44 protein-coding genes, 1 pseudogene and 1 riboswitch are annotated in these 49123 nt (G+C 73.7%); of the genes and pseudogenes, 27 read left to right on the top strand and 18 right to left on the bottom strand.

Features of this window, described 5'->3' with window-relative positions:
- Positions 1-162: 162 nt before the first annotated feature.
- From ABZU74_RS30250 to ABZU74_RS30225, 6 genes are all read left to right on the top strand, one after another.
- Positions 163-921 carry a methyltransferase domain-containing protein gene (locus tag ABZU74_RS30250; RefSeq protein WP_355430960.1) on the top strand — a complete coding sequence of 253 codons (759 nt, stop codon included), beginning with the start codon at positions 163-165 and terminating at the stop codon, positions 919-921.
- 109 nt (positions 922-1030) lie between these two features.
- Positions 1031-1504 (top strand): CrcB family protein, encoded by a 474-nt coding sequence (locus ABZU74_RS30245; RefSeq protein WP_355430958.1) that lies wholly within the window; start codon positions 1031-1033, stop codon positions 1502-1504.
- Positions 1501-1863, top strand: coding sequence for a fluoride efflux transporter CrcB (crcB, locus tag ABZU74_RS30240; RefSeq protein ID WP_355430956.1), 363 nt, complete (start codon positions 1501-1503; stop codon positions 1861-1863). Before ABZU74_RS30245 ends, crcB begins: the two co-directional genes overlap by 4 nt.
- Positions 1864-1974: 111 nt before the next feature.
- Positions 1975-2499, top strand: a complete 525-nt coding sequence (locus tag ABZU74_RS30235; protein ID WP_355430953.1) for a PadR family transcriptional regulator — start codon at positions 1975-1977, stop codon at positions 2497-2499.
- A complete protein-coding gene (locus tag ABZU74_RS30230; RefSeq protein ID WP_355430950.1) occupies positions 2496-3176 on the top strand; it encodes an ABC transporter ATP-binding protein in 681 nt (226 codons plus the stop codon). The genes ABZU74_RS30235 and ABZU74_RS30230 overlap by 4 nt, the downstream gene beginning before the upstream one ends.
- Positions 3173-5326, top strand: a complete 2154-nt coding sequence (locus ABZU74_RS30225; RefSeq protein WP_355430947.1) for an FtsX-like permease family protein — start codon at positions 3173-3175, stop codon at positions 5324-5326. The genes ABZU74_RS30230 and ABZU74_RS30225 overlap by 4 nt, the downstream gene beginning before the upstream one ends.
- 3 nt (positions 5327-5329) lie before the next feature.
- Here the strand turns inward: ABZU74_RS30225 and cobA are convergent, their stop codons facing one another.
- The 13 genes from cobA to ABZU74_RS30160 form a co-directional block, all read right to left on the bottom strand.
- Positions 5330-7018 carry a uroporphyrinogen-III C-methyltransferase gene (cobA, locus tag ABZU74_RS30220; RefSeq protein WP_355430945.1) on the bottom strand — a complete coding sequence of 563 codons (1689 nt, stop codon included), beginning with the start codon at positions 7016-7018 and terminating at the stop codon, positions 5330-5332.
- Complete coding sequence (locus ABZU74_RS30215) at positions 7015-7611, bottom strand: precorrin-8X methylmutase (protein WP_355430942.1); 597 nt, start codon at positions 7609-7611, stop codon at positions 7015-7017. The genes cobA and ABZU74_RS30215 overlap by 4 nt, the downstream gene beginning before the upstream one ends.
- The gene (locus ABZU74_RS30210; protein ID WP_355430939.1) at positions 7608-7805 is read right to left on the bottom strand and encodes a 4Fe-4S binding protein; all 198 of its coding nucleotides are present in this window, start codon (positions 7803-7805) and stop codon (positions 7608-7610) included. The genes ABZU74_RS30215 and ABZU74_RS30210 overlap by 4 nt, the downstream gene beginning before the upstream one ends.
- A complete protein-coding gene (gene cobJ / locus ABZU74_RS30205) occupies positions 7793-9520 on the bottom strand; it encodes a precorrin-3B C(17)-methyltransferase (protein ID WP_355430936.1) in 1728 nt (575 codons plus the stop codon). The genes ABZU74_RS30210 and cobJ overlap by 13 nt, the downstream gene beginning before the upstream one ends.
- Entirely contained in the window at positions 9517-10884 is a 1368-nt protein-coding gene (gene cbiE, locus ABZU74_RS30200; RefSeq protein WP_355430934.1) for a precorrin-6y C5,15-methyltransferase (decarboxylating) subunit CbiE, read from the bottom strand. The genes cobJ and cbiE overlap by 4 nt, the downstream gene beginning before the upstream one ends.
- Entirely contained in the window at positions 10881-12032 is a 1152-nt protein-coding gene (locus ABZU74_RS30195; protein WP_355430932.1) for a cobalt-precorrin-5B (C(1))-methyltransferase, read from the bottom strand. The genes cbiE and ABZU74_RS30195 overlap by 4 nt, the downstream gene beginning before the upstream one ends.
- A complete protein-coding gene (cobM, locus tag ABZU74_RS30190) occupies positions 12029-12874 on the bottom strand; it encodes a precorrin-4 C(11)-methyltransferase (RefSeq protein ID WP_355430929.1) in 846 nt (281 codons plus the stop codon). The genes ABZU74_RS30195 and cobM overlap by 4 nt, the downstream gene beginning before the upstream one ends.
- Positions 12871-13650: a precorrin-2 C(20)-methyltransferase gene (cobI, locus tag ABZU74_RS30185; RefSeq protein ID WP_355430926.1), complete on the bottom strand. Its 780-nt coding sequence runs from the start codon at positions 13648-13650 to the stop codon at positions 12871-12873. Before cobI ends, cobM begins: the two co-directional genes overlap by 4 nt.
- Positions 13647-15002: a cobyrinate a,c-diamide synthase gene (locus ABZU74_RS30180; protein ID WP_355430923.1), complete on the bottom strand. Its 1356-nt coding sequence runs from the start codon at positions 15000-15002 to the stop codon at positions 13647-13649. Before ABZU74_RS30180 ends, cobI begins: the two co-directional genes overlap by 4 nt.
- Positions 14996-15607 carry a cob(I)yrinic acid a,c-diamide adenosyltransferase gene (gene cobO, locus ABZU74_RS30175; RefSeq protein WP_355430920.1) on the bottom strand — a complete coding sequence of 204 codons (612 nt, stop codon included), beginning with the start codon at positions 15605-15607 and terminating at the stop codon, positions 14996-14998. Before cobO ends, ABZU74_RS30180 begins: the two co-directional genes overlap by 7 nt.
- 99 nt (positions 15608-15706) lie before the next feature.
- Positions 15707-17818 carry a putative cobaltochelatase gene (locus tag ABZU74_RS30170; RefSeq protein ID WP_355430918.1) on the bottom strand — a complete coding sequence of 704 codons (2112 nt, stop codon included), beginning with the start codon at positions 17816-17818 and terminating at the stop codon, positions 15707-15709.
- 56 nt (positions 17819-17874) lie between these two features.
- On the bottom strand, positions 17875-21543 hold the full coding sequence (gene cobN / locus ABZU74_RS30165) for a cobaltochelatase subunit CobN (RefSeq protein WP_355430915.1): 3669 nt from the start codon (positions 21541-21543) through the stop codon (positions 17875-17877).
- A gap of 333 nt (positions 21544-21876) precedes the next feature.
- A riboswitch (cobalamin riboswitch) is annotated at positions 21877-22006 on the bottom strand.
- Between the two features lie 630 nt (positions 22007-22636).
- The gene (locus tag ABZU74_RS30160) at positions 22637-23596 is read right to left on the bottom strand and encodes a helix-turn-helix domain-containing protein (RefSeq protein WP_355430912.1); all 960 of its coding nucleotides are present in this window, start codon (positions 23594-23596) and stop codon (positions 22637-22639) included.
- 94 nt (positions 23597-23690) lie between these two features.
- On the opposite strand from ABZU74_RS30160, the gene ABZU74_RS30155 reads away from it, so the two are divergent.
- Entirely contained in the window at positions 23691-24956 is a 1266-nt protein-coding gene (locus tag ABZU74_RS30155; protein WP_355430910.1) for an MFS transporter, read from the top strand.
- A 26-nt stretch (positions 24957-24982) separates the two neighbouring features.
- Here ABZU74_RS30155 and ABZU74_RS30150 read toward each other — a convergent pair whose 3' ends face one another.
- Positions 24983-25318 (bottom strand): hypothetical protein, encoded by a 336-nt coding sequence (locus ABZU74_RS30150; RefSeq protein ID WP_355430907.1) that lies wholly within the window; start codon positions 25316-25318, stop codon positions 24983-24985.
- Positions 25319-25444: 126 nt separating this feature from the next.
- Here ABZU74_RS30150 and ABZU74_RS30145 point away from each other — a divergent pair, with 126 nt between their 5' ends.
- From ABZU74_RS30145 to ileS, 5 genes are all read left to right on the top strand, one after another.
- Entirely contained in the window at positions 25445-26029 is a 585-nt protein-coding gene (locus tag ABZU74_RS30145; protein WP_355430904.1) for an RNA polymerase sigma factor, read from the top strand.
- Positions 26022-26741 (top strand): hypothetical protein, encoded by a 720-nt coding sequence (locus ABZU74_RS30140; RefSeq protein WP_355430901.1) that lies wholly within the window; start codon positions 26022-26024, stop codon positions 26739-26741. Before ABZU74_RS30145 ends, ABZU74_RS30140 begins: the two co-directional genes overlap by 8 nt.
- Before the next feature lie 122 nt (positions 26742-26863).
- Positions 26864-27385: a hypothetical protein gene (locus ABZU74_RS30135; protein ID WP_355430963.1), complete on the top strand. Its 522-nt coding sequence runs from the start codon at positions 26864-26866 to the stop codon at positions 27383-27385.
- 31 nt (positions 27386-27416) lie between these two features.
- Positions 27417-28082: a hypothetical protein gene (locus ABZU74_RS30130; RefSeq protein WP_355430898.1), complete on the top strand. Its 666-nt coding sequence runs from the start codon at positions 27417-27419 to the stop codon at positions 28080-28082.
- Positions 28083-28361: 279 nt separating this feature from the next.
- The gene (ileS, locus tag ABZU74_RS30125) at positions 28362-31508 is read left to right on the top strand and encodes an isoleucine--tRNA ligase (protein WP_355430896.1); all 3147 of its coding nucleotides are present in this window, start codon (positions 28362-28364) and stop codon (positions 31506-31508) included.
- A 19-nt stretch (positions 31509-31527) separates the two neighbouring features.
- Here the strand turns inward: ileS and ABZU74_RS30120 are convergent, their stop codons facing one another.
- Positions 31528-32424 (bottom strand): aldo/keto reductase, encoded by an 897-nt coding sequence (locus ABZU74_RS30120; RefSeq protein WP_355430893.1) that lies wholly within the window; start codon positions 32422-32424, stop codon positions 31528-31530.
- 73 nt (positions 32425-32497) lie between these two features.
- Entirely contained in the window at positions 32498-33760 is a 1263-nt protein-coding gene (locus ABZU74_RS30115) for an MFS transporter (protein WP_355430890.1), read from the bottom strand.
- A 159-nt stretch (positions 33761-33919) separates the two neighbouring features.
- On the opposite strand from ABZU74_RS30115, the gene ABZU74_RS30110 reads away from it, so the two are divergent.
- Both ABZU74_RS30110 and ABZU74_RS30105 read left to right on the top strand, forming a co-directional pair.
- The gene (locus tag ABZU74_RS30110) at positions 33920-34909 is read left to right on the top strand and encodes a LacI family DNA-binding transcriptional regulator (RefSeq protein WP_355430887.1); all 990 of its coding nucleotides are present in this window, start codon (positions 33920-33922) and stop codon (positions 34907-34909) included.
- 91 nt (positions 34910-35000) lie between these two features.
- Positions 35001-35729 carry a phospholipase gene (locus ABZU74_RS30105; protein ID WP_355430885.1) on the top strand — a complete coding sequence of 243 codons (729 nt, stop codon included), beginning with the start codon at positions 35001-35003 and terminating at the stop codon, positions 35727-35729.
- A gap of 12 nt (positions 35730-35741) precedes the next feature.
- Here ABZU74_RS30105 and ABZU74_RS30100 read toward each other — a convergent pair whose 3' ends face one another.
- Both ABZU74_RS30100 and ABZU74_RS30095 read right to left on the bottom strand, forming a co-directional pair.
- On the bottom strand, positions 35742-36866 hold the full coding sequence (locus ABZU74_RS30100; RefSeq protein WP_355430882.1) for an FUSC family protein: 1125 nt from the start codon (positions 36864-36866) through the stop codon (positions 35742-35744).
- A gap of 305 nt (positions 36867-37171) precedes the next feature.
- Positions 37172-37801, bottom strand: a complete 630-nt coding sequence (locus ABZU74_RS30095; protein ID WP_355430879.1) for a TetR/AcrR family transcriptional regulator — start codon at positions 37799-37801, stop codon at positions 37172-37174.
- Positions 37802-37867: 66 nt separating this feature from the next.
- Between ABZU74_RS30095 and ABZU74_RS30090 the strand changes: the two genes are divergently transcribed.
- From ABZU74_RS30090 to ABZU74_RS30030, 13 genes and pseudogenes are all read left to right on the top strand, one after another.
- Complete coding sequence (locus ABZU74_RS30090) at positions 37868-39031, top strand: FAD-dependent oxidoreductase (protein WP_355430876.1); 1164 nt, start codon at positions 37868-37870, stop codon at positions 39029-39031.
- Positions 39032-39275: 244 nt separating this feature from the next.
- The gene (locus ABZU74_RS30085; RefSeq protein ID WP_355430874.1) at positions 39276-40058 is read left to right on the top strand and encodes a DUF3153 domain-containing protein; all 783 of its coding nucleotides are present in this window, start codon (positions 39276-39278) and stop codon (positions 40056-40058) included.
- Positions 40059-40199: 141 nt separating this feature from the next.
- The gene (locus ABZU74_RS30080; protein WP_354942767.1) at positions 40200-40535 is read left to right on the top strand and encodes a hypothetical protein; all 336 of its coding nucleotides are present in this window, start codon (positions 40200-40202) and stop codon (positions 40533-40535) included.
- Positions 40536-40548: 13 nt separating this feature from the next.
- Positions 40549-41157, top strand: coding sequence for a glycine zipper family protein (locus tag ABZU74_RS30075; protein WP_355430871.1), 609 nt, complete (start codon positions 40549-40551; stop codon positions 41155-41157).
- The gene (locus ABZU74_RS30070) at positions 41154-41852 is read left to right on the top strand and encodes a carboxypeptidase regulatory-like domain-containing protein (RefSeq protein ID WP_355430868.1); all 699 of its coding nucleotides are present in this window, start codon (positions 41154-41156) and stop codon (positions 41850-41852) included. Before ABZU74_RS30075 ends, ABZU74_RS30070 begins: the two co-directional genes overlap by 4 nt.
- A gap of 23 nt (positions 41853-41875) precedes the next feature.
- A complete protein-coding gene (locus ABZU74_RS30065) occupies positions 41876-43138 on the top strand; it encodes a phage tail sheath subtilisin-like domain-containing protein (protein WP_355430865.1) in 1263 nt (420 codons plus the stop codon).
- A gap of 1 nt (position 43139) precedes the next feature.
- Positions 43140-43622 (top strand): phage tail protein, encoded by a 483-nt coding sequence (locus tag ABZU74_RS30060; protein ID WP_354974675.1) that lies wholly within the window; start codon positions 43140-43142, stop codon positions 43620-43622.
- Between the two features lie 1186 nt (positions 43623-44808).
- On the top strand, positions 44809-45060 hold the full coding sequence (locus tag ABZU74_RS30055; RefSeq protein WP_355430862.1) for a hypothetical protein: 252 nt from the start codon (positions 44809-44811) through the stop codon (positions 45058-45060).
- A complete protein-coding gene (locus tag ABZU74_RS30050) occupies positions 45060-45968 on the top strand; it encodes a hypothetical protein (protein WP_355430859.1) in 909 nt (302 codons plus the stop codon). The genes ABZU74_RS30055 and ABZU74_RS30050 overlap by 1 nt, the downstream gene beginning before the upstream one ends.
- Positions 45965-47557 carry a contractile injection system protein, VgrG/Pvc8 family gene (locus tag ABZU74_RS30045; protein ID WP_355430856.1) on the top strand — a complete coding sequence of 531 codons (1593 nt, stop codon included), beginning with the start codon at positions 45965-45967 and terminating at the stop codon, positions 47555-47557. Before ABZU74_RS30050 ends, ABZU74_RS30045 begins: the two co-directional genes overlap by 4 nt.
- On the top strand, positions 47557-47895 hold the full coding sequence (locus tag ABZU74_RS30040) for a hypothetical protein (RefSeq protein ID WP_355430853.1): 339 nt from the start codon (positions 47557-47559) through the stop codon (positions 47893-47895). The genes ABZU74_RS30045 and ABZU74_RS30040 overlap by 1 nt, the downstream gene beginning before the upstream one ends.
- Complete coding sequence (locus ABZU74_RS30035; RefSeq protein WP_355430850.1) at positions 47892-48326, top strand: GPW/gp25 family protein; 435 nt, start codon at positions 47892-47894, stop codon at positions 48324-48326. The genes ABZU74_RS30040 and ABZU74_RS30035 overlap by 4 nt, the downstream gene beginning before the upstream one ends.
- Positions 48323-49123 (top strand): annotated as a pseudogene (locus ABZU74_RS30030) (putative baseplate assembly protein); the annotation flags it as partial. The gene ABZU74_RS30035 and the pseudogene ABZU74_RS30030, both read left to right, overlap by 4 nt.

Genomic DNA, 49123 nt, shown 5'->3' with positions numbered 1-49123 from the left:
CGGGTACGACGGCGATGTCTGGGTCCACGACTACATCGCGCGGACCAACACCGCGCCCGGCCCGGCGTCACTCTGATCATCGCTCTGCCATCTTCCCGCAATTGCAAAAGATGTGCAACAAGGTCTGGACAACCAGCTCGTGCCGTAACTAGCCTGACCGCTATGACTCCTTACATCGTGGACCCCTGGGCCTGGCAGGAAAGCTGGGACCGCCAGCAGGAGGCCTACCTCCCGGACCGGGAACACCGGTTCACCGCCATGCTCGACACCGTCGACGCGGTCCTCGACGGCCGGCCGCCGCGGGTGCTCGACCTGGCCGGTGGCACCGGCACCATCTCGCTGCGGACCCTCGCTCGCTTCCCCACGGCGCAGACGACCCTGGTCGATCTCGACCCGGCGCTGCTCGCCATCGCCGCCGCCTCGCTGGCCGACCGGGCCACCATCGTCACGGCCGACCTCGGCACCCCCGAGTGGCGCTCCACGCTCCCCCACCAGGAATACGACGCCGTGCTGACCGCCACCGCCCTGCACTGGCTGCCGGCCGACCGGCTCGGGCAGCTCTACGCCGAACTGCGCGACGTGCTGCGACCGGGCGGCGTCTTCGTCAACGCCGACCACATGCCCGACGACACCCTGCCGGAGCTGACCAAGCGGCTGATGGACCGGGCCCGGGTCCGGCGCAACGCCCGGTACGCCGCCGGCTCGACGCTGTCCTGGTCGGACTGGTGGGAGCGGGCCGGCGCCGACCCCGTGCTCGCCCCGCTGGTCGCCCAACGACAGGCCATCTACCCCACCGGGCACAGCCCCGAGTGGAACCCGCCGGTCTCCTGGCACCTCGCCGCCCTCACCGCCGCCGGGTTCAGCGAGGTCGGCACGGTCTGGCGAGGTGGCCCGGACGCCGCCGTCGCGGCAGTACGCTGACGCCGCTGTCGCGGGCGGCAGATCAACGCCGCTGTCGCGGGGAGCACGTCACCGCCGCTGTCGCGGGCAGCACGTCAACGCCGCTGTCGCGGCAGTAGGCTGACGACCCGTGCCAGAGCCGTTCGAGCCGCGTACCGACCCCGACGTCGACCTGCGCGTCCCCGCCGACCGCCGCGAGCTGACCGCGCGCCCCGCGACGATCCTCGCCACGATCTCGGCCGGCGGGGTGCTCGGCGCGCTGGCCCGGGCCGGTCTGCAACACGCCGTTCCGCACGCGCCGACCGGCTTCCCGTGGGCCACGTTCACCATCAACCTGTCCGGTTGCCTGCTGATCGGCGTGCTGATGGCGGTGCTCGGGCACCTCGACGGTGGACACCCGCTGGCTCGCCCGTTCCTCGGGGTCGGGGTGCTCGGCGGGTTCACCACCTTCTCCACCTACGCGGTCGACGTCCAGCAGGCGATCGTCGCGGGCGCACCGGGCACCGCGCTGGCGTACCTCGCCGCGACGGTGCTCGGGGCGCTCGTCGCGGTCGGGCTGGGCGACGCCGCCACCACCGGGCTGCTGCGCCGGGCGGCCCGATGACCGTCCTGCTCATCGCCCTGGGCGCGGCCGTCGGCGCGCCGCTGCGCTACCTGACCGACCGGGCCGTGCAGTCCCGGCACGACTCGGTGTTCCCCTGGGGCACGTTGCTGGTCAACGTGGCCGGGTCGCTGCTGCTCGGCGTCCTGGCCGGGTGGCCGGCCGGCCCGGCGGTCAGCGCGTTGCTCAGCACCGGCTTCTGCGGCGCGCTGACCACCTACTCCACCTTCAGCTACGAGACGCTGCGGCTGACCACTGGCGGCCATCGGCTCCTCGCGCTGGCCAACGTGCTCGGCAGTGTGGCCGCCGGGCTCGCAGCGGCCACGGTCGGCTACGCCCTGGCCCGCGCCCTGACCGGTTGACGGCGCGCCAGCCGCGCCGCACGTCATCGACACCAACGCCCGGGACCGGGCGCGGCCAGCAACACACCGAGGGTATATACGCGAGGTATACCCTCGGTGTAGTCTGCTGCCATGAGCGTGCCACTGACTCTTCTCGGCCTCCTCGAACGGGAGCCCACCCACGGTTACGACCTGAAGCGCGACTACGACGCCTTCTTCGGCCGGGGCAAACCACTGCCGTTCGGCCAGGTCTACTCCACCCTCAGCCGACTGGCCCGCGACGGCAAGGTGGTGATCAGCGACGTCGCCCCCGGCTCCGGTCCGGACCGCAAGCGCTACATCATCACCGACGTCGGCGCGACCGAGGTCGAGCAGTGGCTCACCCAGCCGGTCGACCCGGAACCGCACCTGCAGACGGTGCTCTTCGCCAAGGTCGTGCTCGCGCTGATGCTGGACCGTCCGGCCGCCGAATACCTCGACACCCAGCGCAGCGCGCACCTGCACCGGATGCGTGAGCTGACCGAGATCAAGCGCGCCGGCGGTCTGGTCGACGCGCTGCTCGCCGACCACGGCCTCTACCACCTGGAGGCGGACCTCCGATGGATCGAGATGACCGGCGCCCGACTGGACGCCCTGCGGAAAGAGGTGCGGCCGTGAGCGTCGTGATCGAAGCGCGTGACGTGGAGTTCTCCTTCGGTCAGACCCCAGCGCTGCGCGGCGCCAGCCTCGCCGTGGACGCGGGCGAGATCATCGCCGTGATGGGCCCCAGCGGCTCCGGCAAATCCACACTGCTGCACTGCCTGGCGGGCATCCTCGTGCCCGACTCCGGCGAGATCCTCTTCGACGGGGCGCGCGTCGACGCCATGGCCGAGACCCAGCGCAGCAGCCTGCGCCGGGACCGTTTCGGTTTCGTGTTCCAGTTCGGCCAACTCGTCCCCGAGCTCACCGCGGTGGAGAACGTCGCCCTGCCGCTGCTGCTCAGCGGCGTACACCGCAAGCAGGCGCTGCCGAAGGCGGGAGCCTGGTTCGCGCGCCTCGGCCTGGACGGCCTGGAGCAGCGCCGCTCGGGTGAGCTCTCCGGGGGGCAGGCGCAACGCGTCGCCCTGGCCCGCGGCCTGGTCGCCGAGCCGCAGGTGCTCTTCGCCGACGAGCCGACCGGCGCGCTCGACTCGCTCACCGGCGAGCAGGTGATGGACCTGCTCGTCAACGCGGCCCGCGAGCTGGGCACCACAGTCATCCTGGTCACCCACGAGGCCAGGATCGCGGCGTACGCCGACCGCGAGGTCATGGTCCGCGACGGGCGCGTGAACGCGCCGGACCGGATCGCCTCATGATCCGCTTCGGGCTCCGCCTCGCCGTGGCCGGCGGCCGCGAGGCGCTCACCCGCCTGCTCGTCATCGCCGCCGCCGTCGCAGTCGGCAGCGGGCTGCTGCTGACCACTCTTGCCGGGGTCAACGCGGTCAACACACAGCTCACCCGGTACGCGTCGATGTATCCGAGCGCCTCGGCCGGCGACGTCGAGCCGCTGTGGTGGTCGAACCGGCAGGACTTCTTCCACGGCGAGCAGATCATTCGGATCGACGTCGCCGCGACCGGCTCGACCGCGCCCACCCCGGTCGGCATCCCGCGCACCCCGGGCCCCGGCGAGTACTACGCGTCACCCGCGTTCCGCGAACTGCTGGCCGCCCACCCGGCCGACCAACTGGGCGACCGCTACCCGGGGCGTGACCTCGGCACCGTCGGTCCGGCCGCGCTGACCTCGCCGGACACCCTGCTCGTCATCGCCGGCGGCACCCCCGACCAGGTCGCCAAGCTGCCCAACGCGCAGCAGGTCACCAGAGTCGGCGACACCCCCGCCCTCCCCGAGGCCACCGTGAACCTCATCCTGGGCGTGATCGCCGGCGGGTTGCTCTTCCCGGTGCTGATCTTCATCGGCACCGCCACCCGGCTCAGCGCCGCCCGCCGGGAACAGCGCTTCGCCGCGATGCGCCTGGTCGGCGCGACACCCCGGCAGATCTCGATGGTCGCCGCCGTGGAGGCGGCCGCCGCCGCCGTCGCCGGCACCGCCGTCGGCTTCGGCCTGTTCTACGCCTTCCGCGACCCGCTCGCGGGCATCCCGTTCACCGGCATGCCGTTCTTCCCCAGCGACATGTCCCTGGGCGTGCTGGACGTCCTGCTGGTGGCGCTCGGCGTCCCGGCCGGCGCGGCGCTGGCCGCCCAGGTCTCGCTGCGCCGGGTACGGATCTCGCCGTTGGGCGTCACCCGGCGGGTCACCCCCCGGGCGCCGCGCGCGTACCGGCTGATCCCGATGGTGCTCGGCGTCGCCGTGCTGTTCTTCGCCATCGGGTTCCGGCCCGAGACCTCCGACGGCCAGGCCGCGGTGTTCCTGCCCGGCCTGCTGCTCATCATGTTTGGCCTGGTCCTCGCCGGCCCCTGGTTGACGATGGTCGGCGCCCGGGCGATGGCCCGGTACGCCAACCGCCCGGCCACGCTCATCGCCGCGCGCCGTCTCGCCGACAACCCCAAGGCCGGCTTCCGGGCGATCAGCGGCATCATGCTCGCGCTCTTCGTCACGAGCGTGGCCGTCGGCGTGATCACCGCGATCGTCGACAACCGCGGCCCGGCACCGATCGGCTCGACCGATGCGGGCACGGTGACCACCGTCTTCGACGAGAAGGTGCCGTCGGTGCCCGACACGCTCTTCGCCGAGCTGCAGGCGATCAGCGGGGTGCGGTCCGCGACCGCCATCCGGGAGAACCCGACCACCATGAACGGTGGCGAGGGTGGGGTGATCGCGTGCACCGACCTTCCGAGCGCGTACGGCCGGTGCGCCGACGGCGCGAGCGTCATCGAGGTGCCGTTGGGCCTCAGCCGCTGGCGGGAGTCGGCGTCGCCCGCGACGGTCTGGCCCGCCGCGTCGTTCACCCTCGACGAACTCCAGCGGCTACCGGTCGGGGCGATGGTCGTCGGCACGGACGGCTCCGCCACCGCCGTCGAGCGCGTCCGCACCGTGCTGGAGGTCGCCTTCCCGACCTTCTGGGTGGGGCCGAACGTGCCCGGCGACTTCGAGTCGGACTTCGCGAACACGCTGCGCGGCTGGGAACAACTGGCAAACGTCGTCATCGTGGCCAGCCTCGCGCTCGGCGGGTGCAGCCTCGCGGTCAGCGTGATCGGCGGCCTCACCGAACGCCGTCGCCCGTTCAGCCTGCTGCGGCTCAGCGGCGCTCCGGTGCGGGTCCTGCGCCGGGTGGTGGCGCTGGAGAGCGCCGTACCGATGCTCGCCGTCGCCGCCGTCGCCATCGGGATGGGCCTGCTCGCCGCCCACCTGTTCCTGCGGGCCCAGATGGACTACACGCTCGTCGCGCCGCAGCTGGGCTTCTACGTGATCGTCGTGGTCGGGTTGGCAGCCTGCCTCGGCGTCATCGCCTCCACCCTGCCCCTGCTGGAACGCGTCACCGGGCCCGAGACCGCCCGCAGCGAGTAGTCGTCATTTCGTCGGCCCGGTGGTGGTGAGGGCGACCACCGGGCCGAGGACGAAGACGGCGGGCGGGCCGATGCCTTCGCGGGCGGCGACCGCGCCGATCTCGTCCAGCCGGGTGGGCACCGACCGCTGGGCGGGCAGCCCGGCGTCCTGCACGGCCAGCACCGCGGTCTCCGGGGCGCGACCGTGCTCGATCAGCACGCTTGCGATCTTGGCGATGGTGTCGACGGCCATCAGCAGCACGACAGTGCCCCGGGCACGGGCCAGCGCCGCCCAGTCGACGAGCGAGTCAGGGTGCCCGGGCGGCAGGTGCCCGGAGACCACTGTGACGTCGTGCGCCACGCCCCGGTGCGTCACCGGCACCCCGGCGAGGGCAGGCGCGGCGAGCGCGCTGCTCACCCCCGGGACCACCGTCACCGGCACACCGGCGGCCACGCAGGCCTGCACCTCCTCGTGGCCGCGCCCGAAGACGTACGGGTCACCGCCCTTGAGCCGGACCACCCGGCGACCGGCGCGGGCGTGCGACACCAGGGCCTCGTTGATCGTCTCCTGGGCCATCGACGGCCCACGGGGCACCTTCGCGGCGTCGACCACCAGCACGTCAGGGCGCAGCCCGGCGAGCAGCCCCTGCGGGGCGAGTCGGTCGACCACCACGACGTCCGCCGCGTCGAGCAGCGCCTTTCCGCGTACCGTGATCAGGTCGTCCGGCCCCGGCCCGCCGCCGACCACGGCGACCGAGCCGTGGTCGTGCCCGTGGTGGTCGTGCCCGTGGTGGTCGTGCCCGTGGTGGTGGCCGTGGTCGTGGTGATGGTGGCCGACCGGGTCGTCGGGGTGGTCGTGCGGGCGTTGCGGGCGACCCACCTTGTCCGCGAAGCCGGGCATCAACACCCGGTACGCGCAGGTGTCGCAGTTCATCCGGATGTCGCCGCCCAGCGCCTCGGCGTACCGCTCCAGGACGAGGTCGGCGAGGGCGTCACAGTCACCGATCACCTCGGCCACGCGGACGTCCAGGTCGGGGTGGGCGGCGGCGAACTCCGTCGACTGGGCGACGATCCGGTCCGGCAACACCCCGGCGAACAGGAAGTACGGCGCCACCACGATCCGCCGCGCGCCGAGGCGGCGCACCCGTTCCAGCACGACCGGCACCGACGGTTGCGCCAGGGAGATGAACCCCGGCTCCACGCCCGCGTAGCCACGCCCCTCCCAGAGCAGCCGGGCGACCTTGGCGACCTCGGCGTTGGCGTCCGGGTCGGTGGACCCCCGCCCGATCAACGCCACCCACGTGCCGGCCCGGTCGGCATCGGCCAACTCCGCGCCGGACCGGTCGGCACCGGCCAGTGCGGCGTCGATGCGCTGTTCGAGGGCTTCGTGGAGCAGCGGGTGGGGCCCGAGGGGGCGGCCGTAGCGGTAGCTCAGCCCGGGGTGGCGCTGCTGCTCCCGGGCCATCGCGGCGGGGATGTCACCCTTTCCGTGTCCGGCGCCGGTGAGCACCAGCGGCAACGCCACGAGCGCCCGGTGCCCCCGGGCGACGAGCGCGCCTACCGCGTCGGTCAGCGGTGGGCGGGACAGCTCGATGAAGCCGCCTTCGACCTCGCCGATGTCACCACGACGGCGGACCCGCTCGACGAGAGCGGCGAACTGCTCGACCCCGGCCGCGCTGCGCGTGCCGTGCCCGACGATGACCAACCCGGTCATGACTTCTCCTCGACGTAGAGCAGGGCGTTGAGGGCGGCGGCGGCAACCGCCGAGCCACCCTTCTCGCCCACGTTGGACACGGCGGGCAGGCCACTGGCCCGCAGCGCCGCCTTCGACTCGGCGGCGCCCACGAAGCCGACCGGCAGGCCGACGACCAGCGCCGGTGCGGCGTCCATTGTGAGCAGTTCGACAAGAGCGGTGGGCGCGCAGCCGACCACCCAGACCGCTCCCGGCCCGACCCGCTCCAGGGCGATCCGGACCGCCGCCGCCGAACGGGTGATGCCGGCCGAACGGCCCAGGGCGGCGGCGGCCGGCTCGGCGACCGGGCAGACCAGCTCCAGGTCGGCCCAGGTGATACCGGCGGCGACCATCGCCACGTCGGTGACCACCGGCGCCCCGGCGCGCAGCGCGGCCAGCCCTGATTCCAGGGCGGCCTCGTCGCAGACCAGGTCGTCGACGTACGCGAGGTCGGCGCTGGCGTGCACCACCCGCTCGGTCACCGCTCGGCTCAGCGGCGGCAGGTGCGACAGGTCGACGCGTTCGCGCAGGATGCGGTACGACTCGACCTCGATGGGGTGCACCACCCGGCTCATCGGGCTCCTTCACAAGGGTCGGGTTCGACGACGCGGATCGCGTCGACCGGGCAGATCTCCAGGCACTCCAGGCAGCCGTTGCACCTGTCGGCGCAAACCGTGAGGCCACCGGCGACCGGCCGGATCGCGTGCGTGGGGCAGGTGAGCAGGCACGCGCCGCAGCCCTGGCAGGCGTCGATCGTCACGAGCGCCACCGGTACCCCCGGGGAGTGACCATCCGGCCGGCGACCAGCCGGGTGTCGCTGCTGCCGACGACCACGACGCTGTACATGTCGACGATGGCCGTCTCCAGCGTGGCCAGTGTCGCGAGGTGCACGCGTTCGTCGGGGCGGCTGGCGTTGCGCACCACGCCCACCGGGGTGTCCGGTGGCCGGTGCGCGGCGAGGATGCCGATCGCCTTGCCGAGCTGCCAGTCGCGGGCCCGGCTGCGCGGGTTGTAGAAGAGCGTCACGAAGTCACCCTCGGCGGCGGCGGTCACCCTCCGCTCGATGACGCCCCACGGGGTGTGCAGATCGGACAGGCTCAGGTAGGCGTGGTCGTGGCCGAGCGGCGCGCCGAGCAGCGCCCCGGCCGCGAGGGCTGCGGTGACGCCGGGCACGCCCACCACGTCGATCCGCTCGTCGGCGTACTCCAGGGCGGGGCTGGCCATCGCGTACACCCCGGCGTCGCCGGAGCCGATCAGCGCGACCGCCCGGCCGGCGGCGGCCTCGGCGACGGCGGCGCGGGCCCGCGCCTCTTCGGCGCCCAGCCCGGTGGAGAGCACCCGGGTCCCGGGGCGGAGCACGTCGCGGACCTGGTCGAGGTACTGGTCGAGGCCGACCACCACTGCGGCGCGACGCAGCTCGGCCACCGCGCGGGGGGTGCGCAAGTCGGCGGCGCCCGGCCCGAGGCCGACGACCGCCAGCCGGCCGCGTGGCGCGTGCCGGGCCACCGCGACGGTGGCCATCGCCGTCGCGGTCTTCCCCACCAGCAGCGTCGCGTCGACGGCCCGGCCGTCCGGGCCGAGCAGGGCCGCGGCCTCCGCCACGCTCGGCGTGCCGACCGCGGCCCGGACCACCTCGCTGGGGTGCGGCACGTCGACCGCCGCCAGCCGCGTCGCCGGCCAGGTCACCAGGGGTACGCCGAGCGCGTCGGCGGTGCTGCGGATGCCCGCCTCGTCGGCCTTGATGTCGGCGGTGGCCAGGCAGCGCAGGCTCGCCGGGTCGAGGCCGGCCTCGGCCAGCACCCGGCGCAGCAGCTCCGCCACCTCGGCGGCGGGTACGCCCCGACTCGCGCCCACTCCGGCGACCAGCGACGGCGGCCGCAGCACTGCGGTCCGCTCGTCGGGTGGCACCACCCGATCGGTGACCAGCAGCCGGTACCCGTCGTCCGGCTGGTCCTCGGCGGCGGCACGCACGTTCGGGGGCAGGGCGGGCAGCGGCCAGTCGGCGTCGGCGATCAGCCGGACCGGCTCGCCGTCGAGGATGGCCCGGGACACCGTGGCGACCGCGCCCTGGACGGGCCAGCCGAGGGTGTCCAACCCCGGCAGGTCGACAGCATCGGTGGCGGTGGTGATCACCGGTCGGGCGTCCAGCAGGGCGGCGACCTGCTCGGCGAGGGCGTTGGCCCCGCCGGCGTGCCCACCGAGCAGCGCCACGGCGTGCCGGGCCGCCTCGTCGACGACCACCACCGCCGGGTCGGTGCGCTTGTCGTCGAGCAGCGGCGCGACGATCCGCACCACCGCCCCGGTGGCCAGGAACGCGATCACCGCGTCGCAGCCGGCCCAGGCGGTCCGCAGCGCGTCGGCGACGTTCTCTCCCTCGACCAGCCGGGCGTGCGGCCACGCGGCGGTCACTGTGTCGGCGTGCCGGCGGCCGGCGGCGGTGGCCGCCACCAGGCCGATCCGGGTGGGCGGGTTCTGGTCGGTCACTGGCGCTCCCCGGTGAGGACGACCACCGGGTTGGTGGCCGCGAGGCGGATCGACCCGCCGGGCAGGTCGGCGAGGCGGGCGGCGGAGAGTTGGCAGCCGCCGACCGTGTAGCCGGCGGCGCGCAGCAGACCCACGGCCGGTGCGACCCGGTCCAGTGCGGCCAGGGTGAGCACCACCCGCTCGGGTTGGCGGGCCAGCACGGCGGTGAGGACGTCGACGCCCCCACCGCCGACGAAGACCGCGTCGGGCTCGGGGAGGTCGGCCAGCGCCGCCGGGGCGCGTCCGACAACGAGCCGGACGTGCACGGCGTGCGCGGCGGCGTTGGCCCGGATGGTCGCGCCGGCCTCGGGGTCGCGTTCGACGGCGAGGACGGCCGCGCCGAGCAGCGCGCACTCGATGCCGACCGAGCCGCTGCCCGCGCCGACGTCCCAGATCAGCCGGCCCAGTCGGGGGCGCAGCCGGGCGACGACGAGGGCGCGCACCTCAGACTTCGTGATCATGGAGTCGCGGTGGGCGTACCGGTCCTCCGGCAGTGCCCAGCCGCCGGCCGGCGCGGCGGCGGGCTGGTTGTCGGCGCGCATCCCGCCGGCCGCGCCCCGATCGGACGCGGCGTCGGCAAGCCCGGCCTCGGCGGCCCCGGTGTCAGCGGGCACGGCGTCGACGGACCCGGTGTCAGCGGGCACGGCGTCGACGGACCCGGTGTCAGCGGGCACGGCGTCGCCCGGCACGGCGTCGGCGAGGCTGAGGACTACGTGCGGGTCGGCCCAGGTTTCGGCGGCGGCCTGCTCGGGGGTCGCCGCGCGGATCCGTTCGGCGGCGGTGCCCAGGTGCTCGGCGACCAGCAGGCGGCGGGACCAGCCGATCAGGCCGGCGCTCAGCTCGGCCGCACCGGCGCCGGGCGCGGTGAGCACCGCGACCAGCGGCAGCGCCCGACAGGCGTTCACTGCGGCTCGGGGGTCGCGCCCGTGCGCGGTGACCACTGCCGCGCCGTCCCAGGGCAGCCCGGCGCGGGCGAACGCGGCGGCCACACTGGACACCGCCGGCACCACCCGCAGCGGCAGCCCGGTCGCACGCAGCCGCCGGACGATGCCGAACAGGCCGGGATCGCCGCTGGCCAGCACCACGGCCGGCACCCCGGCGTCGACGGCCTCGGCGAGGCGGCGCAGGGCGGGGGCGAGCGGCCCGAGGGTGACGGTGTCCGCGCCGGCCGGTACGGGCACCACGGCCAGGTGCCGGGCGGCCCCGACCACCAGCCCGGCGGTGGCCAGCACCGGGGCGAGCGCGGGGTGCGGCGGCGCGCCCGCCGCGTCCAGGCCGACCACTGTCACGGCGGTCAACGGGGCCACCGACGCCATCCGCGTCATCGGGGCCACCGGCCGGAGGAGGCGACGACGTGCGCGCCGGCGAAGTCGACCATCGCCACGTCCACTGTGACCGTCGGCCCGGCGAAACGCCGCAGCACCTGGCGGACCCGCTGGCAGAGCAGGTCGCCGGCCGGGGCGAGCAGCCCTGCGGCCTCCCACAGCTCGTACGCGTGCCGCCCGGTGTTCGCCTCGGTCACGGCGGCGACCAGCGACGGGTCACCGCCGGCCTCGGCGGTCACCGCGCCGAGCAGGGAGAGGTCCACGGCGGAACGGGTGTAGTGGGTCATCAGGATGCCGGCAGCGAGTTTGGCGAGCTTGCCGGCCATGCCGACGAAGACGACCCCGGTCATCCCGTCACCCACGGCGGCGGTCACGGCCGCCCCGGTGAAGTCGCCGACCTCGACGAAGCAGACCTCGGGCAGGTCGGGCAGGAGCGCGCGGGCGGCCCGCTCGGTACGCCCACCGGTGCACAGCACCACTGTCGGCTCGCCCTGGGCGGCCATCACGTGCACTGCCTGCACGACGCTGGCCCGCCACGACGCGGTGGAAAAGGGGCGGACGATCCCGGTGGTGCCGAGGATCGAGATGCCGCCCAGGATGCCGAGCCGACGGTTGGTGGTCTTGCGGGCCATGATCTCGCCCCGGGGCACGCTGATCACCACCCGGACGCCGACCTCGCTGAGGTCGACCACCTCGGCCACTGCCTCGCCGATCATCCGGCGGGGGGTGTCGTTGATCGCCGGGCCGCCGACCGCGAGCCCGAGGCCGGGTTTGGTGACGGTGCCGACGCCGGCACCGCCGGCCAGCCGCAGGCCGGGCACGTCGGTCCAGTCCACGGTGGCGGTCAGTTCGGCGCCGTGGGTGACGTCCGGGTCGTCACCGGCGTCCTTGACCACCACCGCCTCGGCCCGCACCGGCGGGGTGCCGGTCACCTCGCAGCGCTCCACCGGGAAACGCACCCGCCGTCCGGCGGGCAGCCCGATCTCCACGTCCGGTTGAACCTCCCCGGTGACCAACGCGGTGACCGCGGCCTTGGCCGCCGCCGTCGCGCACGCCCCGGTGGTCCAGCCGGTGCGTAGCGCGGTGGGCCGGACCTTCGCGGTACGCGGCAGGTCCGGCTCGCGCAGCGGCGGCTCGGCGTACGTCATGGTGTGTGCCCCGGTGCGGCGGTCCCGCCGGTGCGGGCGCTGGCCTGGCGGCGCAGTTCGGCGCGGGCGGCCGGCTCGGCCCGGCGGAACGTGTGGAAGTGCCCGGGGTGGTAGAGGTGCGAGCGGGTTCCCTCGGCGGCGAGGGCCGGCCCGACCAGGAAGAGGGTGTGCTTCCACAGCTTGTGCTGCTTGACGGTCGCCTCCAGGGTGCCGACAGTGCAGCGAACCACCAGCTCGTCGGGCCAGGTCGCCTGGTACGCCACCACCGCCGGGGTGTCCTCGGCGTAGCCGCCGGCCAGCAGCTCGGCCTGCACCTGCCCGGAGCGGGCGGCGGAGAGGAACAGCGCCATGGTGGTGCCGTGCCGGGCGAAGTCGCGAACCCGTTCGCCAGGCGGCATCGGGGTCTTGCCGCCTTCCAGGCGGGTGAGGATCACCGACTGGGCCACCTCGGGCACTGTCAGTTCCCGCCCGACGATCGCCGCGACGGCGGTGAACGAGGAGACCCCGGGCACGATCTCGACGATCAGGCCGAGCGCCCGGCACAGGTCCAGCTGCTCCTGCACCGCGCCCCACAGCGCCGGGTCGCCGGAGTGGATCCGGGCCACTGTCAGCCCCTGCTCGGCGGCGCGCCGGTAGAGCGGCAGCACCCCCTCGATCGGCAGCTGCGACGAGTCGACGATCTCCGCGCCGGGGCGGGCGTGGCCGAGCACGTCGGCGTGCACCAGGCTGGCCGCCCAGATCACGATGTCCGCCTCGGCGATCACCCGGGCGGCCCGCAGGGTCAGCAGGTCCGCCGCCCCCGGGCCGGCGCCGACGAACCACACAGTGCCGTCGCTGGTCACAGCTTTCCTCCTCGGTGCTCGCGGCGGGCCGGAACCAGCAGCGTCGACAGGTAGGGCAGGTCGTGCTCGGTGTCGTCGACCGGCCCGACACGTTCGCCGGGCAGCCCCAGGCTGCGTCCGAGCACCGCGTCGGCGAGCCGGCCCTGCCGGCGCAGTTCGGCAAGTAGTTCCGGGTGCCGCCGCCAGCCCTTGTAGGCGACCACGGTGCCCGGCCCGGCGAGGGCGTCGGCGAAGAGCGCCAGGCCCGCGGTGGCCGGCAGCAGGGTGAGCGGTTCGCGTCCCTCACAGAGCGGGGTGCCACTGCGCGCCGCCAGCTCCTGCATGGCGGTGACGCCGGGGACTGTCGCCACCCGCACCGCCGGGCGCAACGCGCGGACGCTCTGGGCCAGGTAACCGAAGGTGGAGTAGACGTTGGGGTCGCCGATGGTGGCGAAGGCCAGTGACCGCGCGCCGGCGTCGATCGCTTCGACCACCACCCGGGCGGCCTCGTCCCAAGCCACCGCCCGGCGGGGGGTCACCCCACCCCGGTCGTCGAGGGCGAACGGCAGCCGGCGCAGCCGGTCCGCCGCGACGTGGGAGCGCACTGTCGCCTCGGCCCGCCCGGCGTCCGCACCCGGCGACGTCGCACCGGCGGTCGCGGTGGGCGCGACCCGGTCCGCCATCACGGGTACGAAGACCAGGTCGGCCTCGCGCAGCAGCCGTACCGCCTTGACGGTGAGCAGTTCCGGGTCGCCCGGGCCGACGCCGACCCCGGTGAGCGTGGCGTCGGCGTTCATCGGCACGCCTCGACCAGTCGGCGGGCCGCCTCCGGATGACCGACCCAGTGGGTGTGCAGGTAGGAGGCGTGCACCCGGCCGGTGACGAAGCCGTGCTCGGTGTCGTTCCAGCGCCACGCCGGCGCCTCGCCGTGCCCCGGGTCGGTGGTGGTGCGGTGGAACTCGTGGCCGCGTACCCGCTCGTCGGCGCGCGCCACCGGGGAGTCGGTGACGGCCACGGCCTCCCGGTAGCCCAGGGTGAGTCGGTCGGTCATCCGGGCGGTCAGGTCCAGCCGGCCGCACATCGGTACGCCGTCCAGGGACCGCCCGAGGTAGAGCAGCCCGGCGCACTCGGCCACCATCGGCCCGTCGAAGTCGGCCAGTTCGGCGCGGAGCGCGGTGTTGCCGGCCAACGCCTCCGTGTGCGCCTCGGGGAAGCCGCCGCCGATCACCACCGCGCGGACGCCGGTGGGCAGCGCCGGGTCACGCAGCGGGTCGACGGTGACGACGTCCGCCCCGGCGGCGGTGAGCAGTTCGGCGGTCTCCGCGTACGAGAAGGTGAAGGCCGGACCACCGGCGAGGGCGACCCGTGGCCGCCCGACGCCGACCGGCCCGCCGACGGCGGCGACCGGGTCCCACGCCGGGGTGGTCAGCGGCGGGGCGGTCCGGGCCAGGTCGAGCACGGCGTCGAGGTCCACCGTGGCCTCGACCAGTTCGGCGAGCGCGGTGACGATCGCTACCGATTCGGGTGCCCGCTCGGCGACCGGCACCAACCCGAGGTGCCGGGCCGGCGCGGCCACCTCGGCGGCGCGGGTGACCGCCCCGAGCACCGGCACGCCCACCTCGGCGAGGGCGTCGCGCAGCAGCGTCTCGTGCCGGGGTGAGCCGACCCGGTTGAGGATCACCCCGCCGATCCGTACCGCCGGGTCGAACGCGGCCATGCCGAGGGTGAGCGCGGCAGCCGACCGGCCCTGCGCGGTGGTGTCCAGCACCAACAGCACGGGTGCCTCGATCAGCCGGGCGACGTGCGCGGTGGAGGCGTAGTCGCGGCGGCCCACCGCGCCGTCGTGCAGGCCCATGACGCCCTCCACCACGGCGACGTCGGCGGGCGCGGGGACGCTCGCGCCGTGTCGCAGCAGGGGTGCGATCCGGTCGGCCCCGACCAGGAACGGGTCGAGGTTGCGCCCGGGCCGCCCGGCGGCGAGGGCGTGGTAGCCGGGGTCGATGAAGTCGGGGCCGACCTTGTGCGGGCTGACCGTCAGGCCCCGACGGCGCAGTGCGGCGAGCAGCCCGGTGGCCACCGTCGTCTTGCCGTGGCCGCTGGCCGGGGCGGCGACCACCACCCGGGGCAGTGCCCAGTGCGCGCTCACCACTCGATGCCCTTCTGACCCTTCTGGCCGGCGTCCATCGGGTGCTTGACCTTCGTCAGCTCGGCGACCAGGTCGGCGGCGGCGACCAGGCGGGGGTCGGCGTCCCGACCGGTGATCACGACGTGTTGGAAGCCAGGTCGGTCGGCCAGGGTGGCGATCACCTCGTCGACGTCCACCCAGCCCCATTTCATCGGGTAGGTGAACTCGTCCAGCACGTACAGCCCGTAGCGCTCGGCGGCCAGGTCACGCTGGATCTGCCGCCAACCCTCCAGGGCGTCGGCGGCGTGGTCGGCGTCGCCGCCGCGCTGGATCCAGGACCAGCCCTCGCCCATCTTGTGCCAGGCGACCGGTGCGCCCTGGCCGGTGCGCTCATGCGCCTCGCCGAGCGCCCGGAAGGCGTTCTCCTCCCCCACCCGCCACTTGGCGCTCTTGACGAACTGGAACACCCCGACCGGCAGACCGGCGGTCCAGGCCCGCAACGCCAGCCCGAAGGCCGCCGTGGACTTCCCCTTCATCTGTCCGGTGTGGACGATGAGCAGTGGCCGGTGCCGCCGCTGCCGGGTCGTCAACCCGTCAGCTGGCACCGAACTCGGTTGTCCCTGCGGCATCAGCCCGTCCCCCGTTCCGTATCCAGGTGGCCCGCGAGTCCCGCATCCAGGTGTCCCGCGATCTTGCAGTTTCTGTTTGTCATATGCGCACTTCGCCCGTTATGCCGCGACCGAAAGTGCAAGATCGCGGGGGTTGGCATGGGGGTGGGTCAGGGATTCCAGGGAAGCTCTTGGGGCACGCAGCTGGGTTGCCAGGCGGGCGGCCAGGTGGAGGCGGACGGGGCCGGATTCGCAGTCCACGACCACGCAGGGGGCGCCGGTGGCCGCCAGGACGGCTGCCGCCGCCGCCGACCGGTCGAGGGGACGAGTTCCCGCGGTGGCTCTCCCGTCGGTGACGATGAGGACCAGCGGGCGACGCTTCGGGTCGCGCAGGCGTTCCACCCGCAGCAGGTCCGCGGCGGCGAGCAGCCCCTCGGCCAACGGCGTACGCCCCCCGGTGGGCAACTCGGCCAGCCGGGTCGAGGCGGCCAGCACCGACGAGGTCGCCGGCAGCAGGGTCCGGGCGCCGGCGCCCCGGAACGCGATCACCGCGACCTTGTCCCGCCGCTGGTACGCGTCGGTGAGCAGGGCGAGCACCGCGTCCTTCACTGCGGTCATCCGCTGCCGGGCGCCCATCGAGCCGCTGGCGTCCACCACGAACAGCACCAGGTTGCCCTCGCGCCCCTCGCGCACCGCCTCGCGCAGGTCGTCCCGGCGCAGTCGGAGCGGGCCGGTGAGCCGGCCCCGGGCCGCCTGGTGCGGAGCGGCGGCACGGATCGTGGCCGGCAGGTGCAGCGCGCCGACCCGGCCCGCCGGCACCCGGGCGCCTGTCGTGCGGCCCCGCCCGGTGCGGGCCCGCGACCGCCGGCCCGGCACCCCGTCACCCAGGCCCGGCGCGGTGAGCACCCGCGCCTTCAACCCACCCCGGGGTACGGCCAGCGGCTGAGACGTCCCACCGACCCGGGTCGGATCGTCGTCACCGGCCGCCGAGTGCCCGGACGACCCTGGATCGCCCTGCTGCATGCCATCGCCACTGCCGTCGCCGCTGTGCCGGCCACTGCCGTCGCCGCCCTGCGGGCCACTGCCGTCGCCGGCCTGCGGGTTGCCGCCGGCCGGGCTGCCCCCGGTCGGGCCGCCGCCGGCCGGGCCACCGCCCCGCGGGCCGCCGCCGTCCGGGCCACTGTTATCGGGGCCGTCGTCGTCCGGGTCGTCGGGGTGGGCGTCCTGGGCGCGCTGCAACGCCTCGTCGAGGCGCTTCTCGTCCAGCCCCGGGGTGTCGAACGGGTCGCGGCGGCGGCGGTGCGGCAGGGCCAGCCGGGCGGCCACCCGGACGTCGTCGATGGTGACCCGGTCCCGGCCGTGCCAGGCGGCGTGGGCGAGGGCGGTACGGGCGGTGACGATGTCGGCCCGCATCCCGTCCACGTCGAACGCCGCACACACCTCGGCGATCTGCCGCAACGCGGCGTCCGGCAGTCGTACCCCGGGAAGTCGGCGGCGGGCGGCGGCCACCTGGCCGGCGATCGCCGCGTCGGCGTCGGCCCAGCGGGCGGCGAAGCCGACCGGGTCCGCGTCGGCGGCCAGCCGGCGGCGGACCACCTCGACCCGGATCTCCGGGTCCCGGCTGGCACCCACCTCCACGGTGAGCCCGAACCGGTCGAGCAGCTGCGGGCGCAGCTCCCCCTCCTCCGGGTTCATCGTGCCGACCAGCAGGAACCGGGCCGCGTGGCTGACCGACACGCCCTCCCGCTCGACGTGGCTGCGACCCATCGCCGCCGCGTCGAGCAGCAGGTCGACAAGGTGGTCGTGCAGCAGGTTGACCTCGTCGACGTAGAGCACGCCCCGGTGAGCGGCGGCGAGCAGGCCCGGCTCGAAGGCGCGTACCCCCTCGCCGATCGCCTTCTCCAGGTCCAGCGCACCGACCACCCGGTCCTCGGCGGCGCCCACCGGCAGCTCGACGAGGCGGGCCGGGCGGGTCTCGGCGGCGGCGTCGGCCGGGTGCGGGCCGTCCGGGCAGGCCGGGTCGGGCTCGGCCGGGTCACAGCCAAACCGGCAACCAGCCACCCGGCGCACCGGGGGCAGCAGCGCGGCGAGAGCCCGCACCGCTGTGGACTTGGCGGTCCCCTTCTCGCCACGGACCAGCACCCCGCCGATCGCCGGGGAGACCGCGTTGAGCAGCAACGCCAGTCGCATGTCGGCCATGCCGAGCACCGCGCTGAACGGGTAGATCGTCACTGCGCCTTCTTTCGTTCGCGACTGCGGGGCTCGCAAAACCGGCTCACTCCTCGCGCTCACAACCGGTCCTCCAGGTCGCCCTCGCTGGCCAGGTACGTGTCGCGCAGCCGGTCGAGGGTGGCCGGCTCCGGCTTGGCCCACAGCCCCCGGTCGGCGGCCTCCAACAGCCGCTCGGTGATGCCGCGCAACGCCCACGGGTTGGACTGCTCCAGGAACTCCCGGGTGGTCTCGTCGAAGAGGTACGCGGCGGCCAGGTGCTCGTACATCCAGTCGTCGACCACGCCGGCTGTGGCGTCGTAGCCGAACAGGTAGTCCACTGTGGCCGCCAGCTCGAACGCGCCCTTGTAGCCGTGCCGGCGCATCGCGGCGATCCACTTCGGGTTGACCACCCGGGCCCGGAACACCCGCCGGGTCTCCTCGCCCAGCGTGCGGGTGCGCACGTCGTGCGGCATCGCCGAGTCACCCACGTACGCCGCCGGTGACGTGCCGGTGATGTGGCGCACCATCGCCACCATCCCACCGTGGTACTGGAAGTAGTCGTCGGAGTCGACGATGTCGTGCTCGCGGGTGTCCTGGTTCTTCACCGCCACCGCGATCCGGGCGAACGAGCGCTCCATGTCGGCGCGCGCCTCCCGCCCGTCCAGGCCCCGGCCGTACGCGTAACCGCCCCACACCGCGTACACCTCGGCCAGGTCGGCGTCGCTGCGCCAGGTCCGGGCGTCGATCAGGGGCAGCAGCCCCGCCCCGTACGCGCCCGGCTTGGAGCCGAAGATCCGCGCGGTGGCCCGCCGCTCGTCGCCGTGCTCGGCCAGGTCGGCGGCGACGTGCGCCCGCAGGTAGTTCTCCTCGTCCGGCTCGTCCAGGGCGGCGACCCGCCGGACGGCGTCGTCGAGCAGCGCCACGACGTGCGGGAACGCGTCGCGGAAGAAGCCGGAGATGCGCACTGTGACGTCGACGCGGGGCCGGCCCAGTTCGGCGGTCGGCACCACCTCGACGCCGGTGACCCGCCGGGACCTGTCGTCCCAGACCGGCCGGCAGCCCAGCAGCGCGAGCACCTCGGCGATGTCGTCGCCCTGGGTGCGCATCGCGCTGGTGCCCCACACGGTCAGCCCCACCGAGCGGGGGTACGCCCCGGTGTCGGCGAGGTGCCGGGCCAGCAGCGAGTCGGCGAGGGCCACCCCGACGTCCCAGGCGTTGCGGCTGGGGATGGCCTTCGGGTCGACGGAGTAGAAGTTGCGGCCGGTGGGCAGCACGTTGACCAGTCCGCGGGTGGGTGAGCCGGACGGTCCGGGCGGCACGAACCTCCCGTCGAGCGCCCCGAGGGTGTGGGTCAGTTCGTCGGTGGTCCGGTCCAGTCGGGGCACCAGCTCGGTGGCGGCGAAGTGCAGCACCGCGGCGACCTCCGGAATCGGCCGACCGGTCACCTCCGTCACCACGGCGTCGGCGGCGTCCACGGCCCAGCCGAGGGTCTCCATGCCGACGACCAGCCGGCGGGCGAGGGCCTCGATGAGGTCGATCGCGTCGGCGGCGGTGCCGGCCGGCCCGTCCACCACGTCGGTAAGTGCCGCAGGCAGCGCCAGTCGCTGTCCCGGCGCCGCGAGCAACTCCTGCTCGTCGAGGGAGTACGCGACGGCGAGGGCCTGTCGCAGGCCGGGCAGGGCGCGGGCGCCGCCCCAGATCTGCGGGGCGCGCAACACCGCCAGGACCAGGTTGACCCGGGGCTCGCCGGTGGGCGCGTCGGCGAGGATGTGCAGCCCGTCGCGGATCTGCACGTCCTTGACCTCGCAGAGGTACCCGTCGAGGTGCAGCACGAAGTCGTCGAAGTCGTCCGCGTCGGGCATGGCCTCGGCGTGCAGGTCGTGGTGCAGCTCGGCGGCGCGCACCAGCTCCCAGATCTGGGCCCGCACGGTGGGCACCTTGGCCGGGTCGAGGGCCTGCACGGTGGCGTACTCGTCGAGGAGTTGTTCCAGTTTGGCCAGGTCGCCGTAGGTTTCGGCGCGGGCCATCGGCGGGACCAGGTGGTCGACGACCACGGCGTGCGCCCGCCGTTTGGCCTGGGTGCCCTCGCCGGGGTCGTTGACGATGAACGGGTACACCAGTGGCAGGTCGCCGAGGACCGCGTCGGGCGCGCAGTCGGCGGCCAGGCCGAGTCCCTTGCCGGGCAGCCACTCCAGGGTGCCGTGTTTGCCCAGGTGCACCACGGCGTCCGCGCCGAAGCCGCCGTCCGCGACGGCGGCGGTCAACCAGCGGTACGCGGCCAGGTAGTGGTGACTCGGCGGCAGGTCCGGGTCGTGGTAGATGGCGATCGGGTTCTCCCCGAAGCCGCGGGGCGGCTGGATCAGCAGCACCACGTTGCCGAAGCGCAGCCCGGCGAGGACGATGTCGCCGCCCTCGGTGTACAGCTCGCCGGGCGGCTCACCCCAGTGCTCCCGCATCCGCTCGCGCAGCTCGACCGGGACCTGGTCGAACCAGCGCCGGTACGTCGACCCCGGTATCCGGGCCTCGGCGGCGGCCAACTGCTCCGGGGTGAGCCACTCCACGTCGTGGCCACCGGCGGCGATCAGCGCGTGGATCAGCGCGTCGCCGTCGTCGGGCGGCGGCGCGTCACCGAGGTCGTAGCCGGCCTCGACGAGCGCGGCGAACAGTCTGACCGCCGAGGCCGGGGTGTCCAACCCGACGGCGTTACCGACCCGGGAGTGCTTGGTGGGGTACGAGCTGAGCACCACGGCGACCCGCTTGTCGGCGTGCGGCACGTACCGCAGCCGGGCGTGGCGGACCGCGATCCCGGCGACGCGGGCGGCCCGTTCGGGGTCGGCGGCGTAGACCGAGAGTCCGTCGGCGTCGATCTGCTTGAACGAGAACGGCACTGTGACGATCCGGCCGTCGAACTCGGGGATGGCCACCTGCATGGCGGCGTCCAACGGGGACAGTCCGGCGTCGCTGTCGGCCCACTGCGCGCGGGTGCTGGTGAGGCAGAGCGCCTGGATGACCGGCACGTCCAGGGCGGCCAGGGCGCCGACGTCCCAGGCGTCCTCGTCGCCGCCACCGGAGGCGTCCGCGGCGACCGCGCCGCCGGCCGCGAGCACCGTGACCAGCAGCGCGTCACAGCGGGCGAAGAGTCCGAGTGGGCCGGCGCCCGCGGTCAGCCCGCGCAGCGAGCCGCAGAAGATCGGCAGCGGGTTGCCGCCGGCCGTTCGCACCGCCTCGGCCAGCACGTCGACGAATCCGGTGTTGCCGGCGAGGGCGTGCGCCCGGTAGAAGACGATTCCCACCGTGGGCCGGTCCGGGTCGGCGGGGTGTTCGCCGTGCACCCCGTACGCCGGGGTGGGGGCGGGCGGGGCGAAGCCCTCGCCGGTGAGCAGCACCGTGTCGGACAGGAACCGGGCCAACTGCCCCAGGTTGTCCGGCCCGCCCTCCACCAGGTAGGCCAGCGCCTGGGTGACGACCCCGGACGGCACCGTGGAGATGGCCATCAGCTCCGCGTCGGGTAGCGCCTCACCGCCGAGCACGACCGTCGGCACTCCGGTGGCGAGCACCGCGGCGAGGCCGTCCGGCCACGCCTGCCGACCGCCGAGCAGGCGTACGACGACGAGGGCGACCCCGTCGAGCAGGGCGGGCACCTCCTCGACGGTGACCCGCGCGGGGTTCGCCAACCGGTAGTCGGCGTTGCTGGCGCGGGCGGCCAGCAGGTCGGTGTCGGCGGTGGACAGCAGCAGGATGCGCACGGTTGGCTCCGGAAAGTGACGCCCTGGGCCCCGAGGGGGCGACCGGGACGATGCGGACGGGTACGGCGTCAGCCGGTACGACGGCCCGGGCGAACGACGCGCCGACGCGGGCGTCGGGGCCGGTCAGCGGCGGGCGCTCGGCTCAGCGGTACCGGAAGCCGGCGGCCTGGCGCACGCCGCGACGGCCGGCCCTTGGCGTGCGGGCGCGCCCGGTTCCGGGCGCGCTGCGGCGCCCTGTGCACAGGTTATGACGATGCTCGTCGATGAATGAGACGCCGTGCGTCATCGGGTCCTCCTCGGGTGTCCACGCCCTGGGGTACGTCCCGACGGCCGAAGTATCCTGGCTTCCGGATCGACGCTCTCCCCCGGCCTTCCAACCGCAGACACACGGCCGTGACTCACGAGGGGGGATCGCTCCCCGGTGACAGTGGCGGGACCGCGTCGGATTCGCACCGACTTCCTTCACTGCCGTCAGGCCGCGAATGCTGCCACACCGCCGCGCCGCCGGTCAACGCCGGTCAGGCCCTACCAGGCGGGTGGAACTCATCGAGATTCGGCGATTGGCGCGAGCGTGAATCCGCACGCCGCAATGCCCCAGATCAATGCCCGACGTCCTTTGCTCTGCTTACCTATGCGCACCGGACACGGAGCGTCACTGGTGCCTATAGGTAAGCAGAGCAAAGGACGGCCGAACGAACTCTGACCTGCGCCGATCATCCGGCAGCGCGATGCCGGCCGACACCCTCACCGAGGGTCGGCGATCGCCACACCAGTGTCCGTGATCAATCTCGGAGGTCGATCTCCTTGGTCGCCCCGCAGTTCCACCACCTCGCCGGTCGGGTCTGGCTCTGTCCGGGCGATCCGGACCCGGAGGCGGTCCACGCCGGCGTCGCCGTCGTCGTCGACGAACGCGGCAGTGTGATGATCGACGCCGGGCAGAGCCCCGCGCCCGCCGGCGACACCCAGGCCGCGCTGGCCGCCGCTGGCACATCTGCGCCGGCCGGAGGACGGCCTCGACCTCGACCTGACCCCGGCGGCACCGCCCCGCCGGGCACACGGAGGCGGGCACCTCGCGCCGACACGCCGTGCCCCGTCAGAACGATGAGGCCCCGGCCACGAGCGTTCGGGCGGTCTCCGTCCACCAGTAGAGGACCTCCCGGCCCGACCGGCGCTTCTGAAGCAGACCGGCCTCGGTCAGCACGCGCAGATGACCACCGACCGTGCCGAGCGGCAGCCCGGTCGCGGCGACCACTGCCGTGGTGCTGACCGGCTCAGCCGCCTGCACCAGAATCGTGCTCCGCGAGTTTCCCAGCAGGCGGCGCAGAGAATCCGGTGTGGTGAGAGCCTCCTCGGCGAAGATTCCCGTCACTGGATAGACGATTCCGAAGCGGTCGGGCAATCTCCAGGAGATCCAGCCTCCCCGGCAGTGGGCCGCGAAGAACGTCAGCGTCCCGCCGCGCACGTCGGACGGTGGGTAAGGCCGCTCCTCGACCTGCAGCCGGCCGTTGCCCAGCCAGCGCGTGCCGGGCCGCATGTCGTTGATGACCCCGGACCATCCGTCCCTGCCCAGGCGGGAGATCCGGGACACCACGTCGGCACGCAGCACCGACTGCCGGCGCGGCCAGTCCGCCTCGACGGTGTGGCGCCAGACCCAGCGCAGAAGAGCGGCTGTCCGGCTCGCCAACCCGGACCCGCGCAATTCCGGGGCCAACGGGGAACGTACGTGGGCCAGATCGGCGCGGATCCGGTCGTCCGACAGCGACTCCAGCTCCACGAGCTCGTCGTCCAGCGTCATGTCCGGACGGGCGGGCGGCACCGTCAGGAAGTCGGCCATCCAGGAGGACGATATCGCGTGCGCCAGAAGGGCCCTGGTCACCGGATCATCGTCGAGATGGCCCTGGAAGGCGTCGACATGCTGGTCCCGCCAGACCCGATGCCACGGCAGCGGCTGACCTCGGCGCAGGATATTCAGCGCCCCCAACGTCTCGGTGAGCTGCGAGGTGCCGAAACGCGCCTGCGCCATCACTTCGGCGTCGACCAGGAACACCGCCACGTTTCGCCTCCGGTCGAAACTCTAGGGAGGCGCCGCGGGATGTCCCAAGCTCCCGGCCATGCACAGCGACACCCTCCCAGGCCACCCGACGACCGTGAGCACGCGGAACTTCAACGCTCTGTGGGGCGGTGCCGCCGTCACCAACCTGGCTGACGGCGTCGTCAAGCTGACACTGCCGCTAATGGCCGTCTCGCTGACGGACTCCGTTGCGCTGGTCGCCGCCGCCACCCTGGCCAACACCCTGCCCTGGTTGCTCTTCTCACTGCCCGCCGGCGCCCTCGCCGACCGGGTGGATCGCCGGCACCTGATCATGACGATGGCCGCCGCGCGCGCCCTGGTCCTGGCCGTGCTCATGGGTGCCCTCGTCCTGGGCAGCCTTCCGCTGGCCGGCCTGTACGCGGGGGCGCTGCTTCTCGGCACCGCCGAGGTATTCGCCGACACCACCCGGATGGCGGTCGTGCCGATGGTCGTACCCCGCAACCGCATGGAATCCGCGTTCGCGAAGTTGACCGCGACCGAGACCGCGGCCAACGAGTTCATCGGGCCCCCGCTGGGTGGACTGCTGGCCGCCGCCGGACTGGCCGTGGCGCTCGGCGCGGGCGGCGTCGGCTACGCGGGCGCACTGCTCGCTCTGGCGGTCATGACCGGCCCTTACCGCAGCGACTGTCACCCCGGACCGGCGACGAACGCCCGGGGCCTCCTCAGCGACATCCGGGAGGGCATCCGGTACGTATGGCAGGCGAAGATTCTGCGGACCCTGCTGCTGGTGGCCGGCGCGGCGAGCGGATGCTGGGCGGCCTGGATGGCGGTCATCGTCGTCTACGCGGTCGCACCCGGACCGATGGACCTGAGCCGCGCGGAATACGGCCTGCTGATCGGAGCCCTGGGAGTGGGCGGCGTCGTGGGAGCCTCCGCCGCGCCCGCGCTCACCCGCCGGCTGGGACGGCGGGTCGTCCTCGCCGGGTCGATGGCCAGCTTCGCCGTGCTGCTGGCAGCACCAGCGATCACCTCGTCCCCCCGGCTGGTAGCCGTGACGACAGTCCTGGGCGGCGCCGGCTCCGGGGCGTGGAACGTCACCTACAGCTCGCTTCGCGCACTCGTCGTGCCCGACGAGATGATGGGGCGATACAGCGGGGTCAGCCGCCTGACCAGTTGGGGATCGATGCCGCTCGGGGCTCTGGTCGCCGGCCTCACCGCGGAACTGGTCAGCGTCAGAGCGGTCTTCGGGAGCGGAGCAGCTCTCTGCGCCCTCGCGCTCGCCGTGACGTTACGAACGGTGACATCGCCTGAATTCCGACGGGTGGAGGCCCGCGCGACCGCCCTCCACGAACCCGCGCCGGCCCACCCGCACCGATCCTGACTCTGGAAAATCCGCACAGCTGGAGTTCAGCGGGTGTGGCGTTCCGGGTGGGCCCGGCTCCAGGTCCGCATCCGCTCCGGGTAGCCGGTGCGCGCCGCCTCGTAGAGCGGCACCGCGTGCTTGCGGGCGATGGTCCCGGCCGCCCGGGGCGTTCCGGTACGCCGACGGATCCACTCGCCGTCGTGGGCGATCGCCACCACGGTGGTGTCCGTCGCGGTCGTCTCCGGCTCCAGGTAGAACTCCACCCCGCGCCGGGTGGCGACGAACTCCTCCAGCGCCGCGAGGTCGTCGCGGGTCGCCTCCCGGTCCAGCTTCGTCGGGGTCGCCTCGGCGCCCCGTGACCGACGATTGAACCAGCTCATGCCCCGCCCCTCTCCTCGACGCCCCTCCAGTGCAGCACCGATTCCTGGCAATACCCTGCACGCCGGATGGGAGACAGCTGACCTGCGTCGGAAACCGGGTGGAACCCGCGGCGGGTGGGCGGTGTCATGAGAGTGATCCGAACGGAGGTCTCTCCCCTGGACGACGAGGCGCTCGTCACCCGCGCTCGGGCAGGTGACCTGGAGGCGTACAACCTCCTGGTCGCCCGGCACACCGCGTCCGCGTACCGGACGGCGGTGCTGCTCGGCGCGGGCTCGGACTCGGAGGACGTCATTCAGGAGGCGTTCGTCAAGGCGTACCGGAAGTTGTCCCGTTTTCGCGGCGACGCGTCCTTTCGGTCGTGGCTGCTCACGATCGTCGCCAACGAAGCGCGCAACCTGCACCGCTCCCGGGGTCGCCGGGACGGGCTCGTCCTGCGGGCGGCGGCAGCGGACCCGGCGTCCGAGATGGTCGAGGACGACGCGGTCGGCGCGGTCCTCGCCGGCGAGCGCCGGGCGTCGCTGGTGCAGGCGCTGCGGCAACTGCCGGTGCGCGACCGCGAGGTGATCGTCTGCCGGTACTTCCTCGATCTCAGCGAGGAGGAGACGGTGGCGGCTCTGGGCTGGCCCCGGGGCACTGTGAAGTCGCGTACGTCCCGGGCGTTGGCGAAACTTCGCAGCCTGCTCGACCGTGAGGAGGTCCGGCATGGGTGACCTCGAACGGGAACTGCGTGACCTGTCCGCCTGGCTGGACACCCCCGATCCGCCCGACGTGACAGCCCGCGTCCGCGTACGACTCAGCACGCCCGCGCCCCGGCGGCGCCGGTGGCGGTCGCTCGCCGCGGTGGCGCTCGTCGCCCTGCTGGTGGCGGTGTTGCCGCCGACGCGGGCCGCGATCGCCGACGTCGTCACGGGGCTGCTGCGCTTCGCCGGGGTGAGCATCGCCACCTCACCCACCCCGACGCCGCCCGGCGGCACCGCGTCGCCGTTGCCCGGGCAGCGGGCCGTCGCAGTGGACGAGGCCCAACGGGCGGTGCGGTTTCCGATCCGCCTGCCGGCGAAGCTGGGCCAGCCCGAGCAGGTGCTGGTCGCCGACCCGGACGTCACGGGCCGGTACCGGGTGGCGACGCTGCTCTACGACGGGGGCGCGTTGCGTGTCGACGCCTTCGACGGTCGCCTCAACCTGGCCTTCCACAAGGAGGTCATCCCGCCGGGCGCGAGCTGGGTCCAGGTCAACGGCGACTTCGCCGTCTGGGTCGACGGCCCACACGTGCTGTCCTACGTGGATCGGGCGGGCGGAATCCGCAGGGAGACCGCTCGGCTGGCCGCCTCGACCCTGATCTGGCAGGACGACGACGTGAGCTACCGGCTGGAGGGCACCCTCACCAAGGCCGAGGCGATCGAGATCGCCCGCTCGCTGGACTAGGGAACCGGGCGGGATCGGGCGGTGTCTTGAAGACACGACGATTCGCCGCCGCTCGGTCTGTTCCAGCCCGAGGTGGCGGCCGGTGTACCGGAGGAGTGCGGATGGGTTCACGGGGCAGGTTGATGCTGGTGTCATCGGTAGTCCTGTTGGCGGGGTGCACGACCGCGACCAGCGGCGGGGCGGCCGCACCGGCTGCTACCACAGGCACGACGGCCACCACCGCCGCCACCACGGCCAGCGCCGCGAGCGCCGCGACGGGCTGCGGTTCGCGGGTCGAGACGGGATCCCTGCCCGACTGGGCGGACGCCGGGTTCAGCGGGGACGCGCGGATTCCGCACGTCTTCGGCGCGAAGGGTGACATCGTGGCGGTGCTGTTCGCCCATCCCCTGCGCCAGGTCCGCAAGGACGGGTCGAACAACAAGATCCTCTGGGTGGCCCGCGCCGCGACGACCTCACCCGACCCGACGGCACCGGCAACCCTGGTGATCACCGCGAGGCTGGACGGCAGCGACACCCTGGTGACCCGGGAGGTCGCCGGCGGCCCCGGTCCGTCGATCATCGACCTGCCCCAGGCCGGTTGCTGGCGCCTCGACCTGCGCTGGTCCGGGCACACCGACACGATGGACCTGGTCTACGCCCCCTGAGCCAGCGCCCCGGCTGTCTAGGCTGCCTGGCGTGCTGGAGAACGAGCGGGTGGCGGCGGTTCGCAACAACGCCGAATGGTGCGACATCGTGTGCGGCAGCCAAGGGCTGGCCGGCCGTACCGACGCCGCCGCCTGGTCGGTCCCCCACCGATCGCCACAGTGGTACCCGGACGCGGTCACCCTGCGGCCGGGCGTCGACGCCGAGGCCCTGCTGGCCCGGATCGACTCGGGGCCCGGCGCGACGGTGAAGGACAGCTTCGCCGACCTCGACCTGTCCGGGTACGGGTTCCGGGTGCTCTTCGACGCACAGTGGATCCACCGGCCAGCGTCGGCCCCGCCGCCCGTCCCGCCGCTCACCCCGGTCAGCACACCCGACGAGCTGGCGGCCTGGGCGGCGGCCCACGGCGGTGGGGAGCTGTTCCGCCCCGTGCTCCTGGCCGACCCCCGGGTACGGGTGCTCGCCCGCCACGACGACCGGGGTGTGATCACCGGTGGAGCGGTGCTCAGCGGCGGTGGCCCGCACGGCGTCTCCAACCTCTTCACCCGCACCGACAACTCCCGGGACATCTGGCGCGCGGTGTGTGCCACCCTGCCCGACGCGCCGCTGGTCGGCTACGAAACCACCCCGGACCTGACGCCGGCGCTCTCCGCCGGCTTCACCGCCACCGGCCCTCTCCGCGTCTGGCTGCACGCCTAGTATTCCGGCCACTGGCTCTGCGCACGGACAGCTATGCTGGGCGGCATCGGCACCGATCCGGCCATCACCGGGGAGCCTCCGGAAGAACGGGCAGCGCCGCCGCCCCAGTAGAACCGGACGTTGCGGCACGTCACGTCGCGAAATCGAGCGGCGCCTGCACCGTCGAGGCGCAAGCGGGGTGGTACCGCGGAGTCCTGGCCCTACGCCCGGCGCTTCGTCCCCGCGTGGGCAGTGAGCTGATGCCCGTGCGAGCGGATGTGAAGTGTAGGGAGAGCGTCGGTGCCGGACGGTCCATCGAAGTCGCCATTCGTGCCACTGCCCACCAAGATCGACCTTGGCGGGATGGACCGTGCGGTCATCGAGTGGTGGCAGGCCAACAACGTGTTCAACCGGAGTCTGGAACAGACGGCCGACGGCACGCCGTGGGTGTTCTACGAGGGGCCGCCGACCGCCAACGGCACGCCGGGCACCCACCACATCGAGGCGCGGGTCTTCAAGGACCTCTTTCCCCGGTACCGGACGATGCGGGGCTTCTCGGTGCCACGCCGCGCCGGCTGGGACTGTCACGGCCTGCCGGTCGAACTCGCGGTCGAGAAGGAACTGGGGCTCGGCGGCAAGCCCGACATCGAGAGAATGGGCATCGCGGAGTTCAACGCCCGCTGCCGCACCTCGGTGCTTCGGCACGTCGACGAGTTCGTCCAGCTCAGCGAGCGGATGGGTTACTGGATCGACCTGGAGCACCCGTACCAGACGATGTCCCCGGAGTACGTGGACAGCGTCTGGTGGTCACTGAAGCAGATCCACGACGGCGGGCGCCTGGTGGAGGACTTCCGGGTCGCGCCGTACTGCACCCGCGACGGCACGACCCTGTCCGACCACGAGGTGGCGCAGGGGTACGAGACAGTCACCGACCCCTCCGTGTACGTGCGGTTCCCGTTGCGCGGTGAGGTGGCCGGACACAGCGGTGTCGACCTGCTGATCTGGACCACCACCCCGTGGACCCTGGTGTCCAACACCGCCGTCGCCGTACATCCCGGCGTGACGTACGCGGTGGCCCGCACCGAGCGGGGCACGTTCGTCGTCGCCGAACCGCTGACCCAGCGGGTCCTCGGCGACGAGGCGGAAATCCTGGCGACCGTACCGGGGTCGGCCCTGGAGGGGTTGCGGTACGAGCGCCCGTTCGACCTGGTGGACATCCCGGACGCGCACCGGGTGGTCCTCGCGGAATACGTCACGACCGAGGACGGCACCGGCCTGGTGCACCAGGCGCCGGCGTTCGGCGCGGACGACCTCGCGGTCTGCCGCGCGTACGGGTTGCCGCTGGTCAACCCGGTCGCCCCGAACGGGCGGTTCGACGACGGCATCGACCTGGTCGGTGGGGTGTTCTTCAAGGACGCCGACGCGTTGCTCATCGACAGTCTCCGGACGACTGGTCGGTTGTTCCGGCATGAGCCGTTCGAGCACCCGTACCCGCACTGCTGGCGGTGCCACACCCCGCTGATGTACTACGCGCAGCCATCCTGGTACATCCGGACCACCGAGATACGCGACGAGCTGACGCGGGAGAACGAGAACACCAACTGGTTCCCGGAGCACATCAAACACGGCCGGTACGGCGACTGGCTGAAGAACAACATCGACTGGGCGGTGTCCCGCTCCCGGTACTGGGGCACTCCGCTGCCGCTGTGGCGGTGCCTGGACAACCATGTGACCGCTGTCGGTTCCCGTACCGAGCTCGGGAAGCTGGCCGGCGCCGACCTGTCCGAGCTGGACCCGCACCGCCCGTACGTCGACCAGATCACCTTCGACTGCCCGGACTGCGGCCGCACCGCCACCCGCGTCCCCGAGGTGATCGACGCCTGGTACGACTCCGGAGCGATGCCGTTCGCGTCGTTGGGCTACCCCCACGTGCCGGGGAGCAGGGAAATCTTCGAGCGCACCTACCCGGCCCAGTACATCTGCGAGGCGATCGATCAGACGCGGGGGTGGTTCTACACGCTGATGGCGGTGGGCACGCTGGTCTTCGACAGGTCCCCGTACGAGAACGTCGTCTGCCTCGGGCACATCCTGGCCGAGGACGGCCGCAAGATGAGCAAACACCTGGGCAACATCCTGCTGCCGATCCCGTTGATGGACACGCACGGCGCCGACGCGGTGCGCTGGTTCATGGCCTGCTCCGGTTCACCGTGGTCGCCGCGCCGGATCGGGCCCGGGCCCCTGGACGAGATCGTCCGCAAGGTGTTGATGACCTACTGGAACACCGCGGCGTTCTTCTCCCTCTACGCGGCGAACTCGACCTGGGCGCCGCACCTGGCGCAACCGGTCGCCCAGCGACCGGTGTTAGACCGGTGGATCGTCGGCGAGGTCCACGCCCTCGCGGCCGCCGTGGACGAACGACTGCAGAACTACGACACGGCGCGCGCCGGCCGACCGCTCGCCGACTTCATCGACGACCTGTCGAACTGGTACGTGCGGCGGTCTCGGCAGCGTTTCTGGGAGGGCGACCCCGACGCGCTCACCACCCTGTACGAGTGCCTCGACATCCTCACCCGGCTCCTCGCGCCGTTCATTCCCTTCGTCACGGAGGAGGTGTGGCAGCAGGTCGTCCGGCGGGGGGCCGTGGCGGCCCCGGAGTCGGTGCACCTGGCGACCTGGCCCACCCCCGACACCACGCTGATCAACACGGAGTTGTCGGCCCAGGTGGCCACGGCGCGGGCGTTGGCGGAGGCGGGCCGGTCCGCGCGTAAGGCGAGCAGTCTGCGGATCCGTCAGCCGTTGAGCCGGGCGCTGGTGGGGCTGCCGGCCGGCACCGTCCTCCCGCAGGCGTTGCTGGACGACATCGGCGACGAGTTGAACGTGAAGGTCCTGGAGCCGCTCGATCCCCACAGCGGGATCATCGACGTGCGGGTCAAGGCGAACTTCCGGACCCTGGGCCGCCGGTTCGGCAACCGCACCCAGCACGTCGCGAAGGCCATCGCCGGGGTGGCCCCCCGGGACCTGGTCGACGGCGTCCGGACGAACGGGACGTACCCGCTGTCGGTCGACGGCGCGCAGGTCGAGGTGGGCCTGGACGACCTGCTGATCACGGAGGTGCCGCGCACCGGTTGGGTGGTGGAGTCCCAGCGCGGCGCGACGATCGCGCTGGACACCGAGATCACCCCCGAACTGGCGGCCGAGGGGGTCGCACGCGATGTGGTTCGCATCGTCCAGCAGGCCCGCCGCGACGCCGACTTCGAGGTGTCCGACCGGATCACGGTGTCGATCGCCGCGCCCGCCGAGGTGGCGGCAGCGATCTCCACGCATCAGAAGCTCATCGCGCACGAGACCCTCGCGCTCAGGCTGACCGTGGTGGACGCGTTGTCGGAGGGTTTTCCCGGCACCGTGGGCAACGGCTACCAGATCGTCGTCCACGTCGTGCGAGCCTGAGCGGTGGCCGGGTGGCCGGTCAACGGAGCTGGGTCAGGTCCTCCGGGGTCAGGCGCAGGGCACCGGCCGCCACGTTCTGCGCCAGGTGGTCCGGGTCCGCGGTGCCGGGGATGGCGAGCACGTGGGGGCCCTGGTGCAGGGTCCAGGCGAGGCGTACCTGCTGCGGGGTGACGCCGTGCGCGCGGGCGACCGCCTCGACGGCCTCGCCCTGCGCGGCGCTCGCGCCCGCCTCCCGCCCGGTCCCGGCCAGCGCGAAGAACGGTACGTAGGCGATGCCCCGCTCGCCGCAGAGCCGCACGAACGTGTCCTGCTCCCGGTAGGCGTCCACCCCGTAGTTGTTCTGCACGCACACCACCGGCGCGATGCCCGCGACCTCGTCCAGCTGCTCCGGCCGGACGTTGGAGAGCCCGAGGTGCCGGATCAGCCCGGCGGCCCGCAACTCGGCGAGCGCGCCGAACCGGTCGGCGACCGGCACCGGACCCGGCCCCCGGCCGAGGCGCAGGTTCACCACATCGAGCTGGTCGCGGCCGAGCCGGCGAAGATTTTCCTCCACCTGGGCCCGCAACTGCGCCGGGGTGAACGCCTCGGTGAAGCCCGCCTCCGGGTCGTACCCGAAACCGACCTTGGTGGCGATCACCAGGTCCTCCGGGTACGGGGCGAGCGCCGTGCGGATCAGCTCGGTGGCGTAGCGGGCGGGGCCGGTGCCGACGCGCAGGGTGCCGCCGGGCGAGACGTAGAACGCGGCCGTGTCGATGTGGTTGACGCCCAGCTCCACGGCGCGGCGCAGCAGGGCCACGGCCCGGTCAGGGTCGGGGTTCGCGGTGATCCGCATGGAGCCGAAGCCCATCCGGTGCACTGTGCGGTCGCCCAGGGTCCAGGTGCCCGCCGCGGCGGCGGTGATCTCGTCGGTTGGCATCGGGCGACAGTAACCAGCACGGGTGCGCGGCGCAGTCGGCCACGCACCCGATACCGCCCCGCGGCGAGATGGGTTAGTTTTTACCTACCGACGGAGCGGTTTCGGCAGGGTGCGGCGGGCGCAGCACCGGCACCAGCAGCAGGGTCGGCAGCAGCAGCAACGGCACCGCCAGCAACGCGCGCAGGGTGCCGACCTCGTCACCGATCAGCCCCAGCAACGGCGGGCCACCGAGGAACGCGGTGTAGCCGATCACCGCGACCACGCTCACCCGCACCGCCGCGTGCGCCTCGTCGTCGGCCGCCGCGCTCATCCCGACCGGGAAGCCCAGCGACGCACCGAGACCCCACAGCGCGACGCCGATGATGGCCACCGGCCCGGAGCCCGCCAGCACGGCCAGGCCGGCGCCGACCACGGCGAGGCCGATGGTGCCGCTGAGCACCGGCACCCGACCCCACCGGTCCAGCGCGATGGTGCCGGCGGTGCGCCCGACGGTCATGCCCACCACGAAGACGGCGAAGACCGCCGCGCCGGCGGCCTCGCTGAGGTCCCGTCCGTCGATGAACGCAACGGCCAGCCAGTCGTTGGCGGCACCCTCGGTGAACGCCGCCACCAGCACGAACAGCCCGATCAGCAGGGTTCGCGGCTCCCGCCAGGCGGCGAGTTGCGCCCGGCGGCGGGCGGCCGGGGTGGCGTCCGCCGGGTCGCCGGTGTGATCGCTGCCCACCGGCAGGAACGTCCGGGCGGCAAGCGCGGTGCCGGTCAACACGACAACCGCCACCGCGGCGAGATGCGCGCCGACCGACACGTCGAACCGGGCCGCCCCGGCGCCGAGCGCCGCCCCGGCCACCGAACCGAGGCTCCACCCGGCGTGGAAGCGGGGCATGATCGTGCGGCCCAGCCGCCGTTCCACCGCCGCGCCCTCGACGTTCATCGCCACGTCGCAGGCGCCGGAGCCGTAGCCGAGGGCGACAAGGCCCAGCGCGACGATGGCGAACGACCCGGTCATCGTGGCGCCCACCCCCGCCACGGTCAGGCCGACCGCGACCAGCACGGTGGCCATCGTGACGGTGCGGGCCGCGCCGAATCGCTGGGCGAGCAGGCCGGAGGTGGGCATGGCGAGCAGCGCGCCGACGCTCATCGCCAGCAGCAGCAGGCCGAGTCGGCCGGCGGAGAGGTCCAACGCCTCACGGACCGCCGGGACGCGGGAGAACCAACTGCCGACGGCCAGCCCGTTGAGGGTGAAGGTGACAGCGACGCCGTTGCGGGCGAGCCGCACCGTCCGCAGGTTCGGCGACGCGGTGTCCGGGGCCAGGGGTCGACTGGTAGGGGCGCTCACGAGGGTGGTCCTCTTTCTCGGGGTGATCTCCTGGCACGATCGCACACCTGAGAGCGCTACCACCACAACCCGGGACCGCCCCTTACCGCTGCTGGTCCGGCCGGGGCATGATGTGCGCAGGCGTTGGCCCGACCGGACGGGCCGCCGCAGGAGGCGACGATGACGACAGCGGCACACCGACCGGCCACCCTCGAGGACGTGGCCCGGGTCGCCGGGGTGTCCCGGTCCACGGCGTCACGGGTGATCGCCGGCACCGGGTTCGCCTCGCCGGCCGCCCGGAAACAGGTCACGGCAGCCGTCGACCAGCTCGGCTACGTGCCCAACCCGGCCGCCCGGGCGCTCGTCCGCGGCGGCGGCGTACGCCTCGTCGTGGCTGTTCAGGGGACCAGCGCCGAGGTGCTGGACGACCCGTACGTGCACCAGGTGGTCGGCTCCGCCGCCCGGGTGTGCACGCCCGCCGGTGTCGGGGTGGCGCTGTACTGGCTGCCGTTCGGCGACCCGCGCAGCCTCGATCAACTCGACGGGGATCGCAGCGTGTGCGGGGTGATCCTGGTCAACACCACCGAGGAACTGCTGGCGGCGGTGCCCCGGTCGCTACGCGGTCGGGTGGTCTCGATCGGCGTCGGCTCGGCGTGGGTGCCGTCGTTCGACGTGGACAACGTCGCCGGCTCCGAGGCGGTGCTGCGCCACTTGTACGCCTCGGGTCGCCGCCGGATCGCCATGGTGACCGGCCCCCGGTGGCTGCCCTGCGCGCAACGCCCGGTGCAGACGTACCGCCGGCTCATGGCCGAGGCCGGCCTACCGGAGCGGATCCTGCCCGGGGACTTCCGGGCGGCGCGCGGCCGGACGGCGGCCGGCGAGGCGCTGCACCGCTGGCCGGACATCGACGCGATCTACGCGATCAGCGACGACACCGCGCTCGGGGTGATCGCGGGCCTGCGCGACGCCGGTGCGCGGGTGCCCGGCGACGTCGCGGTGGCCGGCTTCGACGACATCCCGTTGGCCGGGTTGACCGCCCCTGCGCTGACCACGGCGAGTCATCCGGTGGGGCGCATCGCCGTCGCCGCGACCACCGCCCTGCTGGACAGTCGCCCGGCGGATCCGGTGACCCTCTTCCCGTCCGCCCTGGTGGCCCGGGCCAGCGCCTGAGTCGACGCCCAGCCCCGCACGCCGACGGTTAACCCCGCACCGGCCGGGTAACCGCGTCGGACCTTTCGTCCACCGCGAGGAGCGCCGACCCGTGTCCGACTCCGCGCCGACGCACTGGGACCCGCCGCCGAGCCCCCGAGACGGCCGGTTGACCGCCCGCCGCCACTCGCCGGTGGCGCCGGGCCGCACCGGGCTGGTGCCGATCACCGGCCCCGACGGGGACCGGCTGGCCCTGGGGTACGCCCCGGAGCCGGCGACCGACGGTTCGGCGTACCGGTTGGTGCTGCTCCTGCACGGTGCGGGCGGTTCGGCGCGACAGGGGCTGGACCTGCTGTTGCCGGTCGCGGACGCGCAGCACCTGCTGCTGGTCGCCCCGGACTCGTCGGCGGCCAGTTGGGACCTGATCGCCGGCGGCTTCGGGGCGGACGTGGGGCGCATCGACTGCCTGTTGACGACCGTCTTCGACACCTACCCGGTGTCCGACGTGACGGTCGGCGGCTTCTCCGACGGCGCGTCGTACGCGTTGTCGCTCGGCCTGGCGAACGGGGACCTGGTCGACGCGGTGCTGGCCTTCTCCCCCGGTTTCGCCGCGCCACCGGTCACCCACGGCCGGCCACGGATCTTCATCTCGCACGGCGTCGACGACCGGGTGCTGCCCGTCGACGTGTGCAGCCGCCGCCTCGTCCCCCGCCTGCACGACCTCGGCTACGACGTGGCCTACCAGGAGTTCCCCGGCGGCCACGAGATCCCCGCCCCGATCCGCGACTCCGCCATCGCCTGGCTCACCGCCCAACCCCCACGGGCAGCGGCCCAGCCATGAGCGGTGCCGGCGTCAGACCGGTGGGAGGCCGAGGGCGTCGTCGACCCGAGCGAGGACGGCGGCGTCGTCCTCCGGGTTGACGCCGCGCAGCAGGTCGATGGCCGTGGCCCGCACCTGACCGATGATCATCGCCAGGGGGAGGGTCTGGGTGGAGCCGAAGAGCTGCCCGGCGATGTGCACCGCGGCCAACGCCGACTCGTCGGCCCGGGTGGCGTGCTGGTCGGCGGTCTCCTCCTGCCCGTCCAGGTCGGCGGCGAGGGCGGCACCGGCCGCACGGACCGCCTCGGCCAGTGACCGCAGGGCGGCGCCCAGTTCGGGCGGGGCCGGGGTGTGCAGCCGGCTGAGGGTCACCCCCGCGCGGGCCAGCACCCGGACGTTGCGGACCGCGTAGTCGATCTGCCGGATCGACTCGTCCACCGAGCGCAGCCGACCGATGTGCCGACGTCGACGGAGGTTGAGCCGCAGCGCCTCACCGGCGGCCAGCACACCGTCGCGCAGCCCGTCCACCCGGGCGTCCATCCCCCGCGCCTGCCTCAGCGCGGCGACCGCCGCCGTCTCGTCGCGGTCGTCCAGCGCGTCGGCGATCCCGCCCAGCAGCCCGGCCAACTCGTCGAAGGTCCGCCGCACCTCGGCGACCAGCGGCGCCAGCGGACGGCGGGCGTCGACCAGCAGGCTGGCCGCGAGGGCGACCACGCCGCCGACCAGCGCGTCAACGAAGCGGAACGGCACCAACGACCCGTCCGGGGGTGCGACCACCACCAGGTACAGCGCGGAGACCGCCGCCTGCACCAGCGTCACGCCGGTGGCGCCGAACGCCACCGCGAGCAGGACGGTGAGCAGGATGACGGTGAAGACCGTCCAGGTGCTGCCCGGGCCGAGCGCCTGCACCACCAGGTCCGCGACGAGCACCCCGGCGGCGACCCCGAGGACGACCTCGACGGCTCGGCGGATGCGCTGCCCCCGGGCCTGGCCGAGGACGATCAGCGCGGCGGCCGGCGCGAAGAAGGGCTGCGGGTGCCCGAGCAACCGGGTGGCCATCAGCCAGGCCACGGTGGCCGCCACGGTCGCCTCCAGCACCGGCCGCCAGCCGTGCCGCAGCCGTCCGCCGGCCGTCCGCACGCCGCTGAACCGCACCATCGCCCAACCTCTCCCACCCACGCCGGCCGGCCCGCCGCCGTCGAGCGCGCGACACCACGCCGCCGCTCACCGCAGCACGCCGTCCCCTCCCCCTGTGGAGCTGATGCCGCGAACGCATCAGGCTCGATGTCGTAAACGATTCAGCTCCAGAGGGCCGGCCCCACGGCACCGTGCCGGCGGCCCACGGCGTCCCGAGGCGATCGTCTCCCATCCCACGTCGCACCTGATCACCGGGCTGCTCCATGGTCCTGCGCGGCGTGCCAGCGCGCCGCGCTGCCGGGCCTGCGAGCCGTTCGCCGGTCGGGTCAGCTGCCGGTGAGGGCGCGTAGCAGCGTACGGACGGCGGCGCCCAGGTCGGCGCGGCTGGCCGCGGTACCGGGCTGTGGGGCGCTGAGCGCGCCCGCGCCGGCCAGCCGGTCGAAGAGCAGCCCGTCCACGAACGCGACGAACTGGTCGCCCTGCCGATCGGGGTCGGTGGCCCCGGCCCGGGTCAGCAGGTCCCGGGCCTGCACCCGCAGGCCCGTGCCGTGCTGCAGGATGCTCCGCAGCTCGGGCCGGTGCACCGCCTCCAACAGGCAGGCGTAGCGGGCGAGGCTTCGGCTCCGTCCGACGCTCAACCAGCGGTCGAGCACCTCGGCGACGCCGGCGGCGAGCGCGTCGAGGTCGTCGCCGTCGAGCCGGGGGGCCGACGTCGGGGGTGGCGGGCCGGTCGGCAGGTCGTACGCGGCCAGGTCGGCCCGGTCCCGTTCGGCGAGCCGTCCCACCACCGCCTCGATCAGGGCCTGGCGGGTCCGCAGGTACGCGGAGGTGGTGCCCGGCGGCATTCCGGCGCGGCCGTCGACCGCCCGGTGGGTCAGGGCCCGCATGCCACCGTCGGCGATCAGTTCGATGGCCGCGTCGGTAAGCGTCGCGATCCGGTTCGCCCGCGCCGTCATGGCACTCCTCCTTCCCTGGGTCCGCAGGTAGTATCACTCTTCTACAGCTGTAGAAGGAGAATCGACATGGACGACTCACACGCGGTGGTGGTGGGCGCCGGCATCGGCGGGTTGAGCGCGGCGCTCGCCCTGCACCGGCACGGCTGGCGGGTCACCGTCCTGGAGCGCGCCCCCGAAATGCGCGAGGTCGGCGCCGGCCTGAGCCTGATGGCCAACGCCGTGCGCGGGGTGGACGCCCTCGGCCTCGGCCCGGCCCTGCGCCGAGGTGGACACGGTGAGGCGCCCGGTGGAATCCGCAACCGGCACGGCCGGTGGGTGTCCCGGGTGGACGCCTCGGAGATGATCCGGCAGCTGGGCACCACGGCGCTCGGCGTGCACCGGGCCACGCTGCACCGCACCCTGCGCGAGGCGCTGCCCGCCTCGTCCCTGCACACCAACGCCACGGTCCAGCACGTCGAGTCCGGCCCGGACCGCGCCGAGGTGCACTACCAGGGGCCCGACGGCCCGCACACGGTCACCGCCGATCTGGTGGTCGGCGCCGACGGCCTGCGCAGCCGGGTCCGCGCCCAGCTCTGGCCGCAACACCCCGGCCCGGTGTACGCCGGATCGACGACGTGGCGGGCGGCCATCGCGTTTCCCGATCCGATCCCGGCCGCCATCACCTGGGGGCCGGGAGCCGAGTTCGGCATGGTGCCGATCGGCGACGGCCAGCTCTACTGGTACGGCGCACTGAACGCCCCGCCCGGCGGTCACGCCCCCGACGAGCTGGCGGCCGTGCGGGAGCGCTTCGGCGACTGGCACGACCCCATCCCGGCGCTGCTCGCGGCAACCCCACCCGACGTCGTGCTGCGCAACGACATCCACTACCTGGCCGAGCCGCTGCCCTCGTACGTGCGGGGCCGGGTGGCGCTGCTCGGCGACGCCGCTCATCCGATGACACCCAACCTCGGGCAGGGCGCCGGGCAGGCGATCGAGGACGCGGTGGTGCTCGGCGCGGTCTGCGCCGGCGGCGCCGAGGGAGTGCCCGCCGCCCTGGCCGCGTACGACGCGCAGCGTCGACCACGCAGTCAGTCCGTTGCCCGTGCCTCCTACGTCGCTGGGCGGTTCGGACAGCAGCTGCGCAACCCGATTGCCGTCGCGATGCGCAGCATCGCGTTGCGACTCACCCCGGGCCGGGTGGCCCTGCGCAGCATGGCCCGCTACGCGGACTGGCGACCGCCCGCGGGCTGAGCCGGCGGTCGCACGGCGACCGGGTGCGGTGGCCCGTCGGGATCCACCGGCATGACGCACGCGACAATTCTCCTCCGACCAGATGACGGTCGACGAGGAACCATCGTGGCCCCAAAGCTCCAGAATAGTCATTCGAGTCGCCGTCCGAGCTAATCAAAGGCGACAGCGCGCCGGTACAATCGGCGACTTCGTTGTGACCGATCGCTGACTGCTGATGATGAAAGCGATCACACACACTGAGCCCATGAACAGGAGAGTCAACCGCGGTAGGGCACTCCGCGTCGCGGTGTGCCTCCTTCTTCTCGCCGCGCTCAGCGGCTGCATGCAACTCAACATGGGGTTGACAGTCAACGCCGACGACACGGTCGACGGGCAACTCCTGCTGACCGCCCAGAAGTCGGTCCTGAGCGGGCGTAACAAGAACCTCCCGGTCGCCTTCGCGGAGTTGCGGCAGAACATCCCCGCCCTACCGGCGGGCGAGGAGACGCTTTACCAGGACGACACTTTCTACGGCTCCCAGATCAGTTACCGAAAGGCGCCGCTGGCCGGTTTCGACACCGAAAGTGTGAAACTGGTCAGGGACGGCGACCTGTACCGCTTCACGCTGCCGCTCGATCCCAAGAAATATGGCGGAAAGGTTGCGGAGCAGAATCCGCAGAACCAACAGGCGTTCCTCAAGCTCATGTCGTTCGAGATCTCGGTGACATTTCCCGGCCGGGTGATCGACAGCAATGGCACCGTCAACGGCCGTTCGGTCAGTTGGAAGGTCGATCCCAACCAGGAGAAGCCGGCCGAGCTGCGCGCCGTGGCCGAGGCGCCACCTCGACCGTCCACCTCGCCGGTTGCCGCCGGCGAGGAGGACGACGGCGGGTTCCCCTGGCTGCTGGTCGTCGGCGGTGTCCTCCTCCTGCTGCTGGTCGCCGCGGTGGGCGTACTCCTGCTTCGCCGCCGTCACCCCGCGGCGCCGGCTGCGCCCGGTCCGACCCCGCCGCCGGGCCCGCCCGCCGGCGCCCCGGGGCCCGGCTGATCCAACTGGTGGCCGGCTCAGCCGGCCACGCCCGGCCCCGGCCGCCCCCGAAACGACGGCGACCGGCCCCGGTGCCCCCGACGGGCACCGGACCTCACCACCACCACATCCCGGTCGCACCATCGCAGAAGGGGGATCGTCATGAACGATCTCTTCACCTGGGCAGCCCTGGGGACCATCGCCGGCGCGAGCGCCGCCACCCTGCTGGCCACCAACGTCATCGGCGGGCTGATCGGCCCGAGCGGCGACAAGCTCCGCAAGTGGATCGCCATCGCCATCGCGCTGCTGCTGTCCTACCTGACCGCGGCGTTCGCCGACGACGCCGGCGGCGAGAAGTGGGTCATCGCCTTCTTCAACGCGCTCGTCATCTTCTCCGCCGCGCTCGGCGTCAACCAGTTCCCGCCGGGCAACCGGCAGGCGACGCCGACCCAGGTCGCGAGCGGTCGCGAGCCCCGAGTCTTCCGTTCCTGGGTCTGAGAGGGGTGCCGTCATGGTCTTCGGAATTCTCAGCGCGGCCATTCAGGTCGGCTTCGGCGCCCTGCTCGGCTTCCTCGCCGGTGGCCCGATCGGGCTGCTGATCGGCGCCGTCGTGGGCCTGGTCGTCGGCGCGGTCTTCGGCTGGTCGGTGGCCTCCGCCGGGGTGTACGCCTCGGACGCCCGCGGCATCTTCCTCTTCGTCGTCGACCACACCTGGAGTCTGCTCAACACGGTCGTCGGCGCCATCTACCTGACCGTGCACCTGATCTTCGGGCACTCACTGGACCGGCCCACGTCGCTGGGCAGCGGTCGGGTCAGCGTGGTGGAGGGGGTCTCGCCCCGCTACGCCACCACCATCGGCACCGTCTGCGCCGGCTCCAGCTCGGGCATCCAGCGGCACGAGGACGTGCACATCTTCCAGGGTCGCCTGCTCGGCCCGCTCTACATCCCGCTGGTGCTGGCCAACTACGTCCTGTTCACCATCGCGCCGGTGTGGCTGCTCTACCACGACCACACCAACGCGCCGATCAACCGCTTCACCAGGTACTTCGAGATCGGCGTCTACCCGCACGTGTGGAACGAGGCCATCGCGTACCGGATCCAGGGGACGCCGCCGCGATGAGCACCCACGGGCGCGGACCGATCGAGACCGCCACCGCCGAACTGGTCGCCTGGGTGACCAGCGCGGCGGGGGAACCCGTCCCGGTCGGTCCGCCCCGCGCGTGCGACGACGCCGACGGGCTCACCCTCTGGCCCCTCGAACTGCGCCCGGCCCGGCAGACCCGCTCCAGCGGCGCGGTCCGCGAACCGTACCGGTTCACGGTCCGCCACCTGCTCTGCGTCACCGGGCCGGCCGGGCTGCCCCGGCTGGACCGGGTGCTGACCGCCGCGACAAGCGAGGGCAGCTACCCGGTCCTGCTGGAGGCCGGCGATCCCCCACTGTGGCTGGCCTTCGGCACGGCGCCCCGACCGGCGCTGCTGATCGACGTGGCGGCGCAGGTGGACCACCCGACTCCGGCCGCGCCGCCGGTGCTGCAACCGCTGCGGTTGCGGCAACTCGACGTGCGCAGCCTCACTGGGCGGGTGGTCGGCCCCCAGGAGCAGCCACTGGCCGCGATGCGGGTCGAACTGCCCGCCACCGGGTCCGCCGCCCGCACCGACACCGAGGGCCGGTTCCTGATCGTCGGCGTCCCGCACGACCCCGAGCACCCGAGCCCGGTCCGGTTGCGGCTGACCGGACGCGGGCTGGTCCTCACCGCCGACGTCGACCCGGCCGAGGACGACATCGTCATCGTCTGCGCGCCACCGACCCACTGACATTCACCCGCACAGGAGGACCGATGCCCAGTTACTTCTCCCCCGGCATCTATGTCGAGGAGGTCCCCAGCGGCGCCCGACCGATCGGGCCGGCGAGCACCAGCATCGCCGCCTTCGTCGGCGTCGCCCCGGACCGCTCCGCCCACCTGGGCAAGGCGGTGCCGGTCAACAACTGGACGGAGTTCCTGCGGCTCTTCGCCGCCGGCGAGCGGCTGGAGAGCACCGCGCTGGCCCGGGCGGTCTTCGGCTTCCTGGACAACGGGGGCGCCCGGTGCTGGGTGGTGAACGTCGGTGAGGGCGGCGCGATCACCGGCACCGGGCAGCGGCGCGGCGGTCTGCAACTGCTGGAGGCCGTCGACGAGATATCCATCATCGCCGCACCCGGCTTCCACGACGTGGTGTCCCACGAGGCGCTGCTCAGCATGGCCGAGCGCACCCGCACCATGGTCGCGATCTGCGACCCGGCGCCGGACATCGACGACATCTCCGCGTTGACCCGGGTCGCCACGCCATCCTCCGGCAAACCCCCCAAGCCCGCCGAGGGTACGGGCGGCGGCGCGGCCGGTGGTCCCGGCGGCGGCGCGGCCCAGCCGGGCGGCTCCGGGGGCCACGAGGGGGCCGCCTATCGGCCGCGACAGTCCGAGTTCGGCGCGTTCTACTACCCCTGGCTGCGGGTACGCGACCCGATCAGCGGCGAGTTGGAACTCACCCCGCCGAGCGGGCACCTGGCCGGCATCTGGGCCCGCACCGACGCCCTGCGCGGGGTGCACAAGGCCCCGGCCAACGAACCCGTGCGCGGCGCCGTCGACCTGGGTTACCTGGTCACCCGACCGGAACACGACGTGCTCAACCCCAAGGGCGTCAACGTGATCCGCTACTTCGCCGGCGAGGGCATCCGCGTCTGGGGCGCCCGTACGCTCGCCGCGGAGGCCAGCGAGTGGCGCTACCTCAACGTCCGACGCCTCAGCATCGCCATCGAGCAGGCCATCGCCAACGGCACCCGGTGGATGGTGTTCGAGCCCAACGACTTCACCCTGTGGCGCTCGATCCGGCGCGACATCGGGGCGTTCCTCACCCGGGTGTGGCGCGACGGCGCGCTGCTGGGGCGCAGCCCCGAGGAGGCGTTCTTCGTCAAGTGCGACGAGGAGACCAACCCGCCGGAGGTCCGCGACGCGGGCATGGTGATCGCCCACATCGGCATCGCGGTGGTCAAGCCCGCCGAATTCGTGGTGTTCAAGCTGAGCCAGTGGGCCGGCGGCACCGAGACCGAGACGATCGGAGGCTGACATGCCGACCACCGCCACTCCGCAGCCCGGCGCCCCGGTCGACCCGTACCGGGCGTACAACTTCCGACTGCTCATCAACGGCGTCACCAACGGCCACTTCACCGAGATGACCGGGCTGGAGGTGAACATCCCCGGGCAGCCGTACCGGGAGCACGGCCTGGGCCGGATGCGGATGGTGCCCGGGCAGGCCGAGTACGAGCCGGTGACGCTGCACTTCGGCCTCACCGCCTCCCGGGAGTTGTGGGACTGGGTGAACGCCACCGCCCAGGGCACCCTCAACCGCCGCAACGTCTCGGTGGTGCTGCTCGACTCGGTCGGGACTGCCGAGGTGCTGCGCTGGAACCTGATCGAAGCGTGGCCGACCCGCTGGCGCGGCGCGCACCTCAACACCCTCAGCCACGAGATCGCCATCGCCTCGTTGACCCTGCGCTACGAGGGCCTGGAGCTGGAGACCGGCGGTGCCACCGCGCCGACGCCCGCGTAGCTGGCTGGCCGGCCGGCTGCGCTCGGCGGCCGGGGCGGTGCAGCGCCTCGCCGGTCGGGTCGAGCCTGCCGGACACCTCCCGCCACCGTCGGCGACGCCCGCGCCGACACCACGCCGTTTCGGAGAGCCTCCGCAGCACTGGCTGGATCTGGTCGCCGCCCACGCGCCCGGCCTCCTGCACGACCTGGACCTCGATCCGTCCCCAGCCGGCAACGCCAAGCTCGGGGCCGGGGACGGCGGGCAAAGTGAATCGACGCTTCAGGTCGACGCCGACGGCGCGGACCCGGTCGCGAACGCCAAGCTCGGCGGGTCCGGCCGGTTCGGCAGGTCCGGCGGGCTCGCCGGGTCCGCCAAGCTCGGCCGGTTCGGCAGCGAGGGGGACGCGGGCGGCCCCGGCAGCGCGCGCGGCGTCGGCGGGCGCGGTCCCGGTGCGAGCGGGGACGCGGGGTCGACCAGGTCGGGTGCCGGGAGCCGGACCGGCGGGTCGGGCCGCCCATCGCGGGCTGGTGACCAGCCCGACGGTACGGGGATCGGTGCCGACGGCCCATCCGGCGGCCGGGTGCCTTGGCCCAGCTCGGACGGACCAGTCCCGCCGACCGAATCAGCCATGCCGGACGTGCGAACCCGGTCGGACGCAGCGACAGGGCCGGCGGGACCGGGTGCGGCGGTGCCTCCGGCACGGGAGGTCGCTCGGGGCAGCGCCACGGCCGCCGACGGCGGCGGTCTGCCCCGGTCGGACGGAGGCTCGCAGCCCGTCCGCTCCATGGTCTTCGGGCCGCCCGGCTCGCCGAGTGACCACCCGCACCGGACGGACGCCGAAGCCACCCGAGCCACTACACACCCGTCCCTCGACGCACGGTGGTCGGGTGAGGTCGACGATGGTTCCAGGCATCCCCCGGGCTCGTCCCCCGCACGGCCCGGCGCCGCCCGGCTGTCGGGTGGTGGCGACGGGTTCCGAGGCGACTCGGCGGACAGTCAGGCCCGGCCCGAAAAGGACCAGCGCGAGCACGCGCGTGGTGACACACCGAGCGCGAGCCGGACGTCGCGAGTGGACCCAACGGCGGCGGTGAGGGCGTCGGCCGGGCGACCGGCCTGGCCGAACCCGGGCGGGGCCGACGCCTCCTGGACCGGCTCGACGGCGACGAGCGCCGGGGACACGTCGACCTCCGGGCGCAGGGACCGCGTCGTGGACTTTGCACCCTGGCCGGCCCTGCCCGGCGAACCGGTGCCACCCGGGCGCCGAGCCGCGCTGCGCGACGCCGGAACGGCCGGCGGCGGCCGAGCGACGGACCTCGACGGACCACCACTCGACGTGGCGGTGACTGGCGTCGACCCGTGGCCGGCGCTGCCCGACGACACCGCACTCTGGTCGGTCGCCGGTGCGGCGGTGGACACCGCACAGCTGACCCGACTCGACCGGGAACAGGCGGGCTACTGATGGAACGCGTCGCCTTCCTCATCGACTCCTCCGGGGAACGGGTGGACTGCCTGCTCAACCCGGAGACCGTGCAGGTGACCCGGCTCGCCGGCGTACGTCAACGCGGCGCCGGTGGCGGGCAGCTCACCGGGTCCGGTTTGGCCGACGATCCGCTGGTCTTCACCGGCGGTGGCCGCACCGAACTGGTGCTCGACCTGCTCTTCGACGTCGACTTCGTGGAGGCGCAACTGCGTCCGGCCGACGTCCGGGTGCTCACCCGTCCGCTGTGGATGTTGGCGGAGAACTCCACCGCCGAGCACGGTTGGTTGCGGCCGCCGCTGGTCCGGTTGGTCTGGGGCAAGACCTGGAACGTGCCCGGTGTGATCATCGCGGTGGCGGAACGCTTCGACGCGTTCACCGGCACCGGGTCGCCGCGGCGCTCCTGGCTGCGGCTGAAGCTGGTCCGCGCGGCCGAGACGGCCGATCAGGCCGAGGCCGGCTTCGCCGAGGAGCTGGCCGCCGCGAGCACCCCGACCGCAGCGCCGGGCAGCGCGCTGATCGCCGCCGGTGACGGCGCGGCCGAGCCGGGTCGCTCCGGTGTGCGCTTCGACCTGCTGGCCAACGACGCGCTCGGCTCGCCGCTGCGCTGGCGGCTGCTGGCCGAACACAACCGGATCACCGATCCCCTCGCCGTGCCGGCCGGCACCACCCTCGCCGTCCCACCGGCCGGACCGCCCGGTGGCGGTGGGCCGACGGTGGCGGGTGCGGTGGCAGGCGTCGCGCGGGCGATGGCCGGCGCGGTAGGTGCCGGCGCGGCGTTCGTGGGCGCCTCCATCGCCACCGCGCCCGCAGCCTGGGGCCCGACGGCCGGATCGTCGACCGGGCCCACCCCGACCGGCACGCACCCAGGCCCCGGGGGTACGCCGTGACCAGCATCGCGCCCCGGGCGTTGATCGTCCTGCTCGACGGCGTCGAGCTTGCCGGCGCGGCCCGTCAGCGGGTCCGTTCGCTGCGGGTGGCGGCCCGCCTCGACCAGCCCACCCAGGCCGAGCTGGTGCTCGCCACCACCGCCGGGCCCGGCGCGTTCGACCCGGCGGTACGCCCCGGTACGGCGCTCGACGTACGGCTGGCCGACCACGCGGACACTCTGTTCGCCGGTGAGGTCACCTGCGTGGAGGTGGAGTACGCCGCCGACGGGGCGGCGGTGCTGCGGCTGCGGGCGTACGACCCGCTGCACCGGCTGCGCAAGCGGCAGGGATTGCGGGTCTTCACCTCGGTGACGGCCGCCGAGCTGGCCCGGGAGCTGTGCGGGGCGGTGGGGTTGGCGGTGACCGCCGAGGTCGACGGCCCTCGGCTGGAGCGGCTGCTCCAGCACCGGCACAGCGATCTGGAGTTGCTGCGCGAGGTGGCCGGACGGGCCGGGCTGCACCTCGCCGCCGACGGCGACGGCGTCCGGCTGGTCACCCTCGCCGGCTACGGGGAGCCGGTCGCGTTGACGCTCGGCGCGGGGGTGCACACCCTGCGGCTGTCCACAAACACCGACCAGGCCAGCGGGGCCAGCGCGGCCCTGGGCTGGCACCCGCAGCGGGCCGAGGTGATCAGCCAGCAGGTCGACGAGGCGCGCTGCGGTCGGCCCGCCGCCGACCGCCCGGATCCGGCCGACGTGGGCGCCGACGGCGTTCGCACCGCCGTGGACCAGCCCGGCCGCAGCGACGACGAGTTGGCGGCGGTGGCCCAGGCCCGGCTGGACACCCGGGCGGCGACGCTGGTCACGGCCGAGGGGGTGGCCGAGGGCGATCCGGCGCTGCGGCCGGGCCGCCGCGTCGACCTCGGCGGGGTGCCCGACCCGGTCGCCGGGGCGTACGTGCTGACCGAGGTGGTGCACACAGTGGACGCCGACGGGCACCTGACCCGCTTCTCCACGGTGCCGCCAGCGACCCCGGCCACCCCGACCGGCGGCGCGGTGGTCACCCTCGGCACCGTCACCGACGTCGCCGACCCGGACGGGTTGGGCCGGGCCCGGTTGACCCTGCCGGCGTACGGGGACCTGGACGCCGGCTGGCTCGCCGTGCTGTGTCCCGGGGCCGGGCCGGGCAAGGGTCTGGTGGCGCTGCCCGATCCGGGCGACACCGTGCTGGTGGTGCTGCCCGGCGGCGAGCCGGCCTCGGGCATCGTGCTCGGTTCGCTGTTCGGCGCCGTCGAGCCGTACGACACGGGCATCGACGACGGCAAGGCCCGCCGTTGGACGATGCGCACCGCCGGCGGGCAGTCGATCGTCGTCGACGACGTGCGACGGAGCCTGCGGCTGGCCACCGAGGGCGGCAGTTTCCTGGAGTTGACCCCCGACCTGCTGACCCTGCACGCGGCGTCCGACCTGGTGATCTCCGCACCCGGCCGGGCCATGGTGGTGCGCGCCCGCAGCGTGGACTTCCTGCACGCCGACTCGACCGAGGACCCGACCACCGCGGCGGAGCAGGCCCGTTCGCTCGCCCGCGCCCACCACGAAGGAGGCGGCTGATGCGCTGGATCCACCGCGACTCCGTGATCACCTGCGATCACGACGGCCGGGTCGAGAACCGACCCTCGCGGCAGTGGGTGACAGTCACCGGTGTGCCCGTGCTCGTCGACGACGACCCGGAGGGACGCACGATCACCGCCTGCCCGAACTACGGCCCGACCATCAAGCCGTGCACGACGACGCTGACCGTCCGGGTCGGCTACAGCGACTGGGTCCGCGTCGACGGGCACCGGGTGGTGTTGTCGCACCTGGAGGGGTTCACCAATGGCACGCCGCCGGGGCTGGTCAAGCACACGGTGCGCGACCCGGGCCAGGGGTTCCTGGGGGCGGACCGATGAGGGCCTTCCGCTTCGTCGGTGCCGGCTTCGACGCCGGCCGTTCCGGTGGGTTGGCGCTCACCGCGGCCGGCGGCCTGGCGATGGCCGAGGGCGACGAGAGCGTACGGCAGGCGTTGTTCCTGCTCCTGTCGACCACGCCGGGCGAGCGGCTGATGCGACCCGGGTACGGCTCCCGACTACACCGGTTGGTCTTCGCGCCCAACGACGACACCACAGCCGGTCTGGCCATCCACTACGTCCGGCAGGCCATCGCCCGGTGGGAGCCCCGGGTCGAGGTGATCGACGTGGACGCCGGGCCGGACCCGGACGACGCGTGGCGGTTGGTGATCCGGTTGGACTACCGGGTGCGGGCCAGCCTGACACCCGGGCAACTGGTCTTCTCCGTGGACCTGCTCCCGGCCGACGAGCCCGCCCAGGGAGGTCGATCATGACGCTGCCCGTGCCGCACCTGGACGATCGCGGCTTCCTCGACCTGGTCACCGAGGCCCGGGAACGGATCCGGCAGTCCTGCCCGGGTTGGACCGACCTGTCGGCGCACGACCCCGGCATGGCGCTGGTGGAGGCGTTCGCGCACCTCACCGAAGTGATGATCTACCGGCTGAACCAGTTGCCGGAAAAGGCGTACGTGTCGTTCCTGAACCTGCTCGGGGTCACCCGGCACGCGCCGACCGCCGCCTGGGCGGACGTCCGGTTCACCCGTACCGGCACCGACCGCGGCGCGGTCCGGATCCCGGCCGGGCTGCGGGTCGCGGCGGCCCGGGGCGCGGACCCCCGGCCGGTGGTGTTCGTCACCACCGAGCCGACGCTGCTGCCCGACGACGAGACGTCGGTGACGGTGCGGATGCACCACTGCGAACCGGTCGAGGCGGAGCTGCTCGGGGTGGGCACCGGCCAGCCGGGGCAGGTGCTGCGCGCGGCGCACGCGCCGCTGGCGCACACCGCCGAGGCGCTCGACCTGCTGCTCGGGGTGGAGGTGCCGGCCGGCACTGTCGAGCTGGGCGTGGCAGCCCGCGAGCACGACGGTCGCACGTTCGAGATCTGGCAGCCGGTGGAGAGCTTCGCCGGGCTTGGCCCGCAGGCCAAGGCGTACCTGGTCGACCGCTGCTCGGGCACTGTCACCTTCGCCCCGGCCTTCGACCTGCGACCTCCCGCCGGGACGCGCCCGAACGGCGAGGTCACCGCCGACGCGACCGCACCGGCGGGCGCCGCGCCGCCGGTGACGGTCGCG

It is taken from the genome of Micromonospora sp. NPDC005171, from assembly GCF_040608575.1.
GTDB lineage: Bacteria > Actinomycetota > Actinomycetes > Mycobacteriales > Micromonosporaceae > Micromonospora.
This window is presented reverse-complemented; position numbering and strand designations above follow the sequence as displayed.

Coding starts and splice junctions, on each gene's coding strand:
- ABZU74_RS30250 (WP_355430960.1), top strand. CDS start 163: ATGACTCCTTACATCGTGGACCCCTGGGCCTGGCAGGAAAGCTGGGAC.
- crcB (WP_355430956.1), top strand. CDS start 1,501: ATGACCGTCCTGCTCATCGCCCTGGGCGCGGCCGTCGGCGCGCCGCTG.
- ABZU74_RS30235 (WP_355430953.1), top strand. CDS start 1,975: ATGAGCGTGCCACTGACTCTTCTCGGCCTCCTCGAACGGGAGCCCACC.
- ABZU74_RS30225 (WP_355430947.1), top strand. CDS start 3,173: ATGATCCGCTTCGGGCTCCGCCTCGCCGTGGCCGGCGGCCGCGAGGCG.
- cobA (WP_355430945.1), bottom strand. CDS start 7,018: ATGACCGGGTTGGTCATCGTCGGGCACGGCACGCGCAGCGCGGCCGGG.
- ABZU74_RS30215 (WP_355430942.1), bottom strand. CDS start 7,611: ATGAGCCGGGTGGTGCACCCCATCGAGGTCGAGTCGTACCGCATCCTG.
- cbiE (WP_355430934.1), bottom strand. CDS start 10,884: ATGACGCGGATGGCGTCGGTGGCCCCGTTGACCGCCGTGACAGTGGTC.
- ABZU74_RS30195 (WP_355430932.1), bottom strand. CDS start 12,032: ATGACGTACGCCGAGCCGCCGCTGCGCGAGCCGGACCTGCCGCGTACC.
- cobI (WP_355430926.1), bottom strand. CDS start 13,650: ATGAACGCCGACGCCACGCTCACCGGGGTCGGCGTCGGCCCGGGCGAC.
- cobO (WP_355430920.1), bottom strand. CDS start 15,607: ATGCCGCAGGGACAACCGAGTTCGGTGCCAGCTGACGGGTTGACGACC.
- ABZU74_RS30150 (WP_355430907.1), bottom strand. CDS start 25,318: ATGAGCTGGTTCAATCGTCGGTCACGGGGCGCCGAGGCGACCCCGACG.
- ABZU74_RS30145 (WP_355430904.1), top strand. CDS start 25,445: ATGAGAGTGATCCGAACGGAGGTCTCTCCCCTGGACGACGAGGCGCTC.
- ABZU74_RS30140 (WP_355430901.1), top strand. CDS start 26,022: ATGGGTGACCTCGAACGGGAACTGCGTGACCTGTCCGCCTGGCTGGAC.
- ABZU74_RS30135 (WP_355430963.1), top strand. CDS start 26,864: ATGCTGGTGTCATCGGTAGTCCTGTTGGCGGGGTGCACGACCGCGACC.
- ABZU74_RS30120 (WP_355430893.1), bottom strand. CDS start 32,424: ATGCCAACCGACGAGATCACCGCCGCCGCGGCGGGCACCTGGACCCTG.
- ABZU74_RS30110 (WP_355430887.1), top strand. CDS start 33,920: ATGACGACAGCGGCACACCGACCGGCCACCCTCGAGGACGTGGCCCGG.
- ABZU74_RS30100 (WP_355430882.1), bottom strand. CDS start 36,866: ATGGTGCGGTTCAGCGGCGTGCGGACGGCCGGCGGACGGCTGCGGCAC.
- ABZU74_RS30095 (WP_355430879.1), bottom strand. CDS start 37,801: ATGACGGCGCGGGCGAACCGGATCGCGACGCTTACCGACGCGGCCATC.
- ABZU74_RS30090 (WP_355430876.1), top strand. CDS start 37,868: ATGGACGACTCACACGCGGTGGTGGTGGGCGCCGGCATCGGCGGGTTG.
- ABZU74_RS30085 (WP_355430874.1), top strand. CDS start 39,276: ATGAACAGGAGAGTCAACCGCGGTAGGGCACTCCGCGTCGCGGTGTGC.
- ABZU74_RS30080 (WP_354942767.1), top strand. CDS start 40,200: ATGAACGATCTCTTCACCTGGGCAGCCCTGGGGACCATCGCCGGCGCG.
- ABZU74_RS30075 (WP_355430871.1), top strand. CDS start 40,549: ATGGTCTTCGGAATTCTCAGCGCGGCCATTCAGGTCGGCTTCGGCGCC.
- ABZU74_RS30070 (WP_355430868.1), top strand. CDS start 41,154: ATGAGCACCCACGGGCGCGGACCGATCGAGACCGCCACCGCCGAACTG.
- ABZU74_RS30065 (WP_355430865.1), top strand. CDS start 41,876: ATGCCCAGTTACTTCTCCCCCGGCATCTATGTCGAGGAGGTCCCCAGC.
- ABZU74_RS30060 (WP_354974675.1), top strand. CDS start 43,140: ATGCCGACCACCGCCACTCCGCAGCCCGGCGCCCCGGTCGACCCGTAC.
- ABZU74_RS30050 (WP_355430859.1), top strand. CDS start 45,060: ATGGAACGCGTCGCCTTCCTCATCGACTCCTCCGGGGAACGGGTGGAC.
- ABZU74_RS30040 (WP_355430853.1), top strand. CDS start 47,557: ATGCGCTGGATCCACCGCGACTCCGTGATCACCTGCGATCACGACGGC.
- ABZU74_RS30035 (WP_355430850.1), top strand. CDS start 47,892: ATGAGGGCCTTCCGCTTCGTCGGTGCCGGCTTCGACGCCGGCCGTTCC.